The sequence below is a fragment of the Streptomyces sp. NPDC030165 genome (assembly GCF_055573595.1).
Map to the genome: position 1 here is coordinate 241847 of NZ_JBVIBD010000008.1, position 56348 is coordinate 298194.

The 56348-nt window shown below is 71.9% G+C and carries 50 protein-coding genes (1 of these 50 cut by a window edge); 18 read left to right on the top strand and 32 right to left on the bottom strand.

The annotated features are described in order from the left end of the window. Positions 1–126: 126 nt before the first annotated feature. From ACZ4Z1_RS17795 to leuA, 4 genes are all read right to left on the bottom strand, one after another. Complete coding sequence (locus tag ACZ4Z1_RS17795; protein WP_468487523.1) at positions 127–945, bottom strand: isoprenyl transferase; 819 nt, start codon at positions 943–945, stop codon at positions 127–129. Positions 946–1047: 102 nt separating this feature from the next. Next, a complete protein-coding gene (gene recO / locus ACZ4Z1_RS17800) occupies positions 1048–1794 on the bottom strand; it encodes a DNA repair protein RecO (protein ID WP_125047120.1) in 747 nt (248 codons plus the stop codon). Between the two features lie 75 nt (positions 1795–1869). Continuing rightward, the gene (locus tag ACZ4Z1_RS17805; RefSeq protein WP_365834803.1) at positions 1870–2595 is read right to left on the bottom strand and encodes a TerB family tellurite resistance protein; all 726 of its coding nucleotides are present in this window, start codon (positions 2593–2595) and stop codon (positions 1870–1872) included. A 250-nt stretch (positions 2596–2845) separates the two neighbouring features. Next, the gene (leuA, locus tag ACZ4Z1_RS17810) at positions 2846–4633 is read right to left on the bottom strand and encodes a 2-isopropylmalate synthase (RefSeq protein WP_468487524.1); all 1788 of its coding nucleotides are present in this window, start codon (positions 4631–4633) and stop codon (positions 2846–2848) included. Positions 4634–4937: 304 nt separating this feature from the next. Between leuA and ACZ4Z1_RS17815 the strand changes: the two genes are divergently transcribed. The 4 genes from ACZ4Z1_RS17815 (at position 4938) to ACZ4Z1_RS17830 (ending at position 9056) form a co-directional block, all read left to right on the top strand. Next, on the top strand, positions 4938–6002 hold the full coding sequence (locus ACZ4Z1_RS17815) for a M4 family metallopeptidase (RefSeq protein WP_468487525.1): 1065 nt from the start codon (positions 4938–4940) through the stop codon (positions 6000–6002). Between the two features lie 61 nt (positions 6003–6063). Further along, positions 6064–6330, top strand: a complete 267-nt coding sequence (locus ACZ4Z1_RS17820; protein WP_468487526.1) for a protealysin inhibitor emfourin — start codon at positions 6064–6066, stop codon at positions 6328–6330. A gap of 78 nt (positions 6331–6408) precedes the next feature. After that, positions 6409–7800: a GH1 family beta-glucosidase gene (locus tag ACZ4Z1_RS17825; protein WP_468487527.1), complete on the top strand. Its 1392-nt coding sequence runs from the start codon at positions 6409–6411 to the stop codon at positions 7798–7800. Further along, the gene (locus ACZ4Z1_RS17830) at positions 7797–9056 is read left to right on the top strand and encodes an MFS transporter (protein WP_468487528.1); all 1260 of its coding nucleotides are present in this window, start codon (positions 7797–7799) and stop codon (positions 9054–9056) included. The genes ACZ4Z1_RS17825 and ACZ4Z1_RS17830 overlap by 4 nt, the downstream gene beginning before the upstream one ends. A 14-nt stretch (positions 9057–9070) precedes the next feature. On the opposite strand, the gene era is transcribed toward ACZ4Z1_RS17830, so the two are convergent. Then, positions 9071–10018, bottom strand: coding sequence for a GTPase Era (gene era, locus ACZ4Z1_RS17835; RefSeq protein ID WP_468487529.1), 948 nt, complete (start codon positions 10016–10018; stop codon positions 9071–9073). 154 nt (positions 10019–10172) lie between these two features. Here era and ACZ4Z1_RS17840 point away from each other — a divergent pair, with 154 nt between their 5' ends. After that, positions 10173–10856, top strand: coding sequence for an AMP-binding protein (locus ACZ4Z1_RS17840; RefSeq protein ID WP_468487530.1), 684 nt, complete (start codon positions 10173–10175; stop codon positions 10854–10856). Then, the gene (locus ACZ4Z1_RS17845; protein ID WP_468487531.1) at positions 10784–11170 is read left to right on the top strand and encodes an AMP-binding enzyme; all 387 of its coding nucleotides are present in this window, start codon (positions 10784–10786) and stop codon (positions 11168–11170) included. The genes ACZ4Z1_RS17840 and ACZ4Z1_RS17845 overlap by 73 nt, the downstream gene beginning before the upstream one ends. A gap of 26 nt (positions 11171–11196) precedes the next feature. Here ACZ4Z1_RS17845 and ACZ4Z1_RS17850 read toward each other — a convergent pair whose 3' ends face one another. Further along, positions 11197–11550 carry a cytidine deaminase gene (locus ACZ4Z1_RS17850; RefSeq protein ID WP_468487532.1) on the bottom strand — a complete coding sequence of 118 codons (354 nt, stop codon included), beginning with the start codon at positions 11548–11550 and terminating at the stop codon, positions 11197–11199. A gap of 68 nt (positions 11551–11618) precedes the next feature. After that, positions 11619–12395: a helix-turn-helix domain-containing protein gene (locus ACZ4Z1_RS17855; RefSeq protein ID WP_468487533.1), complete on the bottom strand. Its 777-nt coding sequence runs from the start codon at positions 12393–12395 to the stop codon at positions 11619–11621. A gap of 107 nt (positions 12396–12502) precedes the next feature. On the opposite strand from ACZ4Z1_RS17855, the gene ACZ4Z1_RS17860 reads away from it, so the two are divergent. Next, the gene (locus tag ACZ4Z1_RS17860; RefSeq protein ID WP_468487534.1) at positions 12503–13732 is read left to right on the top strand and encodes an MFS transporter; all 1230 of its coding nucleotides are present in this window, start codon (positions 12503–12505) and stop codon (positions 13730–13732) included. Here ACZ4Z1_RS17860 and ACZ4Z1_RS17865 read toward each other — a convergent pair. From ACZ4Z1_RS17865 to ACZ4Z1_RS17880, 4 genes are all read right to left on the bottom strand, one after another. Next, positions 13723–15039, bottom strand: a complete 1317-nt coding sequence (locus tag ACZ4Z1_RS17865; RefSeq protein WP_468487535.1) for a hemolysin family protein — start codon at positions 15037–15039, stop codon at positions 13723–13725. The two genes, ACZ4Z1_RS17860 and ACZ4Z1_RS17865, sit on opposite strands and share 10 nt — an antisense overlap. A 14-nt stretch (positions 15040–15053) precedes the next feature. After that, positions 15054–15551: an rRNA maturation RNase YbeY gene (gene ybeY, locus ACZ4Z1_RS17870; protein ID WP_003984339.1), complete on the bottom strand. Its 498-nt coding sequence runs from the start codon at positions 15549–15551 to the stop codon at positions 15054–15056. A 20-nt stretch (positions 15552–15571) separates the two neighbouring features. Beyond that, positions 15572–17662, bottom strand: a complete 2091-nt coding sequence (locus ACZ4Z1_RS17875; RefSeq protein WP_468487536.1) for a PhoH family protein — start codon at positions 17660–17662, stop codon at positions 15572–15574. Between the two features lie 235 nt (positions 17663–17897). Continuing rightward, positions 17898–19112, bottom strand: coding sequence for a carbohydrate kinase family protein (locus tag ACZ4Z1_RS17880; protein ID WP_468487537.1), 1215 nt, complete (start codon positions 19110–19112; stop codon positions 17898–17900). A gap of 66 nt (positions 19113–19178) precedes the next feature. On the opposite strand from ACZ4Z1_RS17880, the gene ACZ4Z1_RS17885 reads away from it, so the two are divergent. Then, complete coding sequence (locus tag ACZ4Z1_RS17885) at positions 19179–20513, top strand: family 4 glycosyl hydrolase (RefSeq protein ID WP_468487538.1); 1335 nt, start codon at positions 19179–19181, stop codon at positions 20511–20513. 13 nt (positions 20514–20526) lie between these two features. Here the strand turns inward: ACZ4Z1_RS17885 and ACZ4Z1_RS17890 are convergent, their stop codons facing one another. The 4 genes from ACZ4Z1_RS17890 to ACZ4Z1_RS17905 all read right to left on the bottom strand — a co-directional run bounded on the left by ACZ4Z1_RS17890 (position 20527) and on the right by ACZ4Z1_RS17905 (position 24443). Next, positions 20527–21165, bottom strand: coding sequence for an MBL fold metallo-hydrolase (locus ACZ4Z1_RS17890; protein ID WP_468487539.1), 639 nt, complete (start codon positions 21163–21165; stop codon positions 20527–20529). Continuing rightward, positions 21165–22250, bottom strand: coding sequence for an S-(hydroxymethyl)mycothiol dehydrogenase (locus ACZ4Z1_RS17895; protein ID WP_468487540.1), 1086 nt, complete (start codon positions 22248–22250; stop codon positions 21165–21167). The genes ACZ4Z1_RS17890 and ACZ4Z1_RS17895 overlap by 1 nt, the downstream gene beginning before the upstream one ends. A gap of 95 nt (positions 22251–22345) precedes the next feature. Next, positions 22346–23689 carry an enolase C-terminal domain-like protein gene (locus ACZ4Z1_RS17900; RefSeq protein ID WP_468487541.1) on the bottom strand — a complete coding sequence of 448 codons (1344 nt, stop codon included), beginning with the start codon at positions 23687–23689 and terminating at the stop codon, positions 22346–22348. 34 nt (positions 23690–23723) lie between these two features. Continuing rightward, entirely contained in the window at positions 23724–24443 is a 720-nt protein-coding gene (locus ACZ4Z1_RS17905; RefSeq protein ID WP_468487542.1) for a flavin reductase family protein, read from the bottom strand. Positions 24444–24611: 168 nt separating this feature from the next. Here ACZ4Z1_RS17905 and ACZ4Z1_RS17910 point away from each other — a divergent pair, with 168 nt between their 5' ends. Continuing rightward, the gene (locus ACZ4Z1_RS17910; RefSeq protein ID WP_468487543.1) at positions 24612–25406 is read left to right on the top strand and encodes an HAD family acid phosphatase; all 795 of its coding nucleotides are present in this window, start codon (positions 24612–24614) and stop codon (positions 25404–25406) included. A 22-nt stretch (positions 25407–25428) separates the two neighbouring features. Here ACZ4Z1_RS17910 and ACZ4Z1_RS17915 read toward each other — a convergent pair whose 3' ends face one another. From ACZ4Z1_RS17915 to ACZ4Z1_RS17925, 3 genes are all read right to left on the bottom strand, one after another. After that, on the bottom strand, positions 25429–26334 hold the full coding sequence (locus tag ACZ4Z1_RS17915; RefSeq protein ID WP_468487544.1) for a ribonuclease Z: 906 nt from the start codon (positions 26332–26334) through the stop codon (positions 25429–25431). Positions 26335–26356: 22 nt separating this feature from the next. Next, complete coding sequence (locus ACZ4Z1_RS17920) at positions 26357–26713, bottom strand: histidine triad nucleotide-binding protein (RefSeq protein WP_468487545.1); 357 nt, start codon at positions 26711–26713, stop codon at positions 26357–26359. Between the two features lie 166 nt (positions 26714–26879). Next, positions 26880–27695, bottom strand: a complete 816-nt coding sequence (locus ACZ4Z1_RS17925) for a hypothetical protein (RefSeq protein WP_468487546.1) — start codon at positions 27693–27695, stop codon at positions 26880–26882. Positions 27696–27845: 150 nt separating this feature from the next. Between ACZ4Z1_RS17925 and ACZ4Z1_RS17930 the strand changes: the two genes are divergently transcribed. Continuing rightward, entirely contained in the window at positions 27846–28274 is a 429-nt protein-coding gene (locus ACZ4Z1_RS17930) for an OsmC family protein (RefSeq protein ID WP_468487547.1), read from the top strand. A gap of 81 nt (positions 28275–28355) precedes the next feature. Here the strand turns inward: ACZ4Z1_RS17930 and ACZ4Z1_RS17935 are convergent, their stop codons facing one another. The 4 genes from ACZ4Z1_RS17935 to hrcA all read right to left on the bottom strand — a co-directional run bounded on the left by ACZ4Z1_RS17935 (position 28356) and on the right by hrcA (position 32563). Beyond that, positions 28356–29099: a 16S rRNA (uracil(1498)-N(3))-methyltransferase gene (locus tag ACZ4Z1_RS17935; RefSeq protein ID WP_468487548.1), complete on the bottom strand. Its 744-nt coding sequence runs from the start codon at positions 29097–29099 to the stop codon at positions 28356–28358. After that, entirely contained in the window at positions 29096–30247 is a 1152-nt protein-coding gene (locus ACZ4Z1_RS17940; RefSeq protein ID WP_468487549.1) for a nitronate monooxygenase, read from the bottom strand. The genes ACZ4Z1_RS17935 and ACZ4Z1_RS17940 overlap by 4 nt, the downstream gene beginning before the upstream one ends. A 165-nt stretch (positions 30248–30412) precedes the next feature. Continuing rightward, the gene (gene dnaJ / locus ACZ4Z1_RS17945; RefSeq protein ID WP_468487550.1) at positions 30413–31546 is read right to left on the bottom strand and encodes a molecular chaperone DnaJ; all 1134 of its coding nucleotides are present in this window, start codon (positions 31544–31546) and stop codon (positions 30413–30415) included. Continuing rightward, on the bottom strand, positions 31547–32563 hold the full coding sequence (gene hrcA / locus ACZ4Z1_RS17950) for a heat-inducible transcriptional repressor HrcA (RefSeq protein ID WP_406521743.1): 1017 nt from the start codon (positions 32561–32563) through the stop codon (positions 31547–31549). 251 nt (positions 32564–32814) lie between these two features. Here hrcA and ACZ4Z1_RS17955 point away from each other — a divergent pair, with 251 nt between their 5' ends. Beyond that, a complete protein-coding gene (locus ACZ4Z1_RS17955; RefSeq protein WP_468487551.1) occupies positions 32815–33549 on the top strand; it encodes an MBL fold metallo-hydrolase in 735 nt (244 codons plus the stop codon). A 28-nt stretch (positions 33550–33577) separates the two neighbouring features. Then, positions 33578–34402, top strand: a complete 825-nt coding sequence (locus ACZ4Z1_RS17960) for a DUF3097 domain-containing protein (RefSeq protein ID WP_468487552.1) — start codon at positions 33578–33580, stop codon at positions 34400–34402. A 9-nt stretch (positions 34403–34411) separates the two neighbouring features. Here ACZ4Z1_RS17960 and ACZ4Z1_RS17965 read toward each other — a convergent pair whose 3' ends face one another. From ACZ4Z1_RS17965 to ACZ4Z1_RS17975, 3 genes are all read right to left on the bottom strand, one after another. Beyond that, positions 34412–35002: a Uma2 family endonuclease gene (locus ACZ4Z1_RS17965; RefSeq protein ID WP_468487553.1), complete on the bottom strand. Its 591-nt coding sequence runs from the start codon at positions 35000–35002 to the stop codon at positions 34412–34414. 106 nt (positions 35003–35108) lie between these two features. Then, a complete protein-coding gene (gene hemW, locus ACZ4Z1_RS17970) occupies positions 35109–36341 on the bottom strand; it encodes a radical SAM family heme chaperone HemW (RefSeq protein WP_468487554.1) in 1233 nt (410 codons plus the stop codon). 75 nt (positions 36342–36416) lie between these two features. Continuing rightward, complete coding sequence (locus ACZ4Z1_RS17975; RefSeq protein WP_468487621.1) at positions 36417–38324, bottom strand: SpoIIE family protein phosphatase; 1908 nt, start codon at positions 38322–38324, stop codon at positions 36417–36419. Positions 38325–39067: 743 nt separating this feature from the next. Here ACZ4Z1_RS17975 and ACZ4Z1_RS17980 point away from each other — a divergent pair. Together ACZ4Z1_RS17980 and ACZ4Z1_RS17985 are read left to right on the top strand one after the other, a co-directional pair. Then, positions 39068–43093 (top strand): HAMP domain-containing protein, encoded by a 4026-nt coding sequence (locus tag ACZ4Z1_RS17980; protein ID WP_468487622.1) that lies wholly within the window; start codon positions 39068–39070, stop codon positions 43091–43093. Next, entirely contained in the window at positions 43090–43686 is a 597-nt protein-coding gene (locus ACZ4Z1_RS17985) for a response regulator (protein WP_468487555.1), read from the top strand. Before ACZ4Z1_RS17980 ends, ACZ4Z1_RS17985 begins: the two co-directional genes overlap by 4 nt. Before the next feature lie 165 nt (positions 43687–43851). Here ACZ4Z1_RS17985 and ACZ4Z1_RS17990 read toward each other — a convergent pair whose 3' ends face one another. The 3 genes from ACZ4Z1_RS17990 to lepA all read right to left on the bottom strand — a co-directional run bounded on the left by ACZ4Z1_RS17990 (position 43852) and on the right by lepA (position 48710). Continuing rightward, entirely contained in the window at positions 43852–45741 is a 1890-nt protein-coding gene (locus tag ACZ4Z1_RS17990) for an AMP-dependent synthetase/ligase (protein WP_468487556.1), read from the bottom strand. Between the two features lie 497 nt (positions 45742–46238). Then, positions 46239–46526 carry a hypothetical protein gene (locus ACZ4Z1_RS17995; RefSeq protein WP_468487557.1) on the bottom strand — a complete coding sequence of 96 codons (288 nt, stop codon included), beginning with the start codon at positions 46524–46526 and terminating at the stop codon, positions 46239–46241. Positions 46527–46841: 315 nt separating this feature from the next. Next, positions 46842–48710 (bottom strand): translation elongation factor 4, encoded by a 1869-nt coding sequence (gene lepA, locus ACZ4Z1_RS18000; protein WP_468487558.1) that lies wholly within the window; start codon positions 48708–48710, stop codon positions 46842–46844. 191 nt (positions 48711–48901) lie between these two features. On the opposite strand from lepA, the gene rpsT reads away from it, so the two are divergent. Both rpsT and ACZ4Z1_RS18010 read left to right on the top strand, forming a co-directional pair. Continuing rightward, the gene (rpsT, locus tag ACZ4Z1_RS18005; protein ID WP_030023016.1) at positions 48902–49168 is read left to right on the top strand and encodes a 30S ribosomal protein S20; all 267 of its coding nucleotides are present in this window, start codon (positions 48902–48904) and stop codon (positions 49166–49168) included. A 601-nt stretch (positions 49169–49769) separates the two neighbouring features. Further along, positions 49770–50528: a hypothetical protein gene (locus ACZ4Z1_RS18010; RefSeq protein WP_468487559.1), complete on the top strand. Its 759-nt coding sequence runs from the start codon at positions 49770–49772 to the stop codon at positions 50526–50528. Positions 50529–50833: 305 nt separating this feature from the next. Here the strand turns inward: ACZ4Z1_RS18010 and holA are convergent, their stop codons facing one another. After that, a complete protein-coding gene (gene holA / locus ACZ4Z1_RS18015) occupies positions 50834–51817 on the bottom strand; it encodes a DNA polymerase III subunit delta (RefSeq protein WP_468487560.1) in 984 nt (327 codons plus the stop codon). 73 nt (positions 51818–51890) lie between these two features. Between holA and ACZ4Z1_RS18020 the strand changes: the two genes are divergently transcribed. Beyond that, complete coding sequence (locus tag ACZ4Z1_RS18020) at positions 51891–52136, top strand: hypothetical protein (protein WP_125056316.1); 246 nt, start codon at positions 51891–51893, stop codon at positions 52134–52136. A 100-nt stretch (positions 52137–52236) separates the two neighbouring features. Here the strand turns inward: ACZ4Z1_RS18020 and ACZ4Z1_RS18025 are convergent, their stop codons facing one another. Continuing rightward, positions 52237–53154 (bottom strand): arylamine N-acetyltransferase family protein, encoded by a 918-nt coding sequence (locus ACZ4Z1_RS18025; protein WP_468487561.1) that lies wholly within the window; start codon positions 53152–53154, stop codon positions 52237–52239. After that, on the bottom strand, positions 53154–53639 hold the full coding sequence (locus ACZ4Z1_RS18030; RefSeq protein WP_468487562.1) for an RrF2 family transcriptional regulator: 486 nt from the start codon (positions 53637–53639) through the stop codon (positions 53154–53156). Before ACZ4Z1_RS18030 ends, ACZ4Z1_RS18025 begins: the two co-directional genes overlap by 1 nt. Before the next feature lie 168 nt (positions 53640–53807). Between ACZ4Z1_RS18030 and ACZ4Z1_RS18035 the strand changes: the two genes are divergently transcribed. Further along, positions 53808–55346 (top strand): PstS family phosphate ABC transporter substrate-binding protein, encoded by a 1539-nt coding sequence (locus ACZ4Z1_RS18035; protein ID WP_468487563.1) that lies wholly within the window; start codon positions 53808–53810, stop codon positions 55344–55346. On the opposite strand, the gene ACZ4Z1_RS18040 is transcribed toward ACZ4Z1_RS18035, so the two are convergent. After that, positions 55249–56348: the 3' portion of a ComEC/Rec2 family competence protein gene (locus ACZ4Z1_RS18040; RefSeq protein ID WP_468487564.1), read on the bottom strand. Its footprint extends 1579 nt past the window's final position; only the last 1100 of its 2679 coding nucleotides appear in the window; its start codon lies off the right edge, out of view — the gene reads right to left on this strand; it ends in the stop codon at positions 55249–55251. The genes ACZ4Z1_RS18035 and ACZ4Z1_RS18040 overlap by 98 nt on opposite strands.

Genomic DNA, 56348 nt, shown 5'->3' on the forward strand with positions numbered 1-56348 from the left:
CCACAACAGAGGCGCCCACCTGAGCCCGCCCCCCAGAGGAAGAAAACCCCCCCCCCAAACCCCCCCCCCCCGACCCCACCCCCCCCCCCCCTCCCCCCCCCCCCCCCCCCGCTTCCGCGTACGGGCTCACTGCTGCGGCGCGGGCTCCGCCTCCGGGGCCGCGCCGAACCGGCGGTCCCGCTTGGCGTATTCGAGACAGGCGTCCCACAGGTTCCGCCGGTCGAAATCCGGCCAGAGAATGTCCTGGAACACCATCTCGGCGTAGGCGCTCTGCCAGATCAGGTAGTTGGACGTGCGCTGCTCGCCCGAGGGCCGCACGAACAGGTCCACGTCCGGCATGTCCGGGTAGTACATGTACTTCGCGACGGTCTTCTCGGTGACCTTCGCCGGGTCCAGCTTCCCGGCCCGCACGTCGGCCGCGATGGCCGCCGCCGCGTCCGCGATCTCCGCCCGGCCGCCGTAATTGACGCAGAAGTACAGCGTTATGACGTCGTTGTCCTTGGTCTGCTCCTGCGCGACCTGGAGCTCCTGGACCACGGACTTCCACAGCTTCGGCATCCGCCCCACCCAGCGGATGCGGATGCCCAGCGCGTCCATCTCGTCCCGGCGGCGGCGGATGACGTCCCGGTTGAAGTTCATCAGGAAGCGGACCTCTTCGGGCGAGCGCTTCCAGTTCTCGGTGGAAAAGGCGTACAGCGACAGGTTCTTGACGCCCATCTCGATGCAGCCCCGCAGCACGTCGAGGACGACGCCCTCGCCGACCTTGTGGCCCTCGGTACGGGGCAGGCCGCGCTCCTTGGCCCAGCGGCCGTTGCCGTCCATGACGATCGCCACGTGGTTCGGGACGAGCTCGCCGGGGATCTTCGGCGGACGCGCGCCGGACGGGTGCGGCTCGGGCGTCTCGTATGTGCGTCGGCCGCGCCCCAGGAATCCGCGTCGTGCCATCCGGTCCACATCTCCTATGCGTAGTGCGTGGTGCGTGCTGCCCTCGTGTCCGGGCCGCCGTTCGTCTCCGGCCGGCGGTCGCCCCCGAACTGCTGAGCCTATCTATTTCTCCACGTACCGCAGCGAGCGCAGCCCGCGCTCCAGGTGCCAGTGCAGGTACGCCGCGACCAGCCCGCTGCCCTCCCGGACGTGCCGGGGTTCGCACGCGTCCGCCGTCGCCCAGTCGCCGGACAGCAGCGCCGCCAGCAGCCCGATGGCCTCGGAGGAGGGTACGACGCTTCCGGGCACCCGGCAGTCGCCGCACACCACGCCGCCCGAGCCCACGGAGAAGAACCGGTTCGGGCCGGGCAGGCCGCACTTGGCGCAGCCGTCGAAGCTGGGAGCGTAGCCGTTGACGGCGAGCGAGCGCAGCAGGAAGGCGTCCAGCACCAGGTGCGGCTCGTGCTCGCCGCGCGCGAGCGTACGCAGCCCGCCGACCAGCAGGAGGTACTGCTGCACGGCCGGTTCGCCCTCGTGGTCGGTGAACCGCTCGGCGGTCTCCAGCATGGCCGTACCGGCGGTGTAGCGGGCGTAGTCCGTGACGATGCCGCCGCCGTACGCGGCGATGGTCTCGCTCTGCGTGCACATCGGCAGGCCGCGCCCGACCAGCTCGCTGCCGCGTGCGTAGAACTGCACGTCGACGTGGGAGAACGGCTCCAGCCGCGCGCCGAACTTGGACTTCGTACGGCGTACGCCCCGGGCCACGGCCCGGACCCGGCCGTGCCCGCGGGTGAGGAAGGTGATGATCCGGTCCGCCTCGCCCAGCTTCTGGGTACGCAGCACAATGCCGTCATCGCGGAACAGACTCATGCCGTCCATTCTCCCGCACCCGGCGGGGACGGCCGTACGGGGGCGGACCCGGCCGCGCGGCCCCGTACGGCCGCCTCAGGACGGTGTACGGGCCGCCGCCAGCAGCCGGGCGGTGTCGTCCGGGCACAGCAGCAGGGCCGCGCCCACGGTGGTCAGGACCTCCCGCTCGGACGGGAGGTACGGGCCGTCGGCAAGGGCGATCCGGGCGCCCTGGAGGAGCAGCGACTCGCGGCCCGCCGGGGCGAGGTGCGGGGCCAGCGGCTCCAGCGCCTCGTGCAGCTCTATGGCCAGCGCCGTACCGCACGGGTCGAGGCCGCCGCCGGGACGGCCGGGGCTCCCGGAGGCGGCGCGGGACAGGGCGCCGTCGTGCGCGCCGGGCAGCCGGCCGGTGTCGGCGGCGAGCGCGGCGAGCAGGGTCAGCAGCTGGTCCTCCGTACAGTCCGCGAAGCCCGCCGCGCGCACCGTACCGACCGCGGTGCTGCGCACCCCGGGCGAGGCCGTGCCGCCGGCGGCCAGCACGGCCAGCGTGACGGTGTGCACGGCGTCCCGGAGCATCGCCGAGAAGCGCGTCGTGGTGGGGTGGTCCAGGGCGTCCAGCGCGAAGTGGCCGCGGCAGGCGGAACACTCGACGACCGGGCCCGCGGTGCCGCGCGGGAGCAGCGGCACACCGAGGACGGTGAGACGCCGGCGGCCGGTCCGCCGGAGGTAGTTGCGGTCCCCGCCGCACTCGGGGCAGAAGAACTCGCCGTCGGCGACGGTGCGCCAGGACGTCCGCACACCCATCACAGCCAGCTTGTGCATCACGTCGACCCTCCGTAACGCTCCGGCATCTTTGCCGCGTTGACGTGATGTTAGCCACATCCGCGATGCGACGTCAGTAGTGCGGACCGGACAAGACGGCCGTTTAAACCGGTTGACCACCCGAGCGCCCCCCGGCGCTCGGCCGAAGAGCCCGGGGACGCTCGGTACATCGCAGGTCACAGCCGGTGTGCGGCCCTGATGCCGGTCCGGCCCGGGGGCCGGGGGCACGGGCCGCACGACGGCCCGGTGATCAGCGGCTCGCGCGGTTGACCGCGGAGACGGCCGCCTTGATCGAGGCGCGCACGATGTTCGCGTCGATGCCGACGCCCCACAGCACCTTGTCGCCGATCGCGCACTCGATGTACGCGGCGGCCTGGGCGCCGACGCCCTCGCTCATCGTGTGCTCGACGTAGTCCAGCAGCCGTACGTCCACGTCGATCGCGTGCAGCGCGTCGAAGAACGCCGCCAGCGGGCCGTTGCCGGTACCGGTCAGGACCGTGTCGGCGCCGTCCACGACCGCCTCGACGGTCAGCGCGTCGGTGCCCTCGGTCGTCGTGGAGGTCTGCGCGCTGCGCAGCGCGATCCGGCCCCAGGCGTTCTCCGGGGTCGGCAGGTACTCGTCCTGGAAGACCGACCAGATCGCGTCCGGCGTGACCTCGCCGCCCTCGGCGTCGGTCTTTTCCTGGATGGTCCTGGAGAACTCGATCTGCATCCGGCGCGGCAGGTCCAGCTTGTGGTCGTTCTTCAGGACGTAGGCGATGCCGCCCTTGCCGGACTGCGAGTTGACGCGGATCACGGCCTCGTACGAGCGGCCGACGTCCTTGGGGTCGATCGGCAGGTACGGGACCGCCCACTCCAGGTCGTCCACGCTCCTGCCCTGCTCCGCGGCCTGCGCGTCCATGGCCTCGAAGCCCTTCTTGATGGCGTCCTGGTGGGAGCCGGAGAAGGCGGTGTAGACCAGATCGCCCGCGTACGGGTGGCGCGGGTGGATCTCCATCTGGTTGCAGTACTCGGCGGTCCGGCGGATCTCGTCGATCTGCGAGAAGTCGATCTGCGGGTCCACGCCCTGGCTGAACAGGTTCATGCCCAGGGTGACCAGGTCCACGTTGCCGGTGCGCTCGCCCTGCCCGAACAGGCAGCCCTCGATACGGTCCGCACCGGCCATGATCGCCAGCTCGGCGGCGGCCACCGCGGTACCGCGGTCGTTGTGCGGGTGCACGGACAGGCAGATGTGCTCACGCCGGGACAGGTTGCGCGACATCCACTCGAAGCGGTCGGCGTGCGTGGAGGGGGTGGAGCGCTCGACGGTGGCCGGCAGGTTCAGGATGATCTCGCGGCCCTCCTCGGGCTGCCAGACGTCCATGACGCCCTCGCAGACCTCCAGGGCGAAGTCCAGCTCGGTGTCGGTGAAGATCTCCGGGCTGTACTGGTAGCCGAAGACCGTCTCCGGGCCCAGGATCTTCTCCGCGTACTCCACGACCAGCCGGGTGCCGTCCACGGCGATCTGCTTGACCTGCTCGCGCGAGCCGCGGAAGACCACCCGGCGAAAGACCGGCGCGGTGGCGTTGTACAGGTGGACGGTGGCCCGGTGGGCGCCGCGCAGCGACTCCACGGTCCGCTCGATCAGCTCCTCGCGGGCCTGCGTCAGGACGGAGATCGTCACGTCCTCGGGGATCGCGCCCTCTTCGATGATCGACCGTACGAAGTCGAAGTCGGTGGCGCCGGACGAGGGGAAGCCGACCTCGATCTCCTTGTAGCCCATCTTCACCAGCAGGTCGAACATCTCGCGCTTGCGGGCCGGCGACATCGGGTCGATCAGCGCCTGGTTGCCGTCGCGCAGGTCCGTGGACAGCCAGCGGGGGGCCTTGGTGATGCGGTTGTCCGGCCAGGTGCGGTCCGGGATGTCGACGGCCTCGTAGGCGCCGTAGCGGTGCACCGGCAGGCCGGAGGGCTTCTGGGTGTGGGTCGCGTTGGTGATGGGCGTGGGGCGGCCGACGGCATTTTCTGCGTTCTGAGCAGGAATCGACGGATTCGTCATGGTGGCGCGGGGCTCCTCGTTTGTCCGCGGGGGCAAGAGGCCGACGGGGCGAAAATCGCAGCACCGAATCCCGCGGGGAGGGGGTCGGCCTTATGACAACAGACCCTCGCCGCGGCAGCTAAGGAGAAGCAGCCCGTAACGCATGATGCACAGCACCCTAGCCGAGGTGACGCGGAATCGGCGGCCCCGTATCACTATGCGGGACCGGGCGGATCTAACCCCTCAAACGCGATCAACCACACGTTTTCAGGAATCATGACGGCAGGGAGTGACACGCCGATGACCCAGTGCCACATTGCCGTGCATGAACCCTGAAGCCACTGAGGCCCACCCGGTCTTCTGCACGATCGTGCCGCCGCACGTCCTCGACACGCTGTCCCAGCTGGAGGACGCGGACCGCTCCCAGCGCGCCCTGCGCACCCTGGAGCACGACGCCCTGCAGCGCACCCGCCGCCGCATCACCACCGTCCGCGGCCTCGGGGCGCCCACCGGCACCCCGTCGGACAAGCCGAACCGCACGATCTACGACGCGAAGCGCCAGGAAGTGCTGCCCGGCAAGAAGGTGCACTCCGAGGCCGACAAGCCCTCGAAGGACGCCTCCGTCAACCGCGCCCACGCGGGCCTCGGCGCCACCTTCGAGCTGTACCTGAAGGTGTACGGCCGGCATTCGATCGACGACGCCGGCCTGCCGCTGAACGCCACCGTCCACTACGGCGAGAACTACGACAACGCCTTCTGGGACGGCCGGCGCATGGTCTTCGGCGACGGCGACAACGACCTGTTCCTGGACTTCACCATCCCCGTCGACGTCATCGGCCACGAACTGACCCACGGCGTCACCCAGCACACCGCCAACCTGGACTACTTCGGCCAGTCCGGCGCGCTCAACGAGTCCATGTCGGACGTCTTCGGCGCCCTGATCAAGCAGTACGCGCTCGGCCAGAACGCCTCCCAGGCCGACTGGCTGATCGGCGCCGGGCTGCTCGGCCCCAACGTCACCGGCGAGGCGCTGCGCTCGATGAAGGCCCCGGGCACCGCGTACGACGACGACGTACTGGGCAAGGACCCACAGCCCGCGACGATGGACAACTACGTCAAGACCTCCCGCGACAACGGCGGCGTGCACATCAACTCCGGCATTCCCAACCACGCCTTCTACCAGCTCGCGACGGCCCTCGGCGGCAACGCGTGGGAACGGGCGGGCAAGGTCTGGTACGCCACGCTGACCGGTGGCGAACTCGACAAGGACGCCCAGTTCGACGACTTCGCACGCCTGACGGTCGCCTCCGCACGCACCTTGTACGGTGAGGGCGATGTCGTGCAGGCCGTCCTGAAGGCATGGTCCCAGGTGGGCGTGCCCACCGGCTGATCCGCCACACTCTGGCCCGTTCTGTCCGTTTCCCCGAGCCCCACTGGGTAGGAAGCCCGTCATGCGGATTCAAGTACGGCGCACCGGCGGCTTCGCCGGCATCGAGCGCCACGCCGAGGTCGACACCTCCGGCCTCCCCGATGCCGCGGAATGGCACGCCCTGGCCGAGCGGGCAGCCGCCGCCGGCCGGGGCACGCCCCCGGTCGGCGTCCCCGACGGTTTCAGCTACCAGATCACCATCGACGGCCACACGGTCTACGCCTCGGACCCCCGCCTCACCGAGGAACAGCGCAAGCTGATCACCAGAGTCCTGAAGGAGGGCAGCTGACCGGTCACCCTTGACCAGAACTCCTGTTTCCTGCACGTCTATTGACACCTTGACGCGGCGGTAACCAGGATCCGGCGCATGGATGTTTCCCGTGTGCCGGAGGGGTTCTCGCCGGGTGTGCTGCCCCGTTTTCCCGCGGGGTTCCTGTGGGGGGTGTCGACGTCCGCGTACCAGATCGAGGGGGCCGTGGACGAGGACGGGCGCGGGCGGTCGGTGTGGGACGCCTTCGTGGAGCGGGGCGGGCGGGTCAAGGACGGGTCGGACGGGCGGGTGGCGACCGGTCACTACCACCGGTACCGGGAGGACGTCGCGCTGATCAAGGAGCTGGGGGCCGGTGCGTACCGGTTCTCGGTGGCCTGGCCGCGGGTGATGCCGGACGGCGGTCCGCGGGTCAACGCGGCGGGGCTGGATTTCTACGACCGGCTGGTCGACGAGCTGTGCGCGGCGGGCGTCCGGCCGGTGCCGACGCTGTTCCACTGGGACACTCCGGAGGCCGTCGAGGCGGCAGGCGGGTGGCTGGAGCGGGACACGGCGCCGCGGTTCGCGGCGTACGCGGATGCGGTGGCGGCGCGCCTCGGGGACCGGGTGGACCGGTGGATCACGCTCAACGAGCCTGCCGAGCTGACACTGTTGGGGTACGGGCTGGGGCAGCACGCGCCGGGCCGGAAGCTGGGGTTCGAGGCGTTGCCCGTGGCGCACCACCTGCTGCTGGGGCACGGGCTGGCCGTGCAGGCGCTGCGGGCGCGGGGCGCGGACAATATCGGGATCGCCAATTCCCACGGGCCGACGTGGGCCGCGTCGGAGTCGGCCGCCGATCAGGAGGCGGCCGGGCTGTACGACCTGCTGCTGAACCGTTTGTTCGCGGAGCCGGTGCTGCTCGGGCGCTACCCGGAGGAAGAGCTGACGGCGGGCCTGCTGTCCGGGGCCGGGCCGCTGGACGCGGATCTGCGGATCATCGGTGAGCCGCTGGACTGGTACGGGGTGAATTACTACCAGCCGACGAAGGTGGGAGCGCCGGCGCCGGAGGGCACCGGGCCGGTCGACTTCGCCGGGATCGAGCTGCCGCCGGGGCTGCCCTTCGCGCCACGGCAGATCAAGGGGTACCCGCTGACGGACTTCGGGTGGCCGGTGGTGCCCGCGGCACTGACCGAGCTGCTCACCGGGTTCCGCGACCGGTACGGCGACCACCTGCCGCCCGTCGTCGTCACCGAGAACGGCTGCTCGTACGAGGGCGTCGAGGACCGGGAGCGGATCGCCTTCCTGGACGCGCACATCCGGGCCGTGCACGACGCGATCGCCGCCGGAGTCGACGTACGCGGCTACTTCGTCTGGTCGCTGCTGGACAACTTCGAGTGGGCGGAAGGGTACGCCCGCAGGTTCGGGCTGGTGCACGTCGATCACGGCACGCTGGCGCGGACACCGAAAGCCTCGTACCACTGGCTGCGGGACGCGCTGCGGGCCCAGCGGTGACCGGCGCGGGGGCCGCGGGCACGCCCGGGGCCCCCGCCGAGCCCGCCGGGCGGGTGGGGCCCGGCTGGACCGCAGCGCTGGCGCTGGCCAACGGGGCGGTCTGGGTCGGCTGGTACGGCCCGATCCAGATCCTGCTGGCCCTCCAGGCCGCCGAGCTGGCGCCGCCGGGTACGCCGAAGGAGTCGGTGCTGGCGTGGGTCACGGGCCTGGGCGCCGCGGTCTCGCTCGTCGCCAACCCGGTCTTCGGCGCGCTGTCGGACCGTACGGCCTCGCGCTTCGGGCGCCGTACGCCGTGGATCGTGGCCGGTGTCCTCGGGGGTGCGGCGGCGCTGTGCCTGCTGGCGGCCGCCCGCGACGTCGCCGTGATGGCGACGGGGTGGTGCCTGGTGCAGCTCGCGCTCAACGCCGCGTTCGCGGCGGTCACCGCCGCCGTACCGGACCGTGTCCCGCACCTCCAGCGCGGCGCGGTGGGCGGCTGGCTGGGCGCGGCGCAGATCCTGGGCGTCGTCGCCGGTACGGGCCTGGCGACCGTCGCGGGCGGCATCACGGCGGGGTATGTGGCCTGCGCCGCGTTCACGGTGCTGGCGACGCTCCCGTACGTGCTGCGCTACCGGGATCTACGGATCGGGCCCGGCGACCGGCCGCCGTTCGCGTGGCGGCCCTTCCTCGCCGGGTTCTGGATCCGCCCGCGCCGCCACCCCGACCTCGCCTGGGCCTGGCTGACCCGCTTCCTGGTCAACCTCGGCAACGCGCTCGCGCTGCTGTACCTGCTCTACTACCTGCGCGACGCGCTGCACCGGCCCCGCCCCGGGGACGGTGTGCTGGTCCTGACCGCCGTCAACGGGGTGACGCTGCTCGCCACCGTCGTCGTCGGTGGGATCTGGTCGGACCGTACGGGCCGCCGCAAACCGTTCGTACTCTGGTCGGGCGTGATCATGGCGGCGGCCACCGCGCTGCTCGCCGGGTGGCAGACCTGGACCGGCGCGCTGGTCGCCGCCGCGCTGCTGGGCGTCGGCTTCGGCGTCTTCACGTCGGTGGACTTCGCCCTGATGACGGACGTGCTGCCGGCCGCCGCCCACCGGGGCCGGGACCTCGGCGTCGTCAACATCGCCAACTCGCTGCCGCAGGTCGCCGCCCCCGCGCTGGCCGCGCCCGTCGTGACGTACCTGGGCGGCTATCGGGTGCTGTACCTGGTCGCGGCGGGCATCGGGCTGGCGGGGGCGCTGCTGGTGCGGCGGATCCGCGGGGTGGAGTGAGGCCCCGGGGATCCTCAGAAGCCGAGCTTGCGAAGCTGCTTCGGGTCGCGCTGCCAGTCCTTGGCGACCTTCACGTGCAGGTCGAGGAAGACCGGCGTGCCGAGCAGCGCCTCGATGTGCTTGCGGGACTTCACGCCGACCTCCTTGAGCCGCTTGCCCTTGGGGCCGATGATGATGCCCTTCTGGCTGGGCCGCTCGATGTAGACGTTGGCGTGGATGTCCAGCAGCGGCTTGTCGGCCGGGCGGTCCTCGCGCGGCAGCATCTCCTCCACCACCACGGCGATGGAGTGCGGCAGCTCGTCCCGTACGCCTTCGAGCGCGGCCTCGCGGATCAGCTCGGCGACCATGACCTGCTCGGGCTCGTCGGTGAGGTCGCCCTCGGGGTAGAGCGGGGGGCTCTCGGGGAGCATCGGGACGAGCAGATCGGCGACCAGCTGCACTTGCTTGTCACCGACCGCGGACACCGGGATGATCTCCGCCCATTCGATGCCCAGTTCCCGGCCGAGCCGGTCGACGGCGAGCAGCTGTTCGGCGAGCTGCTTGGAGTCCACCAGGTCGGTCTTGGTGACGATGGCGATCTTCGGGGTCTTCTTGATCCCGGCCAGCTCACCCGCGATGAAGCGGTCGCCGGGGCCCAGCTTCTGGTCGGCGGGCAGGCAGAAGCCGATCACGTCGACCTCGGCCCAGGTGGTCCGTACGACGTCGTTGAGCCGCTCGCCGAGCAGGGTGCGCGGCTTGTGCAGGCCCGGGGTGTCCACCAGGACGAGCTGGGCGTCCGGCCGGTGCACGATGCCGCGCACGGTGTGCCGGGTGGTCTGCGGGCGGTTGGAGGTGATCGCGACCTTTGTGCCGACCAGAGCGTTCGTGAGCGTCGACTTGCCCGCGTTCGGGCGGCCGACGAAGCACGCGAAGCCGGCGCGGTGCTGGGCGGAGGACTCTGTACGAACGCTCATGGCGCCCATTGTCCCCGATCGGCGGGGGCACGCCGACCACCCGGTCCGGCCGCGGTCGTACGGACCAGATGGGCCGGCCCGGCCTCAGGGTGCGGCCCCCACCCGCTCGGCCCGCGGCCGGCCGGGCGCCCGGCGCGCGTCGAGTCGGTCCCAGAGGGTCAGCATGGGGGTGGCCATCACCGTCGTCACCAGCGCGGTGATCTTCGAGCACCTGGGGCTGTGCCTGCTGGGCGGCGGCACCGCCATCGTCCCGGACCCGCCGCCGGACTTCCCGGAGGTCTTCGCACGGCACCGCATCACCGCCTGCCTGCTGACCGTCCCCCGGCTGCACCACATCCTCGACACGCTGCGCACCGAGGACGCCGCGCACACCGAAGACGCCCCGCAGACGGAAAACACCCCGCTCAGCAACCCCGCCCACACCACGGACCTCACCAGCCTGCGGGCCCTCCTCGTGGCCGGATCTCCCCTGGCGCCCCACCGCCTCGCCGAGGCGGCCGCACGGCTCGGCCCGGTCGTGCACCAGGGCTACAGACAGACCGAGACCGGCATGCTGACCCTGCTCACCCCCGACGACCTGGCCCGATGGCCCGACACGGCGTACGGCTCGGTGGGACGGCCCCTGGACGGGGTGGACATCGACGTGCGGACCCGGCCAACGGGCAGCCGGTCCCCGACGGGGCCGCCGGTGAGATCTGGGTCCGTACCCCCGGAGCGCTGGCCGGATACCGCCACGACGAGGAGGAGACCCGTGCCGTCCTGCGCGACGGCTGGGTGCGCACCCGCGACCTCGGCCGTCTCGACGAGCACGGCTTCCTGCGGCTCACCGGGCGCACCCGTGACGTGATCATCGTCAACGCCGTCCTGCACTACGCAGGCGCGATCGAAGCGGCCCTGGCCCGGCACCCGGACGTCGACCAGGCGTACGTCGTGGGCGCCCCTGACGAGCACACCGGCGAGGCCGCCCACGCGTTCGTCGCATCGACGGCGCAGCGGCACCCCGACCTCGCGGCACTGCGCGCCCACGTCGCCGCGGAACTGGGCCCGGCGAGCGTGCCCGCCACCCTCACCGTCCTACGGGAGGTGCCGGTGGCGACGAGCGGCAAACCGGACAAGAAGGCACTGCTGGCACGGGTGGAGACGGAACAGGCGGCGGAGTGAGGGACCGCCGCCCGTACGACGGCCCCTCAGCCCGCCTGGACCGTGGCCCGCAGCGTCCCGTCCGGACCGGCGACCAGCACCGGCGTCCCGGCGCCGCCGAGGTCCCGTACGGCCGCGCGGTCCTCGTCCGAGGCCGACTCCGCCTCGGTCACCACGGCCGCCGCCTCCAGCGACTGCGCGCCGCTCGCAACGGCCATCGCGACCGCCGTACGCAACGCGCTGAGCTGCAACGACTCCAGGGCGACGGTTCCGGCGACGTACGTGCGCCCGGTCTCGTCACGGACGGCGGCGCCTTCCGGCACCCCGTTGCGGGCCCGCGCGGAACGGGCCAGCGTGATGATCTTGCGGTCTTCCGGGTCCAGCGGTGCGGCTTCGCTCATACGGGCGAGCATATGCGGCGCCCGGGCCGGCGGGCGCGAGGGGGCGTGCGCCCCGGCCGCCGCACCGGCTACGCGCCCTCGAAGTAGGCCGACGGCGTGGTGCCCAGCGCCCGCCGGAACATGGCCGTGAAGGCGCTGGGCGTGGCATAGCCGAGGCCGGTGGCTACGGAGGTGACCGGTGTGCCCCTGGCCAGCAGGGTCACCGCGTGGACGAGCCTGGCCTGCTGCACCCAGCGGGCCGGGCTCAGCCCCGTCGCCGCCCCGAACCTGCGGTGCAGGCTCCGCGGGCTCAGATGGGCGTAGGCCGCGGCGTACGGGGTCGTCCAGTTGTCGCCGGGGCTGCGCCGGATCGCCGCGCACAGGCCGTGCAGCCGCGGATCGTCCGGGGTGGGCAGGTGCAGGGCCGGTACGGGGCGCGGCGCGAGTTCGTGCAGGAGCAGGTCCATCACCGTGCCGTCGCGGCCCCCTACGTCATACTCCAGCGGCAGCCGGGTGGCCTCGTCGATCAGCTCGCGCAGCAGCGGCGGGACGGAGACGACGGTGGGGGCGTCGGGCAGGCGCCAGGCGGACTGCGGCTCGATGTAGAGGGTGCGCATGGCGACCGCGCCCGCGCAGGTCATCGCGTGGGTCAGTCCGGCGGGCACCCACACGCCGCGGGTGGCGGGCACCACCCATACCCCGTGCCCGGTGGCCACCGTGATCGCGCCGGTGGTGCCGTAGATCAGCTGGGCGCGCGGGTGCCGGTGACCGGGAATGTGGTGGCCGTCGGGCAGGTCGCGGGCCATCGCGGCGACCGGCCGGGGGACGTTCTGGTAGTCGTCCCGGTCCTCGCTCTTCCCGTACACGACGCTCCCTTCCCGCCTCGCCCGTCCGTCCGCCTGGCAGGATCTCGACAGGACTTGGCACTACCGCACAAGCCTGCCACGGCGGACCCGTCCTAGCGTCGTCTCATGTGATCGAACCAGCTTCCGCTCCCCCGCGCACCGACCGCCCGCCCCGCTCCGGCCTGACCCGTCCGACAGCGCTGGTGCTCGCCGCGACCAGCGCCGTCACCGCCGCCAACGTCTATCTGAACCAGCCGCTGCTGGGCGCCGCCGCCCACTCGCTCGGGGTGGCCCCGGACGTCCTCGGCGCGGTGCCCACCGCCACCCAGCTCGGCTACGCGGCGGGCATCCTGCTGCTGGTCCCGGCGGGCGACAGCCACGACCGGCGGCGGCTGATCCTGGGCCTCGGTACGGCGTCCGCGCTCGCGCTCGCCGCCTGTGCCGTGGCACCCACCGTGACGTGGCTGGTGGTGGCCGGCTTCGCGGTCGGCCTGCTCTCGCCCGTACCGCAGCTCGTCACGCCGCTCGCCGTGGCCCTGGCCGCGGGCGGCGGCGACGCGAACCGGGGCCGGGTCGTCGGCACCGTGCAGGCCGGTCTGCTGGTCGGGGTGCTGGCGTCCCGCGCGTACTCGGGGGCGCTGGCGGAGCAGGTCGGCTGGCGTGCGGTGTTCGGCTGCTCGTGCGTCCTGACGCTGCTGACCATGCTCGTCCTGAGCCGGGCCCTGCCCCGCGTCCCGGCCGCCGCGTCCGCCCCGTACCGGACGACGCTGGCCTCGCTGCCGCGGCTGTTCGCCGCGCACCCGCTGGTCCGGCGGATCACCGTGTCCGGCGCGCTGGTGGGTATCGCGTTCGGCGCGTTCTGGACGACGCTGACGTTCCTGCTGGAGCGGCAGTACGGGTACGGGTCGACCGGGATCGGCCTGTTCGGGCTGGTGGCCGCGGCGAGCGCGCTGGCCTCGCCGTACGCCGGACGGCTGGCCGACCGGCTCGGGCGGCGGGGCGCGCTCGCGGCGCTGATCGGCCTGGTGATCGTGGGCTGGCTGTTCCTGCTGCCCGGCGGCAGCGCCCTGGCCTGGCTGCTGGCGGGTGTGGTCGTGCTGGACGTCGGGGTCTGGGGCAGCCAGGCCGCCTCACAGACGGCGCTGTTCAGCCTTGACCCCACCGTGCACAGCCGCCTCAACACCCTCTACTTCACCCTGCGGTTCCTGGGCATCGCCGTCGGATCGCTGGCCGGCACGGTGGCGTGGTCGGGCGGCGGCTGGCCCGCCGTGGTGCTCACCGGGACCACCACGGCGCTCGCCGGACTGCTCGTCGCGGTCGGCCCCGACCGGCCGGCACTCCGCCGCCGTCAGTCCTGACCGGCTGCGTCGTCCCCGCCTCTGACCGGCTCGCAGAGCACCGTGACGATCTTGTTGCGGCGGCCGGCCGGAGCCTCCGCGGTCAGCCGCAGCGCCTTCGGCGACAGGGCGGAGGCGTTCTCGCTGAGATCGATCTCGGCCGTGGCGCCCGCGATCGGGACCCGGCCCAGATGCTTGGCGAGCAGCCCGCCGACCGTCTCCACGTCCTCGTCGTCCAGCTCCGCGAAGCCGTACAGCTCGCCGAGGTCGCCGATGTCCAGGCGGGCGGTGACGCGGTAGCGGCCGTCGCCCAGGTCCTCCACGGGCGGCAGCTCCCGGTCGTACTCGTCGGTGATCTCGCCGACGATCTCCTCCAGGATGTCCTCGATCGTCACGATGCCGGCCGTGCCGCCGTACTCGTCGATGACGACCGCGACGTGATTGCGGTCCTGCTGCATCTCGCGCAGCAGGTCACCGGCGTTCTTCGTGTCCGGCACGAAGACGGCCGGCCGCATCGCCGTGGAGACCAGCTCCGTCTCCGCGTCCCGGCTGATGTGCACCTTGCGCGCGAGGTCCTTGACATACACGATGCCGACCACGTCGTCCTCGTTCTCGCCGGTCACCGGGATGCGGGAGAAGCCGGAGCGCAGCGCGAGGGTCAGCGCCTGGCGGATGGTCTTGAACCGCTCGACCGAGATCAGGTCCGTGCGCGGCACCATCACCTCCCGTACGAGGGTGTCGCCGAGCTGGAAGACGGAGTGCACCATACGGCGCTCCTCGTCCTCGATCAGCGACTCCTTCTCCGCGAGGTCCACCAGCGAGCGCAGCTCGGCCTCCGAAGCGAAGGGCCCCTGGCGGAAGCCCTTGCCGGGGGTCAGCGCGTTGCCCAGGAGGATCAGCAGCCGCGGGACCGGGCCCATGATCCGGGCCAGCGGCAGCAGCACGTACGCCGCGGCGGTGGCGGTGTTCAGCGGGTGCTGGCGGCCGATCGTACGGGGCGAGACGCCGACGGCGACGTACGAGACCAGCACCATCACCGCGATGGACACGGTCAGCGCCTGCCAGGTCTCCTCGAAGGAGCGCAGGCAGGCGTACGTCACCAGCACGCCGGCCGCCATCTCGCAGCCGACGCGCACCAGCAGCGCGACATTCAGGTAGCGGACCGGGTCGGCGGCGACGGCGGCCAGTTTGGCGCTGCCCCGCCGCCCGGACCGCACGGCTTCCTCGGCACGGAAGCTCGTCGTCCGGGCGAGACCCGCCTCGGCACAGGCCGCGAGCCACGCGACGACGACGAGGAGCACCGCGACCGCGATCAGCTGGGTGGTCACCGGATCTCCCGCCGTCAGGTGACGGTCGGGGCCGGGGAGGGGCCGGTCAGCCCGCGCTCGGCACGCCAGCCGTCGATGATCGCCGCCTGGAGGCCGAACATCTCGGCCTTCTCCGAGGGCTCCTCGTGGTCGTACCCGAGCAGGTGCAGGACGCCGTGCACGGTCAGCAGCTGGAGCTCCTCGTCCATGCTGTGCCGCGTCGGCGCCTCCTCCCCCTGCTTCTTGGCGACCTCCGGGCACAGCACGATGTCCCCGAGGAGCCCCTGCGGGGGCTCCTCGTCGTCCTTGGCCGGCGGACGCAGCTCGTCCATCGGGAAGGACATGACATCGGTCGGACCCGGCAGGTCCATCCACTGGAGGTGGAGCTGTTCCATGGCGTCGGCGTCCACGACGATGACCGACAGCTCGGAGAGCGGGTGGATGCGCATCCGGGCCACGGCGTAACGGGCGACGTCCAGGATCGCCTGCTCGTCGATGTCCGTTCCGGACTCGTTGTTGACGTCGATCGACATGTAGTGCTGCTTCTCGTTTCTCAGGTTCGCCGGCCGTTTTGGCTGTTCTGGCTGTCGTACTTCTCGTACGCGTCGACAATACGGCCGACCAGCTTGTGCCGGACGACATCCTGGCTGCTCAGCCGCGAGAAGTGCACGTCGTCCAGTCCCTCCAGGATCTCCTGGACCTGCCGCAGACCGCTCTTCGTACCGCCGGGGAGGTCGATCTGCGTGACGTCACCGGTGATGACGATCTTCGAGTCGAACCCGAGGCGGGTGAGGAACATCTTCATCTGCTCGGGGCTGGTGTTCTGCGCCTCGTCGAGGATGATGAAGGCGTCGTTGAGGGTGTTGTGCGTCAGCAGGTAGTCCTGTGTGACGTACAGCGAGTCCTCGGCCGCCACCTGGATGCACACCGTTTCCTCGCGCCCCGCGGGTTCGATGGAGTCGATGAACCGCATCGGACGTCCGCCGCCCCCGGCCGCGTGGTACTTCTCGGCCTTGCGGGCGAGGCGGAAGGGCTCGATGCCTTCGGGGAGGCGGATGTCGACGGTGTGCGCGTCCCGGTGGTAGCCGCCACGAGCCGTCCCTTGGTTGCGGCCTTCGGCCGCCCGGCGGCGGCTGTGGGCGACGCCGCCCAGCGACTGGACCAGCGCGATGACGTCGTCGCGGAGCAGGGCCGACGTCGTCGTGTACTGGATGCGGCAGGTCCGGTCGGCCTGCGGCACCGGGCCGCCGTCGGAGTCGAGCAGCCCCTGAAGGACGGCGAGCCGGACCTCCGCGGAGTTCTGGAGGTAGTCGTCCGGCACGGACTTCGAGTCCGAACTGGTGCCGAGCAGGTCCAGGGCCCGCAGAGCGCCCGTGACCGGGTTCTGCGACGTCACGACGTCGCCCGGCGCCCCGACGCGGTCGAGCGCGTGGTCGACGCCGCCCTTCCGCCGGACGGACACACCGGGCAGCGCCGCGCCGAGCGCGGTGGCCGGTTCCAGGTCATCGGTGGCGAACGAAGGCGTCGTACCGCCCGTGAGGCAGCCGTCACCGAGCAGCAGCCCCAGCGCATACGGCTCCATGGGAACGGAGCGCTCGGGGAAGCAGACCGGCGCCGTGAGCAGCGGCAGCTCGTAGCGGCGGGCGTGCGCCGCGCGGAGGTCGCCGACCATCTCCTGGGTCTCCAGGACCCGCCACGGCTCGTCCCGTCGCTCGTCCGACGCGGTGCGGACCGTCCACAGGTGCTCGCCGCAGCACAGGGTCCAGGAACCGTCCTGTGCGGTGACGCGGTAGATGTCCTTCTCGCCCTGCGGGTAGACGCCGAGGACCGGGGTGGGCTCGCCGTTCGACCCGATGACGAGGTCGCCCACCTGGAGATCGCCGATGGGGCGCCAGCCGTCCGGGGTCAGGACGTTTGTGAAGATCGGTTGCGCTCTGCCACGCATGTAGGCCAGCGGCGCCACCTCGATCGTCCCCGCCGCCATCAGCCGCGGGATCGAGTCCGGGTCGAGCATGTCGTGCAGGGCGTCGTACAGGGGGCGCAGGTACGGGTCGATCTTCTCGTAGAGGGTGCCGGGCAGGAAGCCCAGACGTTCGCCGGCCTCTACCGCGGGGCGGGTCAGGATGATGCGGTTGACCTGCTTGGACTGCAGGGCCTGCACCGCCTTGGCCATGGCGAGGTAGGTCTTGCCCGTGCCGGCGGGGCCGATGCCGAAGACGACCGTGTGCTGGTCGATGGCGTCGACGTAGCGCTTCTGGTTCAGGGTCTTGGGGCGGATCGTGCGGCCGCGGTTGGACAGGATGTTCTGGGTGAGCACCTCGGCGGGGGTCTCGTTCGCCGCGCCGTCGCCGTCACCGGCCGTGCGCAGCATGGCGATGGAGCGTTCCACCGCGTCCTCGGTCATCGGCTGTCCGGTGCGCAGGACCAGCATCATCTCGTCGAAGAGGCGCTGGATGAGAGCGACTTCCGCGGCGTCGCCGACCGCCCGGATCTCGTTGCCCCGTACGTGAATGTCGGTGGCCGGGAAGGCGTTCTCGATGACCCGCAGCAGGGCGTCGCCGGATCCCAGGACGGTCACCATCGGGTGCTTGGCGGGGACGGTGAACTGGGCGTGCGCCTGCGGTCGTGTAGGTGTCTGAGTCATGGGCCGGCTCTCTGGCCTGCTCATCCCCCATTCGTTGCGCTGCAAAGGCGGTGCCCGGCAGCTCGGCTCCTTGGGGTACCCAGGGTACGACGGTGCACTGACAAGCCCGAAGCCTTTTCCGGCGCTCTGCTGTTCCTGTGTTCCTCCGGTGACGGGGCGCTCACGGCCGCGTGTCCCGCGCGTGTCCGGATGTTCACGCGGGGGGCTGTCACGCGGGGGTGTCCCGCGGAAAGTTTCAGGCGGGGCGGCGGAACCCGAGCGTCGGCAGGGCGCGGGCCAGCGGCCAGGTGCGGTCGGCGGTGGGCAGCAGCGCGTCCAGGAAGGCGTACCGGCGGCGCAGCGCGGCCGCGTCCCGGGCGCAGGCCGACGACGCGGCGCCGCCGTCCGATGGCCGTCCGTACGCCTCCGCCTCGACGACCCGCCGCCACCAGGCCGCGATCTCCACCCAGCCCGGCGCGGACAGCGAGCCACCGAATTCCTGGACGGACAGCGCGGCGGTCAGCCCCGCGAAGGCGAGCCGGTCGGCCAGCGGCCAGCCGGCCAGCGAGCCGGTGACGAAGCCCGCCACGAAGACGTCGCCCGCGCCGGTCGGGTCCATGGCCTCCACCGCGATGGCGGGCACCTCGGCGGTCTCGCCGGTCCGCCCGTCCACCGCGTACGCGCCCTCGGCACCCAGTGTGACCACGGCGATCGGCACCCGGTCGGCCAGCTTGCGGGCGGCGGCGCGCGGGCAGTCCAGACGGGTGTAGCGCATCGCCTCCTCCGCATTGGGCAGGAAGGCCTCGCAGTGCTCCAGCTCGGCGAGGTCGGCCGGGTCCCAGCGGCCGGAGTCGTCCCAGCCCACGTCCGCGAAGATGCGGCTGCCGCGGTGGGCCGCGCAGCCGAGCCAGCCCTCGGGGCGGCCCGGCTCCAGCGAGGCGACGCAGGCCCGCGACGGCGGCGGGCAGCCCGGCGCGTGCTTGCCGTCGAAGGCGGTGCGGGCGGGGCCGCTGGGCGCTTCGTGGCCGTGCGAGACCATCGTGCGCTCGCCCTCGTACGCCATGGAGACGGTGACCGGTGAGTGCCAGCCCGCGACGGTGCGCGACAGCGACAGGTCGACGTGCTCGCCGCGCTCCAGCGCCTCCCAGCAGTACTCGCCGTACATGTCGTCGCCGAAGGCCGCGGCGAGCGAGGTGCGCAGGCCCAGGCGGGCCAGCGCGGTGGCCATGTTGGCGACGCCGCCGGGGCTGGAGCCCATGCCGCGCGCCCAGGACTCCGTACCGCGTACGGGAGCGGAGTCCAGGCCGGTGAAGATGATGTCCAGGAAGACCGTGCCGGTGAGGTAGACGTCGGTGGCCGGGTCGTCGCCGGTCCGTACGGCGGCCAGCGGGTCGAGCGCGGGCGCGGGGCCCGGCGGGACGTGGCTGACCGGACCGCTGCCGGTGGTCCGCTGGACATCGTGTGCGCTCACCGTGCCTGCCCCTCTCGTCCGTGCGCGTGACGCCAGTCTGCCCGACGCTGCGGTACGTTCCGGCCCATGAGGCTCACGATTTTGGGCGGCGGGGGTTTCCGGGTACCGCTCGTGCACCGCGCGCTGCTGGACGATCCCGCGCAGGCCGTCACCGAAGTGACCCTGTACGACACCGACCCGCGGCGGGTGGCCGTGATCTCCTCCGTACTCACCCGCCAGGCCGAGATGCGGACCGGTCCGGGGAAGCCGTCCCCGGTCCGTGTACGGATCGCCGACTCGCTCGACGACGCGCTGCGCGGCACCGACTTCGTCTTCTCCGCGATCCGTGTCGGCGGCACCGCGGGCCGCATCGCGGACGAGCGGATTCCGCTGGACGCGGGGGTGCTGGGCCAGGAGACGGTGGGCGCGGGCGGTGTGCTGTACGGGCTGCGCACGGTGCCCGTCGCGCTGCGTATCGCCGAGCGGGTGGCGGCGCTCGCGCCGGACGCCTGGGTCGTCAACTTCACCAATCCTGCCGGGATCGTCACCGAGGCGATGGCGCAGGTGCTGGGCGAGCGGGTGATCGGCATCTGTGACTCGCCGGTCGGGCTGGTGCGGCGCGCCGCGCGGGCGGCGGGCGCCGATCCGGACCGGGTGACGTACGACTACACCGGCCTCAACCACCTCGGCTGGCTGCGCTCCTTGACCGCCGAGGACGGTACGGACCTGCTGGGGCCCCTGCTGTCCGATCCGGACGCGCTCACCTCCTTCGAGGAGGGCAAGCTCTTCGGCGCCGGCTGGCTGCGCGCGCTGGGCTCCATCCCCAACGAGTACCTGCACTATTACTACTTCCGCCGCGAGACGCTCGCCTCTGTGCGGAACGCGTCCGAGACCCGCGGGGAGTTCCTGGACCAGCAGCAGGGCGGCTTCTTCCAAGCGGCGTCCGGCGTCTCCGCCGAGGAGGCGTACGCGCTCTGGGACCGCACCTTGCGGGAACGCGAGGAGACGTACATGGCCGACAGCCGGGAGGCGTCCGGCGGCTGGCAGCGTGACACCTGCGACCTGGAGGGCGGCGGATACGACCAGGTGGCACTGGCCGTCATGCGCGCCGTCGCGGGCGACCGGCACGCGCGCCTCATCCTGAACGTACGCAACGGTACGGCCGTGCCGCAGCTCGCGCCCGAGGCGATCATCGAGACGGTGTGCGAGGTGGACGCGCAGGGCGCGCGGCCGCTGCCGTGCGCGCCCCTGCGCGAGGACCAGCTCGGCCTGATGCTCCAGCTCAAGGCCGTCGAACTGGCGACGATCGAGGCGGCGGAGTTCAAGGACCGGGACGCGGCGCTGCGCGCGATGGCGCTGCATCCGCTGGTGGACTCGTCGGCGGTGGCCGCCCGCATCCTGGAGCGGGCGGCCACGCTCTGACGTCCTCAGAGGCTCAGTGCCCCCGCTTCAGCCACTCCTCCAGGTGCGGCGCCTCGGCGCCGATCGTGGTGCCGTCGCCGTGCCCGGTACGGACCTCGGTCTCCGGGGGCAGCGTCAGCAGCCGCTCCCGGATCGATGCGACGATGGTCGGGAAGTCGGAGAACGACCGGCCGGTGGCTCCGGGACCGCCCTGGAAGAGGGTGTCGCCGGTGAAGACCGTGCCGTGTTCCCCCAGGTCCGGCGCGTACAGGCAGACCGCGCCCGGCGCGTGGCCGGGGGTGTGCAGCACGGTCAGGTCGACGCCGCCGACGGTGAGCACCTGACCGTCGGCCAGCGCCTCCTCCGGCGCCCGGTCCGGGTGGGTCTGCTTCCACAGCGGCAGGTCGTCCGGGTGCAGGTGGACAGGGGCGCCGGTACGGGCGGCGAGCGCCGGGGCGGCGTCGATGTGGTCGTTGTGCGCGTGGGTGCAGATGATCGCGCGCAGCGTACGGCCGTCGAGCGCCGCGAGGATCGCGTCGGCGTCGTGCGCGGCGTCGATGACGACGGCCTCGGTGGCGTCGCCGACGATCCACACGTTGTTGTCCACGTCCCACGTACCGCCGTCGAGCGCGAACGTGCCGGAGGTGACCAGGTGGTCGATGCGGGCCGCCATCAGAGCGTCACCACCGAACGCAGCACGTCGCCCTGGTGCATCCGCTCGAAGGCCTGCTCGACACCGTCGATGCCGATCGTCTCCGTGACGAAGCCCGCCAGGTCGATCCGGCCCTGCTGGTGCAGGTCGACCAGCATCGGGAAGTCACGGGACGGCAGGCAGTCGCCGTACCAGGACGACTTGAGCGCGCCGCCCCGGCCGAACACGTCCAGCAGCGGCAGCTCCAGCTTCATCTCCGGCGTCGGCACGCCGACCAGGACCACCGTGCCGGCCAGGTCACGGGCGTAGAATGCCTGCCGGTAGGTCTCCGGGCGGCCCACCGCGTCGATCACCACGTCGGCGCCGAAGCCGCCGGTCAGCTCGCGGATCGCCTCGACCGGGTCGGCGGCGCGCGAGTTCACGGTGTGGGTGGCGCCCATCGTCTTGGCCGTGGAGAGCTTGCGGTCCTCCACGTCCACCGCGATGATCCGCGCCGCGCCGGCCAGCCGGGCACCGACGATCGCCGCGTCCCCCACACCGCCGCAGCCGATCACCGCGACGGTGTCACCGCGGCCCACCGCGCCCGTGTTGACGGCGGCGCCGATGCCGGCCATCACGCCGCAGCCCAGCAGCCCGGCCACGGCCGGGGACACCTCGGGGTCGACCTTGGTGCACTGTCCCGCCGCGACCAGCGTCTTGTCCGCGAACGCGCCGATACCGAGGGCGGGCGTCAGCTCGGTGCCGTCCTTCAGCGTCATCTTCTGCCGTGCGTTGTGGGTGTCGAAGCAGTACTGCGGCCGGCCCCGCTTGCAGGCCCGGCACGTGCCGCACACCGCGCGCCAGTTCAGGATCACGAAGTCCCCGGGCCGGACGTCGGTCACGCCCTCCCCCACGGCCTCGACGACGCCCGACGCCTCGTGCCCGAGCAGGAACGGGAACTCGTCGTTGATGCCGCCCTGCTTGTAGTGCAGGTCCGTGTGGCACACCCCGCACGCCTGCACCTTCACCACGGCCTCTCCCGGCCCGGGATCCGGCACCAGGATCGTCTCCAGCCGCACCGGCTCGTTCTTCCCCGGTGCGATGACGCCACGCACTTCCTGTGCCATCGGGACAGCTCCCTCCAAAGATCACGTACGGGATGAATACGGTACGCGTCCCGGGCGGCGGAAGTGCCGGCCCGTCGACGGCCGGGACACGCCGCTCACCACCGTGGCACCCGGGGCGTGACCCACTCCGGGTCGGCGGCCCGCATCGCCGCCGCGTCGTCACGGTCGTGGTAGGTGCCGTCGTCGGCCAGCCAGCGCGCGTGGAGGGCCGCCAGGCGCCCGCGGTCGAGCGTGACGCCGAGGCCCGGGGCGTCGGACACCGGCAGCGCGCCGTCCGTGAAGGCGAGGCGTTCGGTCAGGACGTCCTCCGTCTGCCAGGGGTAGTGGGTGTCGCAGGCGTACCGCAGATCGGGAACGGTCGCGGCGACGTGGGTCATCGCGGCGAGGCTGATGCCCAGGTGGGTGTTGGAGTGCATGGACAGGCCGACACCGAACGCCCGGCAGATCGCGGCAAGTTCGCGGGTGTTGCGCAGACCGCCCCAGTAGTGGTGGTCGGAGAGGACGACCTGGACGGCGTCGCGGGTGAACGCCTCGCGGACCTCGGCGAAGGTGGTCACGCACATGTTCGTGGCGAGCGGGAGATCCGTGCGGGAGGCGACCTCGGCCATGTGGGCGGTGGTGCTGGTGGGGTCCTCCAGGTATTCGAGGACGTCCTGGAGCTCGTGGGCGGCCTTCAGGGAAGTCGGGACGCTCCAGGCGCCGTTCGGGTCCAGGCGCAGCGGGTGGCCGGGGAAGGCGGCGGCCAGGGCCCGTATGGCGGCGATCTCCTCCGCGGGTTCGAAGACGCCGCCCTTGAGCTTGAAGGAGCGGAAGCCGTACGTGTCGCGGAAGCGGCGGGCCTGGGCGACGATGCCGGGCGGGTCGAGGGCCGCGCCCCAGTCGTCGGGCGCACCGCGGCCGCCGGGGTGCGCGGCCCAGCGGTGGAAGAGGTACGCGCTGTAGTCGACGCGGTCGCGGACCTTGCCGCCGAGCAGGGCGTGGACCGGCAGGCCGGCGAGCCGCCCCCAGGCGTCCAGGCAGGCGACCTCGAAGCCGGAGAGGACGGACAGCCGCAGTTTGTCGGCGGTCTGCACACCGCGCAGGCCGCCCGCGGTGACCTCTCCGGCCCCGGTGGCCGCCGGGGAGTCGCCGCACGCCTCGGCCGCGAGCCGTGGCAGTACGTTCAGGTCCGTGACCGGGCGGCCGATCAGCGCGTCGGCCAGGGGGCGTGCGAGGTCGAGGTACTTCGTGTCGCCGTACGTCTCGCCGAGACCGGTCGCACCGCCCGCCGTGCTCACTTCGACGATCAGGCGGGGGGTGTAGGGCTGGTGGACACCCTGGGTGTTCAGCAGGGGCGGGTCGGCGACGAGGACGGGGGTGAGGCGGATGGCGGTGATGGTGGTGGGGGCCGGCGCCCCCGAACCCCGCCCTGTCTGTGTATGTAGACGCGATCCGTCCATGGGGACGGAGAGTAGGGAGGCGGGGCGAGAGGCGTCAATGGGCGCCCGCGGAAGTCGTGCGCACCGTTGGCGAGTTGGCCGAAGCCGCGACGGGCGCGGGTCCGGCACCGCGCCGCGGCGTCCGGGTCCGGTACGACTGGCCGAGTTCCGGCCCGAGCCCGAAGTAGTGCCGGAAGTTGTAGACGAGCGGGCTCCAGGCGGCGGGATCGATGTGGTCGGTGCCGGGTACGACGATGCGGGAATCGGCGTGGACCTTGCACACGGCGGTCTCGACGATGACGAAGTCACCGGAGACGTCCGGCCGCACCCGCCCGGCGCGCGCCTCCAGCTGGAGCGGGCACTCGGCGACGCGCGGCGGCCGCACCAGGTCGGACGGCACACCGGTCAGCCCGGCCGCGCCGAACTTGTCCGGCTCGTACCGGCAGCCGTCGGGCTTGCCCGGCGGCACCGGATGCCGGCCGGTGAGCGGCGCCAGCCGTTCCACCGCGGGCCACAGTCCTGGGCCCGGCAGGCTGAGCACCAGGTCAGGGCGGCTGCCGAGGTTGACCGCGGTCTGCCCTTCCCGGCCCAGGCCCAGCACGATCGTCCGGCCGAGTGCCCAGGCGGAGGAGACGGGGGCGAGGTTGAACGAGCCGTTCTGGTTCTCCGTGGACAGGAGGAGTACGGGCGTCCCGAAGTACAGGACGCTCGGCGAGATCTCCAGGTGGGTGGCGGCCGCCCCGGTGGGCACGGTGCCGGTCGTTGCTGTGTTCATGGCGGGGAGCCTAGGAGCCGGTCGTTTCGGCCCGGACCGAAGCGTCAGGACGCCGGAAGCCGCCCCCCTGGCCAGCCTTTACCAACCGTTGAATCTTCGCGCGTAGATGAGCGGATAAACGCTCTGTTAAACCTAGGTGGCCCCCACCGGTTCACCTAGGAGCAGCACATGCGCCACCCCGTCCTCTCCCGTCGCCGTGTCCGCCTCGGCGCCGCGGCCGTCACGGCGGTCGTCGCCGGCACCGCGGCGTTCGGCGTCGGTCAGGCCACCGCCGAGCACTCCGTACCGCGTACGGACAAGGAGATCCCCAACCTCACCCAGGTGCAGGACCGGATCAAGGCGTACTACGGCGACACGGTGACCGCGGACGGGCAGCACCACGCCTCACCGAACAGCAACTACGCCAAGCAGGTGCGCGGCATAACCGACTCGGCCCGGCGCTACCTGGCCAAGGCCGCCGACAAGCACCACCACGGCAAGAAGCCAGCCATCGTCCTGGACATGGACGACACCACACTGCTGACGTACAACTACGAGCTCCAGGTCGGCTTCCACCACACCGAGGCGGCCCAGGACAAGTACCTGGCGAGCACCGACATGAAGCCGGTCTTCGGCATGGACCGCCTCGTCAACTGGGCGCACGGCAAGGGGTACGAGGTCTTCTTCGTCACCGGCCGCAAGGAGGCGCAGCGCGAGTGGAGCGTGCGCAACCTGAAGAACGTGGGCTACCGCGTCCCGCTCGACCGCTCCCACGTCTACCTCAAGGACAAGAAGAACCCGCCGGCCTACCTGCCGTGCGGCGCCAACTGCTCGACGGTCGAGTTCAAGTCCGGCACCCGCAAGCACATCGAGTCGCGGGGCTACGACATCGTCGCCAACTTCGGCGACCAGTACAGCGACCTGAACGGCGGCTACGGCGACAAAACGTTCAAGCTGCCGAACCCGATGTACTTCCTGCCCTGACCCGACGGGACAGGACGTCCCCTCAGGCGCGCTTGGGCACCGGGACGCGCATCAGGTCGCGGGCGATGGTGAGTTCGCCATCAAAACCGGCCGCCCGGGCCTGGCGCTCGAACTCCGCGGAGTCCGGGTAACGCTGCGAGAAGTGGGTGAGAACCAGGTGGCGCACGCCCGCGTCGGCGGCGGCGCGCGCCGCCTGGCCTGCCGTCAGGTGCCCGTGGTCCGCGGCCAGCCGCACGTCCTCATCGAGGAACGTCGACTCGATGACGAGCAGGTCACAGCCCTCGGCGAGCGCGTGCACCCCGTCGCACAGCCGGGTGTCCATGACGAAGGCGAAGCGCTGGCCCCGCCGGACCTCGCTGACGTCGTCGAGGGTGACGCCGTTCAGCTCCCCGTCGCGCTGGAGCCGGCCGACGTCCGGCCCGGCGATGCCGTGCGCGGCGAGCCGCTCCGGCAGCATCCGGCGTCCGTCCGGCTCGACCAGGCGGTAGCCGTACGACTCGACCGGGTGGGAGAGCTTGCGCGCCTCCAGGACGTACGACGGGGTACGGGCCAGCACCCCGTCCGCGGCCACCGGCTCCTCCCCCAGCCGCACCGTCTCGCGGTAGGCGGTGGCGTACCGCAGCCGGTCGAAGAAGCGCCGGCCGCTCGCCGGGTAGTGCGCGGTGACCGGATGCGGCACCCGGTCGAGGTTGATGCGCTGGATGACGCCGGCCAGCCCCAGCGAGTGGTCACCGTGGAAGTGGGTGACGCAGATCCGGTGGAGGTCGTGCGCGGCGACGCCGGCGCGCAGCATCTGCCGCTGCGTGCCCTCGCCGGGGTCGAACATGATGCCCTCGCCGTCCCAGCGCAGCACGTAACCGTTGTGGTTGCGGTGCCGGGTGGGCACCTGGCTGGCGGTGCCGAGGACGACGAATTCGCGGACGGACACGGTGCGGTGGCCCCTGCCCCGGTCAGACCAGGCGCTGGAGGTCGCGGCCGCCCAGCACGTGCGCGTGGGCGTGGAAGACCGTCTGCCCGGCGCCCGGGCCGGTGTTGAAGATGATCCGGTAGCCGGTCGCGTCGACCTTCTCGTCGGCGGCCACGGCGGCGGCCTCGCTCAGCACTTCACCGGCGATCCGCGGCTCAGCGGCGGACAGTTCCCCGGCGTTCGCGTAGTGCACCTTGGGGATCACCAGGACGTGCGTCGGCGCCTGCGGGCTGATGTCCCGGAAGGCGAGGGTCGTCTCGGTCTCCCGCACGATCGTGGCGGGCACCTCGCCTGCCACGATCTTGCAGAACAGGCAGTCGGCCTGCGGTTCTCCCGCCACCGGTGGGCTCCTCCCGGGTCGCCGGCCGGTACGCGGCGGCCCGTCCGTCCGGAGCCGGCCGCCCGTATCGCGCCGTGTCGCATCACCATCACGTCTACGGACCGGATGTTACCGGGCCGCTCGGGTGGGGTGGTGCGGTGGCCGGGGAAAGGGGCGGGGGACGGGGTCAGCGGTGTGCTGCCCAGGTGTGCTGCCGGCCGTCGTTCTGGTGGCCGTCGCCCTGGCCGTCGTGGCCGTCCTGCCCGCCCTGATCGTCTCGGCCGCCCTGATCGCCGTGGCCGTCGCCCCGGCCGTCGTGGTCGTGCGAGCCGTCCGAGCAGGTGTCGCTCGGAGACGGATCCGGGTCAGGATCGGGATCCGGGTCCGGGTCGGGCGCGGTTGCCGTCACCGTGACCGTGACGGGCGGTGTGTCCGGCGGGTCGTCGGACGCGTCGCCGCTGCTGGGCGGCTGGACGGTGCGGGTGACGGTCGGCCGTGACGTGCCGGTCGGCCGGTCCGCGTCGCAGGTGCCGAGCACGCTCACCCGGAAGACGACCTGCCCGGCGACGCGCGCGGTCAAATTGCCCCGTACGCAGCGTCCGTCGACCTCGGAGGTCACCCGCCCGCTGATGGTGATCTTGCTGCCCCGGGCGGTCTGGCCCTGGCAGTCGACGATGGCGACCGACTTCCGCCGCGCGGTGGCCGTCGGGTCGACGGTGGCCCGCTGGTCGCCTTCGAGCGTCGCCGTACAGCTCAGCCAGCTCACGTTCACGCCGATGCGCTCCAGCGCCCGCGTCCCCGCCTGGTCGGTGGTGACGGCGACCGACGAGGTGTTCAGCCCGCCGGCCGGCTCACAGGCGGTCACCCCGACGATCGCGGCCCCTACGGCGCCCGCCACCGCCAGCAGCCTCCCGCGCCGGGCTCCGGCGAACCGGCACCGGCCGGTCCGCGCGGGCCGTCCCCGCCCGTGCCGTACGTCTCGTACGCGCCCTGTGGCCCCCATGCCCGGCAGCGTGCCACCGCCACGGGCGGACCGACAGCCCCGGCTCGGCCACTGTGCGCGCCCGTACGGGCCCTTGGACGCCACCCGTCACTAAGCTGATCCACGCACGGACCACCGATCGCCGGCACCTCACGACCAGGAGTCATCCACATGGCAACCACCCGCACCGCACAGACCCACTGGGAAGGCAACCTGCTGGAGGGCAAGGGCCAGGTCAGCCTCGCGTCCTCCCACATCGGCACGTTCGACGTGAACTGGCCGGCCCGCGCCGAGCAGCCGAACGGCACCACCAGCCCGGAGGAGCTGATCGCGGCGGCCCACTCGTCCTGCTACTCGATGGCCTTCTCCCACGGCCTCGCGGGCAAGGGCTACACCGTCACGGCGCTGGACACCAAGGCCGATGTGACCTTCCAGCCGGGCGAGGGCATCACCGGCATCGTGCTGACCGTCAAGGCCAGCGTGCCCGGCCTGTCCGAGGAGGACTTCCAGGCCGCGGCCGAGGACGCGAAGAAGAACTGCCCGGTGAGCCAGGCGCTGGCCGGCGTCAAGAACATCACCCTGAACGCCGAGCTGGTCTGAACCGGCCGCCACGCGCGAACGGCGGTGCCGCGGCGTCACACACGCCGCGGCCCCGCCGCCACTCCCGCTCCTGACGCCGCGTCAGCTCCAGCGCCCGGTACGCCCCAGCAGCAGCGCCGTGGCCGCCGTACCCGCCGTCGACGTCCGCAGCACGCTCCACCCGAGCCGGTACGCCTTGGCGCCCGCCTCCTCGAAGGCCGCCAACTCCTCCGGCGACACGCCGCCTTCGGGGCCGACCACCAGCACGATGCGTCCGCTCGACGGCAGTTCGACGGAGGCCAGCGGCGCGCTTCCCGCGTCGCGGTCCTCGTGCAGTACGGCGGCGAAGTCCGCCTCCGCGAGGAGCGCCGCGACCTGCTTCGTCGACATCAGGTCGGTGACCTCGGGGAAGCGCAGCCGGCGCGCCTGCTTGCCCGCCTCGCGGGCGGTGTTGCGCCACTTGGCGAGGGACTTCGCGGCCCGCTCGCCCTTCCACTGCGTGATGCACCGGGACGCGGCCCACGGCACGATGGCGTCCACGCCGGTCTCCGTCATGGTCTCCACGGCCAGTTCGCCGCGGTCGCCCTTGGGGAGCGCCTGGACGACGGTGATACGCGGCGCCGGCTCCGGCTCGGTCTGCTTACCGGTCACCTCGACGACGAGCCGGTCCTTGCCCTCGGCGGCCCGCACCACACCCACCGCGCCGCTGCCGTACCCGTCCGTCAGCACCACCGGTTCACCCGCGCGCAGCCGCCGTACGGACACCGCGTGCCGACCCTCGGGCCCGTCCAGCACGGTCTCCCCGGCGCCCGGGACGCTCTCGACCAGAAACACCGGCGCCGTCACAGCGCACCTCCCAGCTCACCCGGGGTCTCCTGCCCGGCCGGAAAACCGCCCGGCAGAGCGGGCCCGTGCGTGCCTCCCGGCGCCGAACCGGCACACGCCGCGTCCAGTTCGGCCATCAGCACCTCGACCAGCTGCGCGGCCGGGAGCTGCCGCGCCATACGGTGCCCCTGCCCCGCCCACAGGGCCATGCCCTGCGCGTCGCCGGTCCTGGCGGCGGCCTTGCGCAGGCCCGAGGTGAGGTGGTGCACGGCCGGGTAGGCGGCCGGGGCGTACGGGCCGTGCTCACGCAGGAAACGGTTCACCAGACCGCGGGCCGGACGCCCGGAGAAGGCCCTGGTCAGCTCGGTCCGCGTGAACAGAGGGTTGGTCATCGCCTGCTTGTGCAGCGGGTCGGCGCCGGACTCCGGGGTGACCAGGAACGCCGTACCGAGCTGCGCCATCGCCGCGCCCGCCGCCAGCACCGCGGCGATCTGCGAGCCGCGCATCAGACCGCCTGCCGCGATGATCGGTATCTGCACGGCCTCACGGACCTGCGCGATCAGCGCGAGCAGCCCGATCCCGGCACCCGTGCCGTCGGCCTGCGGGTCGTCGCGGTGGGTGCCCTGGTGGCCGCCGGCCTCGATGCCCTGCACGCACACCGCGTCGGCGCCGGACCACTGCGCGGCCTGCGCCTCGGCCGCCGTGGTGGCGGTGACGATCGTGTACGTACCGACCTTGGCGAACCCGTCGAGGACGGCGCGGGACGGACACCCGAAGTGGAACGAGACGACCGGCACCGGGTCCTCGCGCAGGATGGCGAGCTTCGCCTCGTACCCGTCGTCGACGCCGCCGTACGGGTCGATGTCGTCCAGCGGGGTCTCGTACCAGGCCGACTCGCCCGCGAGCTGCTCCCGGTAGACCTCGACGGCCGCGTTGTCGGAGAGCGACGGCTGCGGCATGAAGAGGTTGACGCCGAAGGGGCGGTCGGTGAGCCCGCGCAGCTGTTTGATCTCCTGGTACATGCCGTCCGCGGTCTTGTACCCGGCGGCCAGGAATCCGAGCCCGCCGGCTCCGCAGACGGCGGCGGCCAGTTCCGGCCGGGCGACGCCGCCTGCCATGGGGGCCTGCGCGATCGGATAGCGGCAGAGATCGGTCAGCGCTGTGGGCATGACCACATCGTGTCACGCCGCGCGCGGGGGCCCGAACCGGGCCCGGACACACCAAGATCAAACACGTCCGGCGATCAGGGCACTTCGGGCAGAGACGCGCACGGAGACGGCGAACGGCGGCCGGGCTGGGGAGCCCGGCCGCCGTTCATCCAGCACCTCTACGGGTCAGCGCCCGTTGAACGCATCCTTCAGCCGCGAGAAAAGACCCTGCTGCCCAGGCTGGAACTGCCCCTGCGGGCGTTCCTCGCCGCGCAGCTTCGCCAGGCGTCGCAGCAGTTCCTCCTGCTCCGCGTCCAGCTTCGACGGCGTGATGACCTCGACGTGCACGATGAGGTCACCGCGCCCGTTGCCACGCAGGTGGGTGACGCCGCGGCCGTGCAGCGGGATCGACTGGCCGGACTGCGTGCCGGGCCGGATGTCGATCTCCTCCACGCCGTCCAGCGTCTCCAGCGGGCACTTGGTGCCCAGCGCCGCCGCCGTCATCGGAATGGTGACCGTGCAGTGCAGGTCGTCACCGCGCCGCTGGAACGTCGGGTGCGACAGTTCGTGGATCTCCACGTACAGGTCGCCGGCCGGGCCGCCGCCGGGGCCGACCTCGCCCTCGCCCGCGAGCTGGATGCGGGTGCCGTTGTCCACACCGGCCGGGATCTTGACGGTGAGCGTACGGCGCGAGCGGATACGGCCGTCACCGGCGCACTCCGGGCACGGGGTCGGCACGACCGTACCGAAGCCCTGGCACTGCGGGCACGGCCGCGACGTCATGACCTGGCCCAGGAAGGACCGGGTGACCTGCGAGACCTCACCGCGGCCGCGGCACATGTCACAGGTCTGCGCCGAGGTGCCCGGCGCCGCGCCCTCACCCGAACAGGTCGTACAGACGACGGCGGTGTCCACCTGGATGTCCTTGGTGGTGCCGAAGGCCGCCTCGTCCAGCTCGACGTCCAGCCGGATCATCGCGTCCTGGCCGCGCCGCGTGCGGGACCGCGGTCCGCGCTGCGAGGCCGTGCCGAAGAACGCGTCCATGATGTCGGAGAAGTTGCCGAAGCCCGCGCCGAAGCCGCCGGCCCCGCCGCCGCCCGCCTGCGAGAGGGGGTCGCCGCCGAGGTCGTAGACCTGCTTCTTCTGCGGGTCCGACAGCACCTCGTAAGCGGCGTTGATCTCCTTGAACCGCTCCTGGGTCTTCGGATCCGGGTTCACATCCGGGTGCAGCTCGCGCGCCAGCCGCCGGAAAGCCTTCTTGATCTCGTCCTGCGAGGCATCGCGTCGCACGCCCAGGACCGCGTAATAGTCCGTGGCCACTTACGACTCCGCGAGGATCTGTCCGACGTAACGTGCCACTGCGCGTACCGCTCCCATCGTTCCGGGGTAGTCCATGCGGGTCGGTCCGACCACGCCGAGTTTGGCGACTGCCTCGTCGCCCGAACCGTAGCCGACCGCGACGACCGATGTGGAAGTCAGGCCCTCATGAGCATTCTCATGCCCGATGCGTACGGTCATGCCGGAGTCCTTGGCCTCCCCGAGCAGTTTGAGGAGCACCACCTGCTCCTCCAGGGCCTCCAGCACCGGCCGGATGGTCAGTGGGAAATCGTGCCCGAAGCGCGTGAGATTGGCGGTGCCGCCGATCATCAGCCGCTCCTCGGTCTCCTCCACCAGAGTCTCCAGCAACACCGACAGGACTGTCGAGACCGTGCCCCGGTCCTCCTGCTCGAAGGAGTCCGGGAGATCCTGCACGAGCTGCGGCACGTCCGTGAACCGCCGCCCCACCACGCGGCTGTTCAGCCGCGCCCGCAGGTCCGCCAAGGAGGTCTCGCCGAACGGCGCCGGGCAGTCCACCATGCGCTGCTCGACACGTCCGGTGTCCGTGATCAGGACCAGCATCAGCCGGGCCGGCGCCAGCGACAGCAGCTCCACGTGCCGCACCGTGGACCGGGTCAGCGACGGGTACTGCACAACGGCGACCTGCCGCGTCAGCTGCGCCAGCAGCCGCACCGTACGGCCCACGACGTCGTCCAGGTCGACGGCGCCGTCCAGGAAGTTCTGGATGGCGCGCCGCTCGGGGCTGGACAGCGGCTTGACGCCGGCCAGCTTGTCGACGAAGAGGCGGTAGCCCTTGTCCGTCGGAATGCGTCCGGCGCTCGTGTGCGGCTGGGCGATGAACCCCTCGTCCTCCAGCGCCGCCATGTCGTTACGGACCGTGGCGGGGGAGACACCGAGCTGGTGCCGCTGGGTCAGCGCCTTGGAGCCGACCGGCTCCTCGGTCCCGACATAGTCCTGGACGATGGCGCGCAGCACTTCGAGCCTGCGTTCACTGAGCATCGCGCACACCTCCAGTCCGGCCGTGTCACCGGCGCGCGGCCGGGTTCTTCCGGGTCGTCTTCCCTGGCACTCATCAGGTCCGAGTGCCAGACCCTGACCAAGTGTACGGCCGGGCCACCTGGGCAGGGCAAGGGCGGCGGTACCGGGGGCGTGCTCCACGCTCCCGTGAAGGGCGTACCGCGGGCACGGCGCGCGCCCGGGAATCCCCGGCCCGGCGGGCCACGCTATCGCGATACGGCTAGCGTCTCGGTATGCGTACGACTTGGGAAGAGGCCGGGTGGGAACAGCTCGCCGCGGGCGTCGGGCGCCGCCGGATGCCCGGCTGGGACGAGACGGCCGGCGCCGTCGTCGGCTCGGCCGGCGTGCTGATCGTCGACACCGGCGCGACGATCCGCGACGGTGCCGAGCTGCGCCGGCAGCTGCGCGGCATCACGGGACGGAACGTGACACACGTCGCGCTGACCCACCCCCACTTCGATCATGTGCTGGGCACCGCGGCCTTCGCCGGCGTCGAGGTGTTCGGCGCGGCCGGTCTCGACGAGTACCTGCCGCGCGCCCAGGACGACCTGCGGCGCGACGCGGTGTCGTACGGCGTGGACCCGGACACCGCGGCGGAGGCGGCCGACCTCCTCGTCCGCCCGCACCACCTCGTCTCCGGCGAACGCACCGTCGGCCTCGGCGACCGGCAGGTGCTGCTCGCCAACGTCGGCCCCGGCCACACCGCGTACGACCTCGTCGTCCTGGTCCCCGGCACGCACGGCTCGCCCGCGGTCGTCTTCTGCGGCGACCTGGTCGAGGAGTCCGGCGAGCCACAGGCCGGCCCGGACGCGCTCCCCGGGCAGTGGCCCGCCGCGCTGGACCGGCTGCTGGCCCTCGGCGGGGAGGACGCGGTGTACGTGCCCGGGCACGGCGCTGTCGTGGATGCCCGATTCGTCCGTGAGCAACGCGACGCGCTGAGCCGTCGCTTCGGCGTGTCGCGGCACTGACCGTCCATCCCTTCCTATCGTCTGTCGGATGCGCAGCAGACAGTACGGTCCGGACCTCACCCCGCCGTGGAAGAAGCAGCAGCCGGCACCCGAGGTCGAGGCGGAGCCGGACCTGGTCGTCGAGGAAGCCGTCACCGGGTTCTGCGGCGCGGTCGTCCGCTGCGAGAAGACCGCCGAAGGCCCGACCGTCACCCTCGAAGACCGCTTCGGCAAGCACCGGGTCTTCCCGATGACCCCGCGCGGCTTCCTCCTGGACGGCAAGGCCGTCACCCTCGTACGGCCCGCCGCCCGCCCCGCCGCACGCGGACCGGCCCGCACCGCGTCCGGCTCACTCGCCGTCCCCGGCGCCCTCGCACGCGTCGCCCGCGCCGGGCGCATCTACGTGGAAGGGCGTCACGACGCCGAGCTGGTGGAACGCGTCTGGGGCGACGACCTGCGCATCGAAGGCGTCGTCGTCGAGTACCTGGAGGGCGTCGACGACCTCCCGGCCATCGTCCGCTCCTTCTCCCCCGGCCCCGACGCCCGGCTCGGCGTCCTGGTCGACCACCTCGTACCCGGCTCGAAGGAGTCCCGCATCGCGGCCTCGGTCACCGGCCAGGACGTCCTGGTCGTCGGCCACCCGTACATCGACATCTGGGAAGCGGTGAAGCCGTCCTCGGTCGGCATCCCGGCCTGGCCGTCCGTCCCCCGCGGCCAGGACTGGAAGACGGGCGTGTGCCGGGCTTTGGGCTGGCCGGAGAACACCGGGGCCGCGTGGCAGCACATCCTCTCCCACGTCCACTCCTACAAGGACCTGGAGCCGGCGCTGCTGGGGCGGGTGGAGGAGCTGATCGACTTCGTTACGGGTGCCTGATCGGCTTCGTTACGGGCGGGAGTGGGGTTTGGCGTCGGGGAGGGTCTGGAACTTACCGGTGTCCAGCTCGACGCCGAGCAGGTCCAACGGCACCGGAGCGCCGAACTTGGTGAGGCGCTGCACAGCGTAGTCGGCATACTCACCGGTGCCGGCGGGCTCGGTGAGCAGGACGCAGTGAGCCATGATGGGGTCGATGATCAGGTAAGCGGGGATCTTTCCCGCTGCGTAGATGTTGCGCTTGATCCCGTAGTCACGGTCGACGCTCGTCTTGGAGACGACTTCGACGAGCATGGTGATCACCTCGGTCGGCATGAGCCGCCCGGACTCCGGCCCGGCGTCGAGCTCCAGGACCACGAGGTCGGGCTGAGGCTCACTGGCCTCTTCGAGGATGCTGACGTCCTGGGTCTGCAGACGCTCCCAGCTGTCCCCCGGGATCTGGTCCTGGACACTTTGGATGATCCGGTTGTGGACCACGTCGGGCCCGGCCATCATCACAATTTCCCCCCGCAGGAGTTCCGTCTTGTATCCCTCGGGAACCTCAAGGTCCTCGAAGAACGTGACGAGGGGGTGAGTAATCGGTCGGTCATCCACAGCCGTCATCTCCGTGGTCCTCCGCTTCACGCCGTCGCCCATGAGTACGACAGCAGGCTGGGGACCAGCGTAGGGCGATCGGCGCGGAAAGCACATGATTCACCCCGCCGGGTGATCAGTCCACCAGATCCCGCACCACCGCGTCCGCCAGCAGACGTCCGCGCAGGGTCAGGACGGCGCGGCCCGCCTCGTACGGGCCGGGCTGCAGGAGGCCGTCGGACAGGGCGCGGGCGGCTGCTTTCGCGCCGGCCGGGGCAAGGATGTCCAGCGGGCAGCCGGCCGCGAGGCGCAGTTCCAGGAGGATGCGTTCCACGCGGCGGTCCTCGTCGGAGAGGCGTTCGCGGCCCGCGCCCGGGGAGCGGCCCTCGCCGAGTGCCTGCGCGTACGCACCGGGGTGCTTCACGTTCCACCAGCGGACGCCGCCGACGTGGCTGTGCGCGCCCGGGCCCGCGCCCCACCAGTCCGCGCCGGTCCAGTACAGCTCGTTGTGGCGGCAACGGGCCGCGTCCGAGGTGGCCCAGTTGGAGACCTCGTACCACTGGAAGCCGGCCGCGGACATCGCCTCCTCGGTGATCAGGTAGCGGTCCGCGTGCACGTCGTCGTCGGTCATCGGCACCTCGCCCCGCCGGATCCGGCGGGCCAGCTGGGTGCCCTCCTCGACGATCAGCGCGTACGCGGAGACGTGGTCGGGCGCCGCGCCGAGCGCCGCGTCCAGCGTGGCCCGCCAGTCGTCGTCGGACTCGCCGGGCGTGCCGTAGATCAGGTCGAGGTTGACGTGCTCGAAGCCCGCCGCGCGCGCCTCGGCGACACACGCTTCGGGGCGGCCCGGTGTGTGCGTACGGTCCAGGATCTTCAGGACGTGCTGCCGGGCGCTCTGCATGCCGAAGGAGACCCGGTTGAAGCCGGCCTCCCGGAGCTCGGCGAGGTAGCGCGGGTCGACGGACTCCGGGTTGGCCTCGGTGGTGATCTCCGCGCCGTCCGCCAGTCCGAACTCGTCCCGGATCGCGGCGAGCATCCGCCCGAGGCCGGCGGCCGGGAGCAGGGTCGGCGTGCCGCCGCCGACGAAGACCGTCTCGACCGGCCGGGGGTCGTCGCCGAGCACCTTGCGGGCGAGCCGGATCTCCTCGGCGACGGTGTCCGCGTAGTTCTCCCGCGAGGCGAGCGCGCCGCCGGAGCCGCGCAGCTCGGTGGCCGTGTACGTGTTGAAGTCGCAGTAGCCGCAGCGCGTCGCGCAGTACGGCACGTGCAGGTAGAACCCGAGCGGCCGGGCGCCCGCCCCTGTCAGGGCGTGCCGGGGCAATGCCCCGTCTTCGGGCATGGGCTCACCGTCGGGAAGTGCGGAAGGCATGTCTTCCATTGTCCGGCATCGGGCGGGGGGCCGGAGCCTGTCCCCGGGAGCGGCCGGTACGGGCGGCCCCGGCCGCTACCGCCGCCCCGTCGCCTGCAGCACCAGCAGCGCCAGGTCGTCGTCCGGCGGCGTGCCCGCGAACGCGTGCACCGCGCGCCGGATGTGCTCGGCGACCGCGGTGGCGCCCAGGCCGGTGCAGGCAGCGAGGTGGTGGGCCAGGCCGTCATCGTCGTCGAACTGGCGGTGGCCCGAACGCCGCTCCGTCACCCCGTCCGTGACGCACAGCAGCGTCTCGCCGGGGGCCAGCTCGAAGGACTCGGTCTCGTACGACGTGTCCTCCACCACCCCGAGCAGCATCTGCGGCGCGGCGGCGATCCGTACCGCACCGTCCGTGTCGAGGACCAGCGGCAGCGGGTGCCCGGCGCTGGCCAGGGTGCAGCGGGCGCCCGCCGTGCCGTCGGCGTGCGGCTCGATCTCGCCGTACAGGAGGGAGAGGAAGCGGGTCTGCTCGGCCTCGGCGCGCAGTTCGACGGAGGGGTCCAGTCCGCTGCCCGCCGCCGCGACCGCCGCCGTGACGGCGGCCACCGAGTCCGCGGCCTCGCGCGCCATGGTCTTGTTGAGCCGGTCCAGCACCTCGCCGACGCCGAACCCGTCGCGGGCCAGCAGCCGCAGTACGGGGCGGGCCAGGCCGGTGACCGCCGCGGCTTCCGGGCCGCTGCCGCACACGTCGCCGAGGGCGAAGCACCAGCGCCCGTTCCCGGCGTCGAACAGGTCCCAGAAGTCGCCGCCGGCCCAGGCTCCCTCGCGCGGCTCGTACACCACGGAGGACTCCAGCCCCGGGACTGCGGGTCGCCCCCTGGGCAGCAGGCGGCGCTGGAGCACCCGGCTGATCCGCTCCTGGTCGTGGTACGCGCGGGCCGTGGCCAGGGCGCGGGCGACCCGGCGGGTCAGGTCCTCCATGAGGGCCACCACCTCGTCGGGGAAGCGCATCAGCCCGGCCCGCCCGATCAGCAGCGTGCCGTGGTCGCGGCCGCCGGCCACCAGCCGGCAGGCCAGTGCGGCGCCGCCGGGCCCGTACCCGCTCGGCTCCTGCGGCCAGGGCCAGGGCACCGCGGCCCCGGCGCCGTCCCGCTGCGGGCCGGGCACCGGCATGACCGGCGGGTCCTTCTCCAGGGCCATGCGCAGGGCGTCGATACGGCTCTCGTTGGAGTGCCAGACGCGGGCGAGCCGCGGGGTCTCGCCGGTCCCCTCCCGGCCGTCGCCGTGCAGCCAGACCGCGCACCAGTCGGCGAGGCGCGGTACGACCAACTGGGCGGCGAGCAGCGCCACCTGCTCCTCGTCGAGCTGCCCGGACAGCAGGTCGGACGCCTCCGCGAGGAAGGACAGGGCACCGTGGTTGATCCAGTCCGCGTCGGTCCGCCGTGCCGGGGAGCGCCGGGCGGGCGCGGGGGCGAGCAGTTCGGCGGCCCGCAGGCCGCGCTGCAGCTCCATGTCGTGGTGGGAGAACCGGGCCGGCGGCCCGTAGCCGCGGTGCCGCGAGCCGGCCAGGAGCCGGAACCACACGGTCTTCAGGTCGCGCCGGTACGTGATGCCCCAGGATTCGGCGACCGCGCCGACCAGTTGCAGGCCGTGGCCCCTGCTCTCGTTCGGGGAGGCCGACTGACGTGCCCGTACGGCGCGTGCGGGGTGGTGGTCGGACACCTCGATGACGACTGCGGGGCGCGCGCTGTCCGTATCCGTGGCCGTGCCTGCCGTGTCTGCCGCCTCCGCAGCCGCCTTCGCATCCGTGTCCGCCTTCGTCTCCTTGCCCGCCGTCGTGTCCGTTTCCAGGCGGCAGAGGAGTTCCACGGTGGTCCCCGCGTGCACCACGACGTTGGTGACCAGCTCGCTGACCAGCAGGACCGCCTCGTCGACGAGGCGGTCGCCGATGGTGTCCGCACCGGGCAGCGACCGGGCCGACCAGTCGGCCAGAACGGCCCGCACGAACTGGCGCGCGGCCGCGGCGGCACGTGGAGTGCCGGGCAGGCTGGACCGGCGGACGCCGACCTGTTCGTCGGGGGTGGCGGCGGGTGCGGGCCCGGCGGATTCCGGTTCGGCGGGTACGGACTCGGCGGGTACGGACTCGGCGTCAGGGCCCGGACCGGGAGCCTGTCCGGAGGGTGGGGCGGGAGCCGCTGCGGGGGCGGCGGTTCCGCCGGGAGTGGGAGCGGCCCCGGCGGGCGCGGGCGCTGCCTCGGCAGGCACTGGACCCGGCACCCCGGCCGGTTCCGGCACCTCGGCCCCGTCCGCCCCAATGGCCGATTCTTTCCCCTCCGTGTCCTCCTCCACCACAGCCGCATCCGTCACTCCGGCCGCGTCCGTGGCCGCCTCCGTACGGGAATCCACCGGCCCGCCCCCTTCGGAAAGTCTGTCGGAGGACTCCTCGGAAGGCCCGCCCGGGCCGCCGGGGCCGGGGCGGGAAGCCGCCCGCGCCACCGCGGCGTCCCGCCCCGGGACGTCCCTGTCTGACGAAGTTGTCGTCCTCATTGAGCAACTCCCGAGCAGTTCCGCAATAGCGCCGAATACGCCACTCCCAGAGTGACAGACTGAGCGCACCCATAAGCACCGAGTTACTGAAGTGGGGAGACATGGCGGTCGATTCGACAGTGCCCCGAGTGTCCCTTGAGCCGGCCGGTGATGTCGTGCGTACCGCCGATCTCAGACCGCTTCTGACCGCCTTGGCGTCGATGGCGGCCGGAGACTTCCGTACGCGACTGCCGGTGGCGCAGGAGGGGCTGCTGGCCGAGCTGTCCGCGGTCTTCAACCAGACGGCTTCCCGCAACCAGCACCTGGCCGACGAGCTGTTACGCCTGCGGTCGGAGGTCGTACGCCAGGGCCGGCTGGACGAACGGATGTCCGCCAGCCCGGGGCCCGGCACCTGGGCCACCTCCGTACAGGCCGCCAACGCCATCATCGACGCCCTGGTCATCCCGACCACCCAGGCCACCCAGGTGCTGGACGCGGTGGCGGGCGGCGACCTGAGCCTGCGGGTGGACCTGCACGACGGCAACCGCCCGCTGCGCGGCGACCGCCGGCGCCTGGGCCGGGCGGTCAACCGGATGGTGGACCAGCTGTCGCTGTTCACCGGCGAGGTGACCCGGGTGGCCCGCGAGTCCGGTACGGAAGGCCGGCTCGGCGGGCGCGCCAAGGTGGCCGGACTGTCCGGCAGCTGGCGCGATGTGACCGAGGCGGTCAACACCATGGCGGCCCGGCTGACCGCCCAGGTGCGGGACATCGCGCTGGTGACGACGGCGGTGGCGCGCGGGGACCTGACCCGCCAGGTGACGGTGGAGGCGGCGGGCGAGCTGCTGGAGCTGAAGCTGACCGTCAACACGATGGTCGACCAGCTCTCCGCCTTCGCCGACGAGGTCACCCGCGTCGCCCGCGAGGTCGGCACCGAAGGGCAGCTGGGCGGGCGGGCCCAGGTGCGGGGCGTGTCGGGCGTCTGGAAGGACCTCACCGACAACGTCAACTTCATGGCGTCCAACCTGACCAGCCAGGTGCGCAACATCGCCCAGGTCACGACGGCGGTGGCCAACGGCGACCTGAGCCAGAAGATCACGGTGGACGCGCGCGGCGAGATCCTCCAGCTGAAGCTGACCGTCAACACGATGGTCGACCAGCTCTCCGCCTTCGCCGACGAGGTCACCCGCGTCGCCCGCGAGGTCGGCACCGAAGGGCGGCTCGGCGGCCGGGCGCACGTACGCGGCGTGTCGGGCGTCTGGAAGGACCTCACCGACAACGTCAACTTCATGGCCGACAACCTCACCTCGCAGGTGCGCAACATCGCCCTGGTGGCGACGGCGGTCGCGGAGGGCGACCTGGGCCGGAAGATCACGGTCGAGGCGAAGGGCGAGATCCTGGAGGTGAAGTCGACGATCAACACGATGGTCGACCAGCTCTCCGCCTTCGCCGACGAGGTCACCCGCGTCGCCCGCGAGGTCGGCACCGAAGGCAACCTCGGCGGTCAGGCGCAGGTCCGGGGCGCCTCCGGCGTCTGGAAGGACCTCACCGACAACGTCAACTTCATGGCGTCCAACCTCACCTCCCAGGTGCGCAACATCGCCCAGGTGACCACGGCGGTGGCCGACGGCGACCTGTCGAAGAAGATCACGGTCGATGCGCGCGGCGAGATCCTGGAGCTCAAGGACACCGTCAACTCGATGGTCGAGCAGCTGCGGGCGTTCGCCGACGAGGTCACGCGGGTGGCCCGCGAGGTCGGCACGGAAGGCAACCTCGGCGGCCGGGCGCAGGTCCGGGGCGCCTCCGGCGTCTGGAAGGACCTCACCGACAACGTCAACTTCATGGCGTCCAACCTGACCACGCAGGTGCGCAACATCGCCCTGGTGGCCACCGCGGTCGCACAGGGCGACCTGTCGAAGAAGATCGACGTGGACGCGCGGGGCGAGATCCTGGAGCTGAAGACGACGCTCAACACGATGGTCGACACCCTGTCGTCGTTCGCGTCCGAGGTCACCCGCGTCGCCCGCGAGGTCGGCAGCGAGGGGCGGCTGGGCGGCCAGGCCCGGGTCGAGGGCGTGTACGGCACGTGGAAGCGGCTGACGACGAACGTCAACGAGCTGGCGTCGAACCTCACCACCCAGGTGCGGGCCATCGCCGAGGTGGCCTCCGCGGTGGCCGCCGGCGACATGACCCGTAACGTCACGGTCGAGACCCAGGGCGAGGTCGCCGAGCTGCGCGACAACATCAACCTGATGGTCTCCAACCTCCGCGAGACCACCCGCGCCAAGGATTGGCTGGAGTCGAACCTGGCCCGGCTGGCGGGCCTGATGCAGGGCCACCGGGACCTGATGGAGGTCGCCGATCTGATCCTGCGGGAGCTGACGCCGCTGGTGAACGCCCAGTACGGCGCGTTCTTCCTGGCCGACACCGATCGCGACGACATGCAGCTGGCCTTCATCGCCGGGTACGGCTCGTCCCTGGACACCACGATCGACACGCCCGGTTCCATGGACCACGGCCTGGTCCGGCAGGCCGCTCTGGAGAAGAAGCGCATTCTGGTGGAGGAGGCACCGCCGGACTACATCAAGATCAATTCTGGGCTGGGCGAGGCCAACCCGGCGACCGTCGTCATCATCCCGGTGCTCTTCGAGGACCAGACGCTGGGCGTCATCGAGCTGGCCTCCTTCTCCCGCTTCTCCGACGTGCACCTGGCTTTCTTCGACCAGTTCGTGAACACCATCGGCGTGGCCATCAACACCATCGTCGCCAATTCCCGTACGGAGTCCCTGCTCGGCGAGTCGCAGCGGCTGGCCCGCCAGCTCCAGGAACGCACCGACGAGCTCCAGCGGCGGCAGGCGGAGCTCCAGCGTTCGAACGAGGAGCTGGAGGAGAAGGCCGCGCTGCTGGCCAGCTCGTCCCAGTACAAGTCCGAGTTCCTGGCGAACATGTCGCACGAGCTGCGCAATCCGCTGAACTCGCTGCTCATCCTCGCCCGGCTGCTCGCCGACAACCCGGACGGGCACCTGAACGAGCAGGAGGTGCAGTTCGCGATCACGATCCACCGGTCCGGGTCCGACCTGCTCCAGCTCATCAACGACATCCTCGACCTGTCCAAGATCGAGGCGGGCCGGATGGACGTACGGCCCAAACGGCTGCCGCTGATCAAGCTGCTCAACTACGTCCACGACACGTTCCGGCCGATGACCCTGGACCGGGGGCTGGCCTTCGAGGTGTCGGTGACCGAGAACGTCCCCAAGGAGCTGTTCTCCGACGAGCAGCGCCTCCAGCAGGTACTGCGCAACCTGCTGTCCAACGCGGTGAAGTTCACCGCCGCCGGCAAGATCGACCTGCGGGTGGACCGCACCGGCGACGGCCCGATCGCCTTCACCGTCACGGACACCGGCATCGGCATCGCGCCCGAGAAGCTGCCGGTGATCTTCGAGGCGTTCCAGCAGGCGGACGGCACCACCAACCGCAAGTACGGCGGCACGGGCCTGGGTCTGTCCATCAGCCGGGAGATCGCGGGGCTGCTCGGCGGCCGGATCACCGCGAGCAGCCGCCCCGGCGTCGGCAGCGTCTTCACCCTGCACGTCCCCACCGACTGCCCCGGGTACACCCCCGAGCCGCTGGACGGCGGCGAGCAGCGCGCGGACGGCGCGCTGCAGCTGGCGAAGACGCAGCGGCACCACCCGCGCTCGGGACCGCCCGCCCCGCGCGACGAGGCGCCCTGGCCGACCACCACCCGGCTGGAGGACTGGGTGAGCGGACCGTCGGGCGCGCTGCTGTCCGGCTGCCAGGTCCTGGTGGTCGACGACGACATCCGCAATGTCTTCGCGCTCACGAATGTGCTGAGCCGGGTCGGCATGCGGGTGCTCTACGCCGAACACGGCCGGGAGGGCATCGAGATGCTGGAGAAGAACCCCGGTGTCAACCTGGTGCTGATGGACATCATGATGCCGGAGATGGACGGTTACGAAACCATTCGCGCGATCCGGCGTACGCCGCGCTTCGCCGATCTGCCCGTCATCGTTCTCACGGCGAAAGCGATGCCGGGAGACCGCGAGAAATCCATGGAGAGCGGAGCCAACGAATACGTTCCCAAACCAGTCGACGTGGACCGCCTGCTGGCAGTCGCCGTCGAGCTCCTGTCCCGGCACGGCTCCGGTCCCCCGGCCCCGGGCGGTGAATCAGGCCAGCAAGACCCCGACGCGACCTCTCCGAGGTCCCAAGGCACCGAAGGCCCATCATGACCCATGCACCCGACACCGGCGCCGGCGCCGGAACCGACGACCGGGCGGGCATCCTTCTCGTCGACGACATGGAGGACAACCTCGCCGCGCTCGAAGCGGTCCTGGGCTCGCTCGGCGAGCCGCTCGTACGGGCCCGCTCCGGCGAGGAGGCGATGAAGGCACTGCTGCGGCAGGAATTCGCGGTCGTCCTGCTGGACATTCTCATGCCCGGCATGGACGGTTTCGAGACCGCCTCCAACATCAAACGTCTCGACCAGACGAAGGACATCCCGATCATTTTCCTGACCGGGACGGACAGCGACTCCGGATTCGCCTTCCGCGGCTATTCCACCGGCGCCGCCGATTACCTCACCAAACCCTTCGATCCGTGGGTGCTCCGCGCCAAGGTGAACGTCTTTCTCGACCTGCACCGCAAGAACCGGCAGTTGCGACGTCTCATAAAGCAGGACCACGCTCGGATGGGCGAGTTGGCGGACCGTATCTCCGAGATCGAACGCCGCCTTGCCGACAGCTCCGAGCCCGGCGAACGCGCATTGAGCGAGAGCGTGGCGCGCATGGGCGAGTCGGTGCGGGCGCTGCGGCGGGGGCCGTAGGGGCGGCCCCGCACGGCCCGGCTTTCGGGGCGCAGCTCTTACGGGCTCGGACGGCGTGCGGGCTCCGGGCGGTACGGTCACCGGCGGTCACCGGTGACCGTAGCGCCCGGAGCCGGGACGGCCGCCGTGCCCCACGGGCGCCGCTACGAGACGCGGCCCGGGCCGTCACGCCTCCCGGGCGCCCTCGTACATCTCCTCCAGCAGGTCCTTGAAGGCCCGTTCCACCACCGGCCGCTTGACCTTGAGGCTGGGCGTCACCTCGCCGTGCTCGATGTCCAGGTCCCGGGGCAGCAGCCGGAACTTGCGGATCTGCTGCCAGCGCTGAAGCCCTTCGTTGACCCGCTCCACGTACCCCTCGATCAGCTCGCGGGTCTGCGCCGCGCCCACGACCTCGGCGTACGGCTGGCCCCGGAGGCCGTGCTCGGCGGCCCAGCCCATGATCGTCGGCTCGTCGAGGGCGATCAGCGCGGTGCAGAAGTTCCGGTTGGCGCCGTGCACCAGCACGTTGGAGACGAACGGGCAGACCGCCTTGAACTGCCCCTCGACCTCGGCCGGCGCGATGTACTTGCCGCCGGAGGTCTTGATCAGGTCCTTCTTGCGGTCGGTGATGCGCAGATAACCGTCCGGGGACAGCTCGCCGATGTCGCCGGTGTGGAACCAGCCGTCCGACTCCAGCACCTCGGCCGTCTTCTCCGGCAGCCCGTGGTAGCCCTCCATGATGCCGGGGCCGCGCAGCAGCACCTCGCCGTCCTCGGCGATGCGCACCTCCGTGCCGGGCAGCGGCTTGCCGACCGTACCGGTGCGGTACGCCTCGCCGGGGTTGACGAAGCTGGCCGCGCTGGACTCGGTGAGCCCGTACCCCTCCAGAATGTGGATGCCGGCCCCGGCGAAGAAGTAACCGATCTCGGGGGCGAGCGCTGCGGAGCCGGAGACCGCGGCGCGCAGCCGGCCGCCGAACGCCTCGCGCAGCTTGGCGTACACCAGCACGTCGGCGATCTTGTGCTTGGCGCCGAGCGCGAAGGGGACGGAGGCGTTGCCGGTGCGGCGGAAGTTCTCCTGCGAGGCCTTGGCGTACTCCCGTGCCACGCCCGCCGCCCACTGGAAGATCTTGTACTTGGCGGCGCCGCCCTCCCGGGCCCGGGACACCACGCCGTTGTAGACCTTCTCGAAGATCCGCGGCACGGCCGCCATGTAGGTCGGCTGCACCACCGGCAGATTCTCGATGATCTTGTCGACCCGGCCGTCCACCGCGATGACGTGCCCGACGGAGATCTGCCCGGCGGTCAGCACCTTCCCGAAGACGTGCGCCAGCGGCAGCCAGAGGTACTGCACGTCGTCCTCGGTGACCAGACCGGTGGCCTGGATGGCCCGTGCCATGTACGACCAGCAGTCGTGCGGCAGCCGTACGCCCTTGGGGCGGCCGGTGGTGCCCGAGGTGTAGATCAGGGTCGCGAGCTGGTCCGCGCGCAACGCCGCGACCTGCTCCTTCACGCAGTCCGGGGACTTCTCCAGATGGGCGGCGCCACGCTTCTCCAGCTCGGCCAGGGAGAGCACCCAGTCCTCCGGATCGCCCTCGGCGGCCTGCGCGGCGGCCTCGTCGATGACGATGACGTGCGCGAGTTCCGGGAGTTCGGCGCGCTTCTCACGGGCCTTGGCAAGCTGTCCCGCGTCCTCGGCGATCAGTACGCGGCTGCCGGAGTCCGCGAGGATGAACGCCGTCTCGTCGGCGTTGGTGCTGGGGTAGACGGTCGTGGTGGCCGCACCGGAACACAGCACGCCGAGGTCGGCGAGGATCCACTCGACACGGGTACTGGCGGCGAGCGCCACCCGCTCCTCGGGCCGCACCCCGAGCGACATCAGCCCGGCGGACACCGCGTACACCCGCTGGGCGGCGTCGGCCCAGCTCAGCACCTTCCAGTCGTCGGGCCCCCGGCCCTCGGCGGACGGCACCGGGTAGCGGTACGCCTCGTGGTCGGGGGTGGCTGCGACACGCTCCAGGAAGAGGGTCGCCACGGAAGGTGGCCGGTTCTCGATCAGCGTCTGGGTGTCCGTCACGGCATCCTCCGGGGCCCGCTACGTTGCTGGTGACTCGCGAGTAACCTTCGAGCAGTGATCAGACTAGAGCGCGTTGCGCCATGGCGTAAGGGGCTGCGGCGGACTGGTTCAGGATGAGACCAGTGCGGTGGGTGTGGGGTACACCGGTCGGTCGGAGCGGGTGCGCAGAGGGTACGGCGGGCGGTCGGAGCGGGTGGGAGAGGGGGCTGCGGCGGGGGGGCTTCCCGGGAGCTTCGGGGGCTTCAGGAGGCTTCGGGCTGCCGGAAGGCTCGTGCGGATGCGGGCCCGTACGGGTCGTTCGGGGTGTTCGGGGTGTTCGGGACTTATATGCTATTCGGGACTTACGGGGCGGCGGCTACGGACGTGGCGTACACCGATCGTGGGGTACGGACGTCAGCCGATCGTGTGATGTGGATGTGCACCGCCGCCCGCGCGCCGGGCGGTCCGGCGGGACGGTACGGGGGCGTGGGCGGCAGGCGCGGGCAGCGGAGGGCAGGTCAGCGGCGGAGGGAAGCCGACTGGATGCCGATGCCCTCGGCGTTGGGCGCGTTCGAACTGGCCGAGTCGCCGATCATGTGGCCGACCCGCTCGTCGCCCTTGATCGTGCCATGGAGCTTCTTCAGGCCGTCACCGACGGTGGTGACGGCCCGCTGCGCACCGCCGACCGTCCCGCTGACGCCGTTCTTGAACTTCTGTGCCCCCGACTCGTCGGCGACGGCGGGCGCGGCGACGCCCACGGACAGCGCGGCCCCGGCCAGCAGCGCGGCGGCCTTGGTGTACTTCATGCGTATCCCTTTCCGGCGCGGCCTCCTCGGCGGCACGGCACTCATGCCGCCCGGACGCCCCCTCGGCCGCCCGGAACGCCGCTGCCACCCACGACAACGGCGCCCGGCGCGTCCCGGAAACCACCTGACCACCGATTTCCCGGCCGACCGCCCGGATGCCGTACGGAACCGGACGTCCGGGCGGATGCCGCAGGGGACCGGCCGGCCGGGGTAGGGCGCCCGAAAAACACTTCGGCCCCCGGCCGGATCCGGCCGGGGGCTGAGCGGAGGCGCGGGGTCGTGCCGGGCCAGGGGCCCGGACCACCGCCTACCGGGCTACTTCTTGCTCTTGGAGTCGCCGTCGGAGTCGGAGGACAGCACGGCGATGAAGGCCTCCTGCGGGACCTCCACGCTGCCGACCATCTTCATCCGCTTCTTGCCTTCCTTCTGCTTCTCCAGCAGCTTCCGCTTACGGGAGATGTCACCGCCGTAGCACTTGGCGAGCACGTCCTTGCGGATGGCGCGGATCGTCTCGCGGGCGATCACCCGGCTGCCGATGGCGGCCTGGACCGGCACCTCGAAGCTCTGCCGCGGGATCAGCTCGCGCAGCTTGGAGACCAGCCGGACGCCGTACGCGTACGCCTTGTCCTTGTGGCAGATCGCGGAGAACGCGTCGACCTGGTCGCCGTGCAGCAGGATGTCGACCTTGACCAGGTCGGCGACCTGCTCGCCGGTGGGCTCGTAGTCCAGCGAGGCGTAGCCGCGGGTCTTGGACTTGAGCTGGTCGAAGAAGTCGAAGACGACCTCGGCGAGCGGGAGGGTGTAGCGGATCTCGACGCGGTCCTCGGAGAGGTAGTCCATGCCGAGCAGGCTGCCGCGGCGGTGCTGGCACAGCTCCATGATCGCGCCGATGAACTCGCTGGGCGCCAGGATCGTGGCCCGTACGACCGGCTCGTGCACCTCGGCGATCTTGCCGGTCGGGAACTCGCTCGGGTTGGTGACCTCGTGTTCCGTACCGTCCTCCATGTTCACGCGGTAGATCACGTTGGGGGCGGTGGCGATCAGGTCGAGGCCGAACTCGCGCTCCAGGCGCTCGCGGATGACCTCCAGGTGCAGCAGACCCAGGAAGCCGACGCGGAAGCCGAAGCCGAGGGCCGCGGAGGTCTCCGGCTCGTAGACCAGCGCGGCGTCGTTGAGCTGGAGCTTGTCCAGGGCGTCGCGCAGCTCCGGGTAGTCGGAGCCGTCGAGCGGGTACAGCCCGGAGAAGACCATCGGCTTCGGGTCCTTGTAGCCGCCCAGCGGCTCCTCGGCACCCTTGTTCAGCTGGGTGATGGTGTCGCCGACCTTGGACTGGCGGACATCCTTCACGCCGGTGATCAGGTAGCCGACCTCGCCCACGGACAGGCCGTCGGCGGCCTTCATCTCGGGCGAGTTCGTGCCGATCTCCAGCAGCTCGTGGGCCGCGCCGGTGGACATCATCCTGATCCGCTCGCGCTTGCCCAGCGTGCCGTCGACGACCTTCACGTACGTCACGACGCCGCGGTACGCGTCGTAGACCGAGTCGAAGATCATCGCGCGGGCGGGCGCGTCCTTGACGCCGACCGGGGCCGGCACGTCACGGACCACCTTGTCGAGCAGCTCGGCAACGCCCTCACCGGTCTTCGCGGAGACCTTCAGCACGTCCTCGGGCTCGCAGCCGACGAGGTTGGCCAGCTCCTTGGCGAACTTCTCGGGCTGCGCGGCCGGCAGGTCGATCTTGTTCAGCACCGGAATGATCTGGAGGTCGTGCTCCATCGCCAGGTACAGGTTGGCGAGGGTCTGCGCCTCGATGCCCTGGGCGGCGTCCACGAGGAGGATGCAGCCCTCGCACGCGGCGAGGGAGCGCGAGACCTCGTACGTGAAGTCCACGTGACCCGGGGTGTCGATCATGTTGAGGATGTGGGTCGCGCCACCGTCCTCGTCGGAGCGGGCCCAGGGCAGCCGGACCGCCTGAGACTTGATCGTGATGCCGCGCTCGCGCTCGATGTCCATGCGGTCGAGGTACTGCGCGCGCATCTGCCGCTGCTCGACGACGCCGGTCAGCTGGAGCATCCGGTCGGCGAGTGTGGACTTGCCGTGGTCGATGTGCGCGATGATGCAAAAGTTACGGAGGAGAGCCGGGTCGGTACGGCTCGGCTCCGGCACGTTCGTAGGGGTCGCGGGCACGCAGGGTCCATTCAGAGAACGCGGGTAGGCGGGACTCGGTTGTTTTTCGTCCCCCCATGGTCCCATGCGCGGCGGTCCTGGTCCGGTTTGGGAGGCCGAGGAGGCTGCTGGTAGCCTGGTCCACTGCGCTTTGTGCCCTCTCTCGTGCGAGGCGCAACTCGAAATTCCAACGAACCTGAAAAGGCTCTTTCGTGGCGAACATCAAGTCCCAGATGAAGCGGATCAAGACCAACGAGAAGGCTCGGCAGCGCAACAAGGCTGTGAAGTCCTCTCTGCGCACCGCGATCCGTCGCACCCGTGAGGCCGTGGAGGCCGGTGACCTGCAGAAGGCCGCCACCGCCCAGGCCGAGGCCGCCAAGAAGCTGGACAAGGCCGTCAGCAAGGGCGTCATCCACAAGAACGCCGCCGCCAACAAGAAGTCGGCGCTGGCCAAGAAGGTCGCGGCCCTCAAGGCCTGACCTCTTCTTGACGCTTCACCTCTGCCGGTAAGGGCCCAGCGGCCCCTCTCTCCGCTCCTTCCGGTGCACCACCGCGCCGCACACGGCCAGCGTTCGCCACGCGGGTACGGCGCACACACAGCTTGAGACGACGGACCTCGCGGTCACCCTTCCCCAGGGTGCTGCGGGGTCCATTGTCGTGTGGGGTTCTTTGTCGCCGGAGGGCCGGCCTGGGGTGGGGGGGGAGAGGCGGAGGGGCCCGGGGGGACGGGGATGGCGCGGGGGTGGGGTCGGGGTCGGGCTTGGGCCGCTGTCGGGGTGGTTGTGGTCCCGGTCACTGATACGGCCCGGGGGACTGTTCCGTTCCGCTACGCTGCCGCGCATGTCGAATCCGGGGGATCAGCACCATCCCTACGCGCAGCCGCAACCACCCACTTCAGGTCAAGGGCCCTCTCCCCTGCCGTCCCAGCCGGGACCGGGGCCGGGGACAGTTCCGGGGCCGGGGACAGGGCCGGGATCGGGAGCGGGTCCAGGGATGGGAGCGGGTCCAGGGATGGGAGCGGGTCCAGGGATGGGGGCGGGTCCGGGGCTGGGGGCAGGGCCGGGGCCGTACGGGCCCGGGATGCCGCAGCACGGCCCGTACGCTCCGGGGCCCGGCGCGGGTGGCGGCGGCGCGGGTGGTGGCGGTGCGGGCGGCGCCGGCGGGGGTGCGCAGCACTGGCTGTGGGCGCTCGGCGGGGCGGTCGCCGCGTCGGCGATGGGCGGTGCGATCCTCTTCGCCGCCGGCGCCTTCGGGGACGCGCAGCCCGACCCCGACCTGGCGGGCTACTCGTACACGTCCGACCTGTGCAACGCGACCTCGTTCACGCCGTTCGAGAGCGCGAACTACAAGATCAAACCGGCCGGGAGCTCCTCGCCGTCGGGTTCCCCCGGCAGCCATGCGCAGAATCCGCAGTACAGCGGCGTCCAGCAGGGTGCGATGGACTCGATGTGGTGCAACGCCGAGCTGAAGCCGTCCGGCGCGGGCAGCGGCGACTACTCCTCGACCTGGGTCTACAGCAGCGCCACCCTGCACAAGAAGACCGACCCGACGGCCGAGTTCGCCGACAGCTACCGCGCGTACGAGAGCCAGCGCAGCTCGATCTCGTACCAGGTCACCTCGGTACCGGGCATCGGTGACGAGGCGTACCTGGTCAGCCGGTCCGACGACAGCAACGGCGGGTACGTGCTCCTCGGCGTCCGCGACGGCTGGGCGACGTACCAGATCACGTGGTCCAGCTACACCTCCCGCAGCGGCTCGGCCAAGCCACCGACGACCGAGCAGGTCACGGGGATGCTGAAGACGAGCGCCGCAGAGACGCTCCGGAAACTGGGGGGCTGAGCGGGTACGGGGGCATACCGCCAGGTACGGGGGCGGGATGCGGCCGGGTACGGCGGTGGGCGACGGAGCCGGTTGGACGGGGCCGGGCCGGGGGCCGGGCCACCCGAACGGTCAGAAGCCGGGCCAACCGTACGGTCAGGGACCAGGCCGTACCGCCCGTGCGGCCAGGGGCCGGATCGCCCCGCTGTGCGGCAAGGGACCAGATCCGCCCGCCCGTACGGTCAGGGACCGGCCAGGCCCCGCCCGTACGGTCAGGGACCGGCCAGGCCCCGCCCGTACGGCCAGGGGCCGGTCGGCCCGTACGGTCAGCGGGAGCGGGCCGCGCGGGCGATGGTGACGACGGCCTTCTCCAGTGCGTACTCGGGGTCGTCGCCGCCGCCCTTGACGCCGGCGTCGGCCTCGGCCACCGCGCGCAGCGCCGTCGCGACGCCGTCCGCCGACCAGCCGCGCATCTGCTGCCGGACCCGGTCGATCTTCCAGGGCGGCATACCCAGCTCGCGGGCGAGGTCGCCGGGGCGGGCGCCGCGCGGGGCGGAGGCCAGCTTGCCGATGGCACGGACGCCCTGGGCGAGCGCGCTGGTGATCATGACGGGGGCGACGCCCGTCGACATGGCCCAGCGCAGCGCCTCCAGGGCCTCGGCGGCCCGGCCCTCCACGGCCCGGTCCGCGACGGTGAAGCTGGACGTCTCGGCACGGCCGCGGTAGTAGCGGGCCACGATCGCGTCGTCGATGGTGCCCTCGATGTCGGCGACCAGCTGCGAACAGGCCGAGGCCAGCTCGCGCAGGTCGCTGCCGATCGCGTCCACCAGCGCCTGGCACGCCTCCGGGGTGGCGGACCGGCCCGCCGTACGGAACTCGCCGCGCACGAACGCGAGGCGGTCGGCGGGCTTGGTCATCTTGGCGCAGGCGACCTCCCGCGCACCGGCCTTGCGGGCGGCGTCCAGCAGGCCCTTGCCCTTCGCGCCGCCGGCGTGCAGCAGCACGAGGGTGATCTCCTCGGCCGGGGCGCCGAGGTACTTCTTGACGTCCTTGACCGAGTCGGCGGACAGGTCCTGGGAATTGCGGACCACCACGACCTTGCGCTCGGCGAACAGCGAGGGACTGGTCAGCTCGGCGAGCGTGCCGGGCTGGAGCTGGTCGGGCGTGAGGTCACGCACATCGGTGTCCGCGTCGGCGGCGCGGGCCGCCGCCACCACTTGCTGCACGGCGCGGTCCAGGAGCAGGTCCTCCTGGCCCACGGCGAGCGTGAGCGGGGCGAGCGGGTCGTCGTTTGCTGCTTTCCTGGCCATCGCGCTCCAGCATCCCACGCCCCACTGACAGCGGCGTTCGGTCCCCGCCCCACTGCTGCCGGACAATGGCCGGGTGAGCGATGTACGACATGTTCTGGTGCTGCCCGACCGCGACTCCGCCGAGGAGGTCGCCGAAGCGCTGGCCGAGCGCTTCGGAGTGACGGAGGAACCCCAGCTCGTCCGGGACGCCCTGGCGGGCGAGGACGACGCCGAGGACGCCCAGTGGCTGGTGGTCGTCGAAGACCCCACGGGAATCCACGACCCGGCGAAGCTGGACGCCCTGGCGGACGAGTACGAGGGCTGGCTGGAGGCCGAGTAGCGGCGCCGTATCGTCAGCCACCGGCCGGGCGGGAACGCACCAACAGCGGCCGGCCGGACCGGTACGCGCCGTCAGTGGCCGGCCCGGCGGGCACGCGCCGTCAGCCGCGCAGTTCCGGTATCCGGTCCAGCGTGATGCCGAAGTGGGCGCGGTAGGCGGGCAGCACCTCGTCCTCGGTCAGTTCGCGCTCCTCCCGACCGCCTTCGGCGTCCGTGATCACGAGCGTACGGCCGGAGAGCGTGACGCGGCCGGTCTCCGTCAGCCGGGAGCAGACCAGCGACCGGGTGAACGGCGAATCCGGCGAGGTGCGGTGGTACCAGGAGCCCGCCACGAAGTCGGCCAGGGCGCGCGGCCGCTGTTCCAGCCGGTACTGGGGCACGCCCTCCCGCAGGACGTCCAGGTCGCCGTCGGCGGTCTCCTCGATGCGGAACACCCCTGCGGGGTCGGGCTGTTCGTCGCGGCTGCCCAGGCGCAGCGGATACCGGCTGTTCCTGCCGAAGCCGACGTCGGCCAGCCAGGGCCCGCCGTGCCCGTCGCCGGTGTGGACGCGCAGCGCGAGGTGGTCGTACGGGATGCCGGGGCCCTCGGGGCCGAGGACGCGGGCGGCGAGGAGTTCGACGCGGTACCCGAGGGCGCGAAGCAGGGCGGCGAAGGCACCGTTGAGCTCGTAGCAGAAGCCGCCGCGCGAGGCGACGACGATCTTGTCCACCAGCGTCTTGTACTCCAGGGCCACGTCCTCGGCGAGGTGGACGGAGAGGTTCTCGAAGGGGACGGCGCGCAGGTGCCGCAGATGCAGTTCGTGCAGCGCCTCGACGTCAGGTGCGGCCGGGCGGGTGGCGCCGATGCGCCGGAGGTAGGCGTCGGTGCGTGCCTGGTCGAGCGGCTCGGCGCGCATCCGTTCGGCCTCCGAGGGGCGGGCAGCGGGCGCTTCGCCGGTCGCCTGCGGGGCCTGCGGGGCCTGCGGTGTCGGGGACGCCTGCGGGGCCGGCCGGGAGGCGGACCGCTGCGGGGAATCCATCAGGTACTCGTCCTCTCGGTCGCGAACCAGCGGCGGGTGCGCTCCGCCGCCGGTCCCGGGACGCCGGCCAGGAGGTCGGCGACGGTCTGCTTGGCGAGCTCGCGGCGCCAGGCCAGCTCCGCCCTGCGCATCGCGGTGGAGATACCGCAGGGGCGGCGGAAATCCCGGTCGGGGGCTTCGGAGCCGGAGCCCTGGCGGCGGATCTCGGTGCACCGGAAGACGTCGTCGGTGCCCTCGATGGCGGCGACGACGTCCATCAGGGAGATCCGCTCGGGCGGCCGGGCCAGCCGGAAGCCGCCGCGGGCGCCGGGGGTCGAGGTCAGGATGCCCGCGCGGGTCAGGGCCTGGAGGCGCTTGTTCAGGTAGGCCGGGGGCAGTGCGAACGAGGCGGCCAGCCGGGCTGTCGACACGGGCCGCTCGTCGCCGAGCGAGGCCAGGGTCACACAGCAGTGCAGGGCCCATTCGACGCCCTCGCTCATCCTCATATTTCTGGAGTTTACAGGTCCTGATTACGGGGGTGGCCGGGTTCGGCGGGGCCGCTGCCGCCGCCGGTCGCGCGGACGGCGGATGAACCTCTGGTGACGGGATGCCGAAGCCGTCCCGGGCAGTCTCCCCGCTGCATTCCGCCGTCCGATCAGCTGTGCGAGGTAGTCGTGACCCTGCCGGACACCGAGACGCTCCTCGCCGTGGCCGGGCTCGTCGCCACGGCCGTGCTCTGGGCCGTCGAGCGGTACCTGCCGGGCCGCAAGCGCATCGGCTACCGCGTCCAGATGGACACCGCGATCGGCATGAACCCGCGGGACGCCCACAGCCTGGTGCAACTGCGACTGCTCAGACAGGACCAGGAGATCACCGACGCCAGCCTGGCGCTGCTGCGGTTCGAGAACGACGGCGGCAAGGACATCGTGCGGCAGGACTACCAAGAGCCGCTGACGGTCGAGTTCACCGGGCGCACGGTCATCGGGGTGGAGGTGCCGGACGCCAACCCGCCCGACCTGGTGGGGATGCTGACCCGTAACGGCGGCGGTCTGCGGCACAGCGGCGGCCGTCTCGTCGTACCCAAGGTGCCGTTGAACAAGCGCAACCACTTCAAGCTGCTGGTCCTGCTGTCGGCACGCGAAGAGGGCGGGGAGAGCCGCAGCCGTGACGAGGGCGCGGACGGCGGGCGGCAGGGCGAGGCCGTCGTCGGCGGGTTCCTCAGCGGCGGGCGGATCCGGCGCAACACACAGCGCTGGGGACCACGCAAACCGAGCCTCGCCCTGGGCGGTGTCCGCATCATCCTGATCGGTCTGCTGGGCGGACTGCTGCTCAACAGCCCCACGGTGGTGGCGAGCGCGGAGTGCACGACCGGACGACTGACCGTCGACGGGTCCAGCGCCTTCGCGCCGCCGATGCGGGAGATCGCCCGGCAGTACGCGGCACGCTGCCGGGGCGCCGAGATCGAGGTGGCGGAGAGCGGCAGCCTGTCCGGGCTGGCGCGGCTGAACCGTGCGGGCAGATCCGCGCCGGCCGGTGGACCGGCGTTCCTGGTCGCGTCGGACGTCGCCGCGCCGTCCATCTACCGGAAACTGGAAGGCCGGCGCGTCGGGATCGTCCTGCTCGGCGTGGTCGTCAACGACCGGACCGGTGTCGACAACCTCACTTCGGAGCAGCTGCGCGGCGTCTACGACGGCCGGTACACCAGTTGGAAGCAGCTCGGCGGCAGCGACCTGCCGGTCCGCATCGTCGGCCGGGACGCGGCCTCCGGCACCCACCGGGCGTTCGAGACGTCCGTGCTGCGCGGTTCGGAGCCGGGCACGGTGTCGTCGTACGACTGCAGCGGCAAGGACCGTGACGCGACGGCCCGCGTCACACGCTGCGAGGTGAACAGCACCAACGGCCTGCTGGACGAGGTCGGCCGCGTGCCGGGCGCGATCGGTTACGCGGAGGTGTACGCGGCGGCCAGGCACCCGCGGGTGACCGGCGTCCGGCTGAACGGGCGTGAGCCCGACATCGAGTGGGGTGGGCAACGTACCTATCCCTTCTGGACGGTGGAGTACCTCTACACGTACGGGCGGCCCGACGACGGCTCGCTCGCCGCGAAGTTCCGGGCGTTCATGGACTCCGACACGGCGAAGAACATCCTGCGCAAGTACCAGCACGTGCCCTGCGCCGACCAGGCGAGGGTGCCCGGATCCGCCTGCCGCCCCTGACGGTGGTGGTCAGCCGGTCCCGGCCCCCCAGCACCGCGATGGCGCCGTCGGTGTCCGTACGCAGCACCCGGGCCCCCTGGGAACGCAGCGTCTGCACGGTGCGCGGCGCCGGATGGCCGTACGGGTTGCCGGCGCCGCAGCTGATCAGGGCGACGCGCGGCGCCAGGCGGCGTATCAGCTGCGGGTCCTGGTACGCGGAACCGTGGTGCGCGACCTTGAGCACATCCACGGCGGACAGGTCGGGGCGCGCGGACAACAGGGCCTGCTGTGAGACCGGTTCGAGATCGCCGAGAAGCAGTAACGACAGGCCGGAGGTGCGCAGCAGCAGTGTGACGCTGGCGTCGTTGGGGCCTTCGACGGCGCGCGAGGAGGGTGCGGAGAAGGGGGGTCCCGGGTCGGCGGCCGGCGGCCACAGGACCTGCCAGCTGAGCGGGCCGAAGCTGCGCTGCTCCCCCGGCGTGGAACCGGTCACCGGTACGCCTGCGGCCGCTGCCGTGCGGTGTACGAAGGCGGCTTGGCCGGGCGGTTCGGGCAGGGTGGTGGTCTGGATGGCACCGACCGATCGCCCGCGCAGGACGCCGGGCAGCCCGCTGACGTGATCGGCGTGGAAATGGGTGAGAACGAGCAGCGGAATCCGGCGTACGCCCAGGTCGGTCAGGCAGCGGTCGATGGCGTCCGGATCCGGGCCGGCGTCCACGACCAGGGCGGTGTCCTCCCCCGCCGCGAGCACCAGGCCGTCGCCCTGCCCCACGTCACAGGCCACCGCACGCCAGCCCGGGGGCGGCCAGCCGGTGATGACGCGGGTGACCGGGACCGGGCGCAGGATCGCCACGAGCAGCGCCAGGACGCCGAGGACGCACAGCCACGGGCGGCGCAGCAATCGCCGCCCGAGGAGAACGAACACCACCGTCACGGCGGCCAGCAGCGCCGCCCCGGCCCACCCGCCCGGCCAGTCCAGCTCCGCGCCCGTCAGCCCCGCTCCCGTACGGGCGACACCGGCGA

Excerpts from the sequence above, each read along its gene's own strand:
- ACZ4Z1_RS17795 (WP_468487523.1), bottom strand. The coding sequence starts at position 945 with ATGGCACGACGCGGATTCCTGGGGCGCGGCCGACGCACATACGAGACG.
- recO (WP_125047120.1), bottom strand. The coding sequence starts at position 1,794 with ATGAGTCTGTTCCGCGATGACGGCATTGTGCTGCGTACCCAGAAGCTG.
- ACZ4Z1_RS17805 (WP_365834803.1), bottom strand. The coding sequence starts at position 2,595 with ATGCACAAGCTGGCTGTGATGGGTGTGCGGACGTCCTGGCGCACCGTC.
- leuA (WP_468487524.1), bottom strand. The coding sequence starts at position 4,633 with ATGACGAATCCGTCGATTCCTGCTCAGAACGCAGAAAATGCCGTCGGC.
- ACZ4Z1_RS17815 (WP_468487525.1), top strand. The coding sequence starts at position 4,938 with ATGAACCCTGAAGCCACTGAGGCCCACCCGGTCTTCTGCACGATCGTG.
- ACZ4Z1_RS17820 (WP_468487526.1), top strand. The coding sequence starts at position 6,064 with ATGCGGATTCAAGTACGGCGCACCGGCGGCTTCGCCGGCATCGAGCGC.
- ACZ4Z1_RS17825 (WP_468487527.1), top strand. The coding sequence starts at position 6,409 with ATGGATGTTTCCCGTGTGCCGGAGGGGTTCTCGCCGGGTGTGCTGCCC.
- era (WP_468487529.1), bottom strand. The coding sequence starts at position 10,018 with ATGGGCGCCATGAGCGTTCGTACAGAGTCCTCCGCCCAGCACCGCGCC.
- ACZ4Z1_RS17840 (WP_468487530.1), top strand. The coding sequence starts at position 10,173 with ATGGGGGTGGCCATCACCGTCGTCACCAGCGCGGTGATCTTCGAGCAC.
- ACZ4Z1_RS17850 (WP_468487532.1), bottom strand. The coding sequence starts at position 11,550 with ATGAGCGAAGCCGCACCGCTGGACCCGGAAGACCGCAAGATCATCACG.
- ybeY (WP_003984339.1), bottom strand. The coding sequence starts at position 15,551 with ATGTCGATCGACGTCAACAACGAGTCCGGAACGGACATCGACGAGCAG.
- ACZ4Z1_RS17875 (WP_468487536.1), bottom strand. The coding sequence starts at position 17,662 with ATGACTCAGACACCTACACGACCGCAGGCGCACGCCCAGTTCACCGTC.
- ACZ4Z1_RS17885 (WP_468487538.1), top strand. The coding sequence starts at position 19,179 with ATGAGGCTCACGATTTTGGGCGGCGGGGGTTTCCGGGTACCGCTCGTG.
- ACZ4Z1_RS17890 (WP_468487539.1), bottom strand. The coding sequence starts at position 21,165 with ATGGCGGCCCGCATCGACCACCTGGTCACCTCCGGCACGTTCGCGCTC.
- ACZ4Z1_RS17895 (WP_468487540.1), bottom strand. The coding sequence starts at position 22,250 with ATGGCACAGGAAGTGCGTGGCGTCATCGCACCGGGGAAGAACGAGCCG.
- ACZ4Z1_RS17900 (WP_468487541.1), bottom strand. The coding sequence starts at position 23,689 with ATGGACGGATCGCGTCTACATACACAGACAGGGCGGGGTTCGGGGGCG.
- ACZ4Z1_RS17905 (WP_468487542.1), bottom strand. The coding sequence starts at position 24,443 with ATGAACACAGCAACGACCGGCACCGTGCCCACCGGGGCGGCCGCCACC.
- ACZ4Z1_RS17910 (WP_468487543.1), top strand. The coding sequence starts at position 24,612 with ATGCGCCACCCCGTCCTCTCCCGTCGCCGTGTCCGCCTCGGCGCCGCG.
- ACZ4Z1_RS17925 (WP_468487546.1), bottom strand. The coding sequence starts at position 27,695 with ATGGGGGCCACAGGGCGCGTACGAGACGTACGGCACGGGCGGGGACGG.
- ACZ4Z1_RS17930 (WP_468487547.1), top strand. The coding sequence starts at position 27,846 with ATGGCAACCACCCGCACCGCACAGACCCACTGGGAAGGCAACCTGCTG.
- ACZ4Z1_RS17940 (WP_468487549.1), bottom strand. The coding sequence starts at position 30,247 with ATGCCCACAGCGCTGACCGATCTCTGCCGCTATCCGATCGCGCAGGCC.
- hrcA (WP_406521743.1), bottom strand. The coding sequence starts at position 32,563 with ATGCTCAGTGAACGCAGGCTCGAAGTGCTGCGCGCCATCGTCCAGGAC.
- ACZ4Z1_RS17955 (WP_468487551.1), top strand. The coding sequence starts at position 32,815 with ATGCGTACGACTTGGGAAGAGGCCGGGTGGGAACAGCTCGCCGCGGGC.
- ACZ4Z1_RS17960 (WP_468487552.1), top strand. The coding sequence starts at position 33,578 with ATGCGCAGCAGACAGTACGGTCCGGACCTCACCCCGCCGTGGAAGAAG.
- ACZ4Z1_RS17965 (WP_468487553.1), bottom strand. The coding sequence starts at position 35,002 with ATGACGGCTGTGGATGACCGACCGATTACTCACCCCCTCGTCACGTTC.
- hemW (WP_468487554.1), bottom strand. The coding sequence starts at position 36,341 with ATGCCTTCCGCACTTCCCGACGGTGAGCCCATGCCCGAAGACGGGGCA.
- ACZ4Z1_RS17980 (WP_468487622.1), top strand. The coding sequence starts at position 39,068 with ATGGCGGCCGGAGACTTCCGTACGCGACTGCCGGTGGCGCAGGAGGGG.
- ACZ4Z1_RS17985 (WP_468487555.1), top strand. The coding sequence starts at position 43,090 with ATGACCCATGCACCCGACACCGGCGCCGGCGCCGGAACCGACGACCGG.
- ACZ4Z1_RS17995 (WP_468487557.1), bottom strand. The coding sequence starts at position 46,526 with ATGAAGTACACCAAGGCCGCCGCGCTGCTGGCCGGGGCCGCGCTGTCC.
- ACZ4Z1_RS18010 (WP_468487559.1), top strand. The coding sequence starts at position 49,770 with ATGCCGCAGCACGGCCCGTACGCTCCGGGGCCCGGCGCGGGTGGCGGC.
- holA (WP_468487560.1), bottom strand. The coding sequence starts at position 51,817 with ATGGCCAGGAAAGCAGCAAACGACGACCCGCTCGCCCCGCTCACGCTC.
- ACZ4Z1_RS18025 (WP_468487561.1), bottom strand. The coding sequence starts at position 53,154 with ATGGATTCCCCGCAGCGGTCCGCCTCCCGGCCGGCCCCGCAGGCGTCC.
- ACZ4Z1_RS18030 (WP_468487562.1), bottom strand. The coding sequence starts at position 53,639 with ATGAGGATGAGCGAGGGCGTCGAATGGGCCCTGCACTGCTGTGTGACC.